The organism is Pseudomonas sp. GM50 (assembly GCF_000282375.1).
Classification (GTDB): domain Bacteria; phylum Pseudomonadota; class Gammaproteobacteria; order Pseudomonadales; family Pseudomonadaceae; genus Aquipseudomonas.
Genome location: NZ_AKJK01000073.1, coordinates 1 through 48,909, shown reverse-complemented (window position 1 = coordinate 48,909; position 48,909 = coordinate 1). Strand labels below are relative to the sequence as shown.

General features: G+C 59.8%; 48 protein-coding genes and 1 pseudogene. 24 read left to right on the top strand and 25 right to left on the bottom strand.

Translation table 11 applies throughout. The features are described 5' to 3' along the window. From flgH to PMI30_RS11685, 4 genes and pseudogenes are all read right to left on the bottom strand, one after another. Positions 1–144, bottom strand: a pseudogene (flgH, locus tag PMI30_RS30695) (flagellar basal body L-ring protein FlgH); the annotation flags it as partial. A gap of 52 nt (positions 145–196) precedes the next feature. Continuing rightward, positions 197–982, bottom strand: a complete 786-nt coding sequence (gene flgG, locus PMI30_RS11675; RefSeq protein ID WP_008011001.1) for a flagellar basal-body rod protein FlgG — start codon at positions 980–982, stop codon at positions 197–199. A gap of 45 nt (positions 983–1,027) precedes the next feature. Continuing rightward, positions 1,028–1,768 (bottom strand): flagellar basal body rod protein FlgF, encoded by a 741-nt coding sequence (locus tag PMI30_RS11680; RefSeq protein WP_008011000.1) that lies wholly within the window; start codon positions 1,766–1,768, stop codon positions 1,028–1,030. Between the two features lie 353 nt (positions 1,769–2,121). Continuing rightward, positions 2,122–3,681 carry a sigma-54-dependent phenylalanine hydroxylase transcriptional regulator PhhR gene (locus PMI30_RS11685; protein ID WP_032835661.1) on the bottom strand — a complete coding sequence of 520 codons (1,560 nt, stop codon included), beginning with the start codon at positions 3,679–3,681 and terminating at the stop codon, positions 2,122–2,124. 450 nt (positions 3,682–4,131) lie between these two features. On the opposite strand from PMI30_RS11685, the gene phhA reads away from it, so the two are divergent. The 6 genes from phhA (at position 4,132) to PMI30_RS11710 (ending at position 8,541) form a co-directional block, all read left to right on the top strand. Continuing rightward, positions 4,132–4,923: a phenylalanine 4-monooxygenase gene (phhA, locus tag PMI30_RS11690; protein ID WP_008010998.1), complete on the top strand. Its 792-nt coding sequence runs from the start codon at positions 4,132–4,134 to the stop codon at positions 4,921–4,923. 69 nt (positions 4,924–4,992) lie between these two features. Beyond that, positions 4,993–5,349 carry a 4a-hydroxytetrahydrobiopterin dehydratase gene (locus PMI30_RS11695; protein ID WP_007902503.1) on the top strand — a complete coding sequence of 119 codons (357 nt, stop codon included), beginning with the start codon at positions 4,993–4,995 and terminating at the stop codon, positions 5,347–5,349. After that, positions 5,349–6,542, top strand: a complete 1,194-nt coding sequence (locus PMI30_RS11700) for an amino acid aminotransferase (RefSeq protein ID WP_008010997.1) — start codon at positions 5,349–5,351, stop codon at positions 6,540–6,542. Before PMI30_RS11695 ends, PMI30_RS11700 begins: the two co-directional genes overlap by 1 nt. A 277-nt stretch (positions 6,543–6,819) precedes the next feature. Beyond that, on the top strand, positions 6,820–6,951 hold the full coding sequence (locus PMI30_RS31905; protein WP_007902501.1) for a hypothetical protein: 132 nt from the start codon (positions 6,820–6,822) through the stop codon (positions 6,949–6,951). 74 nt (positions 6,952–7,025) lie between these two features. Then, a complete protein-coding gene (locus PMI30_RS11705; protein WP_008010996.1) occupies positions 7,026–7,208 on the top strand; it encodes a hypothetical protein in 183 nt (60 codons plus the stop codon). Positions 7,209–7,311: 103 nt separating this feature from the next. Next, a complete protein-coding gene (locus PMI30_RS11710; RefSeq protein WP_008010995.1) occupies positions 7,312–8,541 on the top strand; it encodes an MFS transporter in 1,230 nt (409 codons plus the stop codon). On the opposite strand, the gene arfB is transcribed toward PMI30_RS11710, so the two are convergent. Beyond that, positions 8,538–8,951 (bottom strand): alternative ribosome rescue aminoacyl-tRNA hydrolase ArfB, encoded by a 414-nt coding sequence (arfB, locus tag PMI30_RS11715; RefSeq protein ID WP_008010994.1) that lies wholly within the window; start codon positions 8,949–8,951, stop codon positions 8,538–8,540. The genes PMI30_RS11710 and arfB overlap by 4 nt on opposite strands. Before the next feature lie 222 nt (positions 8,952–9,173). Continuing rightward, positions 9,174–10,595: an amino acid permease gene (locus tag PMI30_RS11720; protein WP_008010993.1), complete on the bottom strand. Its 1,422-nt coding sequence runs from the start codon at positions 10,593–10,595 to the stop codon at positions 9,174–9,176. Between the two features lie 932 nt (positions 10,596–11,527). On the opposite strand from PMI30_RS11720, the gene PMI30_RS31530 reads away from it, so the two are divergent. Together PMI30_RS31530 and PMI30_RS11730 are read left to right on the top strand one after the other, a co-directional pair. After that, entirely contained in the window at positions 11,528–11,665 is a 138-nt protein-coding gene (locus tag PMI30_RS31530) for a hypothetical protein (protein ID WP_007902483.1), read from the top strand. Between the two features lie 67 nt (positions 11,666–11,732). Continuing rightward, entirely contained in the window at positions 11,733–12,698 is a 966-nt protein-coding gene (locus PMI30_RS11730) for a hypothetical protein (protein ID WP_008010991.1), read from the top strand. A 186-nt stretch (positions 12,699–12,884) separates the two neighbouring features. Here the strand turns inward: PMI30_RS11730 and rluB are convergent, their stop codons facing one another. The 5 genes from rluB to PMI30_RS11755 form a co-directional block, all read right to left on the bottom strand. Beyond that, positions 12,885–14,150, bottom strand: a complete 1,266-nt coding sequence (rluB, locus tag PMI30_RS11735) for a 23S rRNA pseudouridine(2605) synthase RluB (protein ID WP_008010990.1) — start codon at positions 14,148–14,150, stop codon at positions 12,885–12,887. Between the two features lie 316 nt (positions 14,151–14,466). After that, a complete protein-coding gene (gene scpB / locus PMI30_RS11740; RefSeq protein ID WP_008010989.1) occupies positions 14,467–15,441 on the bottom strand; it encodes an SMC-Scp complex subunit ScpB in 975 nt (324 codons plus the stop codon). Between the two features lie 11 nt (positions 15,442–15,452). Then, positions 15,453–16,211 (bottom strand): segregation and condensation protein A, encoded by a 759-nt coding sequence (locus PMI30_RS11745; RefSeq protein ID WP_172435665.1) that lies wholly within the window; start codon positions 16,209–16,211, stop codon positions 15,453–15,455. 60 nt (positions 16,212–16,271) lie between these two features. After that, positions 16,272–16,901: an L-threonylcarbamoyladenylate synthase gene (locus tag PMI30_RS11750; RefSeq protein ID WP_032830619.1), complete on the bottom strand. Its 630-nt coding sequence runs from the start codon at positions 16,899–16,901 to the stop codon at positions 16,272–16,274. A 13-nt stretch (positions 16,902–16,914) separates the two neighbouring features. Next, entirely contained in the window at positions 16,915–17,778 is an 864-nt protein-coding gene (locus tag PMI30_RS11755; protein WP_008010988.1) for a PHP domain-containing protein, read from the bottom strand. A gap of 87 nt (positions 17,779–17,865) precedes the next feature. On the opposite strand from PMI30_RS11755, the gene PMI30_RS11760 reads away from it, so the two are divergent. From PMI30_RS11760 to PMI30_RS11785, 6 genes are all read left to right on the top strand, one after another. Further along, complete coding sequence (locus PMI30_RS11760) at positions 17,866–18,462, top strand: septation protein A (RefSeq protein WP_008010987.1); 597 nt, start codon at positions 17,866–17,868, stop codon at positions 18,460–18,462. A gap of 1 nt (position 18,463) precedes the next feature. Continuing rightward, a complete protein-coding gene (locus PMI30_RS11765) occupies positions 18,464–18,763 on the top strand; it encodes a YciI family protein (protein WP_008010986.1) in 300 nt (99 codons plus the stop codon). A gap of 110 nt (positions 18,764–18,873) precedes the next feature. Continuing rightward, positions 18,874–19,287: a hypothetical protein gene (locus PMI30_RS11770; RefSeq protein WP_008010985.1), complete on the top strand. Its 414-nt coding sequence runs from the start codon at positions 18,874–18,876 to the stop codon at positions 19,285–19,287. 7 nt (positions 19,288–19,294) lie between these two features. Beyond that, positions 19,295–19,972, top strand: a complete 678-nt coding sequence (locus PMI30_RS11775) for a response regulator transcription factor (protein WP_008010984.1) — start codon at positions 19,295–19,297, stop codon at positions 19,970–19,972. A gap of 254 nt (positions 19,973–20,226) precedes the next feature. After that, on the top strand, positions 20,227–20,676 hold the full coding sequence (locus PMI30_RS11780; protein WP_008010983.1) for a Spy/CpxP family protein refolding chaperone: 450 nt from the start codon (positions 20,227–20,229) through the stop codon (positions 20,674–20,676). Between the two features lie 251 nt (positions 20,677–20,927). Then, on the top strand, positions 20,928–22,268 hold the full coding sequence (locus PMI30_RS11785) for a sensor histidine kinase (protein ID WP_008010982.1): 1,341 nt from the start codon (positions 20,928–20,930) through the stop codon (positions 22,266–22,268). A 98-nt stretch (positions 22,269–22,366) separates the two neighbouring features. Here PMI30_RS11785 and PMI30_RS11790 read toward each other — a convergent pair whose 3' ends face one another. Continuing rightward, positions 22,367–22,933 carry an NAD(P)H nitroreductase gene (locus PMI30_RS11790; protein ID WP_007895019.1) on the bottom strand — a complete coding sequence of 189 codons (567 nt, stop codon included), beginning with the start codon at positions 22,931–22,933 and terminating at the stop codon, positions 22,367–22,369. Positions 22,934–23,055: 122 nt separating this feature from the next. Between PMI30_RS11790 and PMI30_RS11795 the strand changes: the two genes are divergently transcribed. After that, positions 23,056–24,510 carry a TrkH family potassium uptake protein gene (locus PMI30_RS11795; protein WP_008010981.1) on the top strand — a complete coding sequence of 485 codons (1,455 nt, stop codon included), beginning with the start codon at positions 23,056–23,058 and terminating at the stop codon, positions 24,508–24,510. On the opposite strand, the gene PMI30_RS11800 is transcribed toward PMI30_RS11795, so the two are convergent. Beyond that, positions 24,467–25,528: an AraC family transcriptional regulator gene (locus PMI30_RS11800; protein WP_202949724.1), complete on the bottom strand. Its 1,062-nt coding sequence runs from the start codon at positions 25,526–25,528 to the stop codon at positions 24,467–24,469. The genes PMI30_RS11795 and PMI30_RS11800 overlap by 44 nt on opposite strands. Before the next feature lie 158 nt (positions 25,529–25,686). On the opposite strand from PMI30_RS11800, the gene PMI30_RS11805 reads away from it, so the two are divergent. Together PMI30_RS11805 and PMI30_RS11810 are read left to right on the top strand one after the other, a co-directional pair. After that, the gene (locus PMI30_RS11805) at positions 25,687–25,998 is read left to right on the top strand and encodes a DUF962 domain-containing protein (protein ID WP_007895016.1); all 312 of its coding nucleotides are present in this window, start codon (positions 25,687–25,689) and stop codon (positions 25,996–25,998) included. Positions 25,999–26,097: 99 nt separating this feature from the next. Continuing rightward, positions 26,098–26,688, top strand: coding sequence for an HD domain-containing protein (locus PMI30_RS11810; RefSeq protein ID WP_008010979.1), 591 nt, complete (start codon positions 26,098–26,100; stop codon positions 26,686–26,688). Positions 26,689–26,820: 132 nt separating this feature from the next. On the opposite strand, the gene PMI30_RS11815 is transcribed toward PMI30_RS11810, so the two are convergent. After that, positions 26,821–27,636 carry a UDP-2,3-diacylglucosamine diphosphatase gene (locus tag PMI30_RS11815; protein WP_008010978.1) on the bottom strand — a complete coding sequence of 272 codons (816 nt, stop codon included), beginning with the start codon at positions 27,634–27,636 and terminating at the stop codon, positions 26,821–26,823. 136 nt (positions 27,637–27,772) lie between these two features. Here PMI30_RS11815 and PMI30_RS11820 point away from each other — a divergent pair, with 136 nt between their 5' ends. Continuing rightward, complete coding sequence (locus PMI30_RS11820) at positions 27,773–28,531, top strand: helix-turn-helix transcriptional regulator (protein ID WP_008010977.1); 759 nt, start codon at positions 27,773–27,775, stop codon at positions 28,529–28,531. Positions 28,532–28,712: 181 nt separating this feature from the next. Further along, complete coding sequence (locus PMI30_RS11825) at positions 28,713–29,606, top strand: DMT family transporter (protein ID WP_008010976.1); 894 nt, start codon at positions 28,713–28,715, stop codon at positions 29,604–29,606. Here the strand turns inward: PMI30_RS11825 and PMI30_RS11830 are convergent. From PMI30_RS11830 to recQ, 4 genes are all read right to left on the bottom strand, one after another. Further along, a complete protein-coding gene (locus tag PMI30_RS11830) occupies positions 29,600–29,887 on the bottom strand; it encodes a SelT/SelW/SelH family protein (protein ID WP_007895010.1) in 288 nt (95 codons plus the stop codon). The two genes, PMI30_RS11825 and PMI30_RS11830, sit on opposite strands and share 7 nt — an antisense overlap. 162 nt (positions 29,888–30,049) lie before the next feature. Continuing rightward, a complete protein-coding gene (locus tag PMI30_RS11835) occupies positions 30,050–31,855 on the bottom strand; it encodes a FimV/HubP family polar landmark protein (RefSeq protein ID WP_008010975.1) in 1,806 nt (601 codons plus the stop codon). Between the two features lie 128 nt (positions 31,856–31,983). After that, positions 31,984–32,418, bottom strand: a complete 435-nt coding sequence (locus tag PMI30_RS11840) for a MarR family transcriptional regulator (protein WP_007895007.1) — start codon at positions 32,416–32,418, stop codon at positions 31,984–31,986. Between the two features lie 119 nt (positions 32,419–32,537). Further along, positions 32,538–34,664, bottom strand: a complete 2,127-nt coding sequence (gene recQ / locus PMI30_RS11845; RefSeq protein ID WP_008010974.1) for a DNA helicase RecQ — start codon at positions 34,662–34,664, stop codon at positions 32,538–32,540. 419 nt (positions 34,665–35,083) lie between these two features. Between recQ and PMI30_RS11850 the strand changes: the two genes are divergently transcribed. The 4 genes from PMI30_RS11850 to lapD all read left to right on the top strand — a co-directional run bounded on the left by PMI30_RS11850 (position 35,084) and on the right by lapD (position 39,018). Continuing rightward, positions 35,084–35,671: a UPF0149 family protein gene (locus tag PMI30_RS11850; protein ID WP_007895005.1), complete on the top strand. Its 588-nt coding sequence runs from the start codon at positions 35,084–35,086 to the stop codon at positions 35,669–35,671. 10 nt (positions 35,672–35,681) lie between these two features. Beyond that, positions 35,682–36,077 carry a YbaN family protein gene (locus PMI30_RS11855; RefSeq protein WP_008010973.1) on the top strand — a complete coding sequence of 132 codons (396 nt, stop codon included), beginning with the start codon at positions 35,682–35,684 and terminating at the stop codon, positions 36,075–36,077. 270 nt (positions 36,078–36,347) lie between these two features. Then, a complete protein-coding gene (gene lapG / locus PMI30_RS11860; RefSeq protein WP_008010972.1) occupies positions 36,348–37,055 on the top strand; it encodes a cysteine protease LapG in 708 nt (235 codons plus the stop codon). A 22-nt stretch (positions 37,056–37,077) separates the two neighbouring features. Next, the gene (gene lapD, locus PMI30_RS11865) at positions 37,078–39,018 is read left to right on the top strand and encodes a cyclic di-GMP receptor LapD (protein WP_008010971.1); all 1,941 of its coding nucleotides are present in this window, start codon (positions 37,078–37,080) and stop codon (positions 39,016–39,018) included. Between the two features lie 67 nt (positions 39,019–39,085). Here the strand turns inward: lapD and PMI30_RS11870 are convergent, their stop codons facing one another. The 5 genes from PMI30_RS11870 to PMI30_RS11890 all read right to left on the bottom strand — a co-directional run bounded on the left by PMI30_RS11870 (position 39,086) and on the right by PMI30_RS11890 (position 43,406). After that, positions 39,086–40,141 (bottom strand): AI-2E family transporter, encoded by a 1,056-nt coding sequence (locus PMI30_RS11870; protein WP_008010970.1) that lies wholly within the window; start codon positions 40,139–40,141, stop codon positions 39,086–39,088. A gap of 82 nt (positions 40,142–40,223) precedes the next feature. After that, positions 40,224–41,030 (bottom strand): DUF4892 domain-containing protein, encoded by an 807-nt coding sequence (locus PMI30_RS11875; protein ID WP_008010969.1) that lies wholly within the window; start codon positions 41,028–41,030, stop codon positions 40,224–40,226. Between the two features lie 8 nt (positions 41,031–41,038). Continuing rightward, positions 41,039–41,698: a glutathione S-transferase family protein gene (locus PMI30_RS11880; protein ID WP_007899019.1), complete on the bottom strand. Its 660-nt coding sequence runs from the start codon at positions 41,696–41,698 to the stop codon at positions 41,039–41,041. A gap of 50 nt (positions 41,699–41,748) precedes the next feature. Then, complete coding sequence (locus PMI30_RS11885) at positions 41,749–42,603, bottom strand: alpha/beta hydrolase (protein WP_008010968.1); 855 nt, start codon at positions 42,601–42,603, stop codon at positions 41,749–41,751. Beyond that, positions 42,600–43,406, bottom strand: a complete 807-nt coding sequence (locus tag PMI30_RS11890) for an alpha/beta fold hydrolase (RefSeq protein ID WP_008010967.1) — start codon at positions 43,404–43,406, stop codon at positions 42,600–42,602. The genes PMI30_RS11885 and PMI30_RS11890 overlap by 4 nt, the downstream gene beginning before the upstream one ends. 200 nt (positions 43,407–43,606) lie before the next feature. On the opposite strand from PMI30_RS11890, the gene PMI30_RS11895 reads away from it, so the two are divergent. Beyond that, positions 43,607–46,513: an RHS repeat-associated core domain-containing protein gene (locus PMI30_RS11895; protein WP_008010966.1), complete on the top strand. Its 2,907-nt coding sequence runs from the start codon at positions 43,607–43,609 to the stop codon at positions 46,511–46,513. A 43-nt stretch (positions 46,514–46,556) separates the two neighbouring features. Here the strand turns inward: PMI30_RS11895 and PMI30_RS11900 are convergent, their stop codons facing one another. Beyond that, positions 46,557–47,000, bottom strand: coding sequence for a hotdog fold thioesterase (locus PMI30_RS11900; protein ID WP_008010965.1), 444 nt, complete (start codon positions 46,998–47,000; stop codon positions 46,557–46,559). Positions 47,001–47,032: 32 nt separating this feature from the next. Then, a complete protein-coding gene (locus PMI30_RS11905) occupies positions 47,033–48,700 on the bottom strand; it encodes an AMP-binding protein (protein ID WP_008010964.1) in 1,668 nt (555 codons plus the stop codon). Positions 48,701–48,909 lie beyond the last annotated feature (209 nt).

Below are 48,909 nucleotides of genomic sequence, written 5' to 3'. Positions count from 1 at the left end.
GGAGCCGTTATTGGCGGCAGCCGGCAGCGGCGTGCGCGGCAACACCGGGGCGTAGTAAGGGTCATTGGGCTTGGGCGGCGGGGCGACGCAGCCCGCGAGCACGACGGCCCCACTCAGTGCCAGAACAGATACAAAGCGATTCATGACCCTACCTCACGGTATTGCAGGCGACCTCATGGCCGCCTCATAGACTTGATTACAGATTCTGCGTTACGAACGAGAGCATCTGGTCGGCGGTGGAGATCACCTTGGAGTTCATCTCGTAGGCGCGCTGAGTGGTGATCATGTTGACCATCTCTTCAACGGTGCTGACGTTGGACGTTTCCAGGGTGTTCTGCAGCGTGGTACCGAAACCGGCCAGGCCCGGGGTGCCGACTTGCGGCGCGCCACTGGCAGCGGTTTCCAGGAACAGGTTGTTACCCACCGCTTGCAGACCGGCCGGGTTGATGAAGTCGGCGGTTTGCAGGTTACCGATCACCTGGGAGGCCGGGTTGCCGGCAACGGTGATGGACACGGTGCCGTCACGGCCGACGGTGAAGGTCTGGGCATCGTTCGGAATGACAATGGCCGGCTCCAGGGCGAAGCCGCTGGCGTTGACGATCTGACCGTTGGAATCCAGGTGGAACGTACCGTCACGGGTGTAGGACGTGGTGCCGTCCGGCTGCAGAATCTGGAAGAAACCGCGACCGTCGATGGCCATGTCCAACGGCTGCTCGGTGGTTTGCAAGCTACCGGCGGTGAAGTTTTTCTGGGTGCCGACGATGCGCACACCGGTACCCACTTGCAGACCCGACGGCAATTCGCTGTCCTGGGTCGACTGAGCGCCTGGCTGGCGCTTGATCTGATACAGCAAGTCCTGGAACTCGGCGCGGTCACGTTTGAAACCCGTGGTCGATACGTTCGCCAGGTTGTTGGAAATGGTGGTGAGGTTAGTGTCCTGGGCGGACAGACCTGTTTTGGCAACCCATAGAGCCGGAAGCATTCGATTCTCCTCGTGCGCCTGTTTTACGGCGCGACGTTCTGATAATTAGCTGATCTGCAAGACCCGAGCCATGGCCTGGTCATCGTCTTTGGCGGTGTTCATCATCTTGATGTGCAGCTCGAACTGCTTGGCCAGCGCCAGCACCGAGGTCATTTCTTCCACGGCATTGACGTTGCTCGACTCCAGGAACCCGGACACCAGTTTGACGTTGGCATCGGCTTGCGCCGGCTTGCCGTCCTTGGTGTGGATCGAACCGTCCAGGCCTTTGGTCATGTTCTTGAAGTCCGGGTTGACCAGTTTGATGCGGTCGACTTCGGCCATCACCCGTGGACCTTCGCCCATCGCACGGATGCTGACGGTGCCGTCTTCGCCGACTTCGATTTGCTGCTCGGGCGGCACGGCAATCGGCCCGCCATTGCCTACCACCGGCATACCATTGCCGGCACGCAGCACGCCCAGGGCGTCAACGTTCAGGCTACCGGTGCGCACGTAGCTTTCACCGCCATCAGGGTTCTGCACGGCGATCCAGCCATTGCCCTGCACCGCAACGTCGAGGTCGCGACCGGTTTGCACCAGCGCACCCGGAGAGAAGTCGGTGGCCGGACGTTCGCTCATGGCAAACGCACGCGCCGGAAAGCTGTCACCAAACACCGGCATCGAACGGGCCTGTTCCAGGTCCTTTTGAAAACCGTTGGTAGAGATGTTCGCCAGGTTGTTGGCATGAGCCTTCTGCGCCAGTGCATTCTGGCTGGCGCCGGTCATTGCCACATAAAGGTACTTGTCCACACTCTTTCCTCTGCATGCCGGACGTTTGCCGCCCACCGCTGTACTGCTGAGCCATAAGCAATTTGCAGACCAACTTTTTTCTGGCGGCGCAGGGCCCGGCAAACAAAGGACTTGAGGGATTCAGAGGGGATTGGGGAAATGTATCGAAGACGAAAAACCGGCGGTGTTATGCCGCTTACGGCAAGCATCGACCTTTGCAGCCAACACAGATTCCTGTGGCGAGGGGGCTTGCCCCCGTTCGGCTGCGCAGCAGTCGTAAATGCGGACAACTCGAAGGATCTGAAAGATTGCAAGGGGCTGCTTCGCAGCCCAACGGGGGCAAGCCCCCTCGCCACAAAAGCTCCCTCGCCACATCAGGCGTTGTCCTTGCCAACCTCATACTCACGCAACTTATTGGCAATGGTCGTATGCGAAACCCCCAGCCGCTTGCCCAGTTGCCGACTGCTCGGATGCTCGGAATACAAGCGCTCCAGCACCGCTTTCTCGAAGCGCCCGACAATCTCGTCCAAACCACCCTCAAGAGAAAAATCGCCAAGCGGCTGACGCACGCCGTAGTCCGGCAGGCGAATGTGCTCGGCTTTGACGGTGCCGCCGTCGCACAGGGAAACGGCCTGGAACAGTACGTTCTCCAACTGCCGCACGTTACCCGGCCAATGATAATGACTGAGCCTCTCCATCGCCGCCGGCGCCAGTTTTGGCAACGGGCAACCGATCTGCCGACTGGCCTGATCGAGGAAGTGCTCCACCAGCGGCGCCAGCCCGTCGAGGCATTCGCGCAGCGGCGGGATGTGCAGCGAGAGCACGTTCAAACGGTGGTACAAATCCTGGCGAAACTCACCGCGAGCGCACAGCTCGGACAAATCCACCTGAGTGGCGCAGATCACCCGCACATCCAGATAGACCTCTTCATCGCTGCCGACACGACGGAAGCAGCCGTCCTGCAAGAAGCGCAGCAATTTCACCTGCAAGCGCGGGCTCATTTCACCGACGCCGTCGAGGAACAACGTACCGCCCGCCGTCAGCTCCAACAGCCCAAGCTTGCCTTCGGCCCGCGCCCCTTCGAAGGCGCCGGGGCCGTAGCCGAACAATTCGGTCTCGGCCATGGACTCCGGCAGACCGGCGCAGTTGAGCGCCATCAACGGTGACTGCCCACGCGGGCTCGCCAGGTGACAGGCCCGCGCCAACAACTCTTTGCCGGTGCCGGTTTCACCTTCTATCAATAGCGGCGCATCCAGTGGCGCCATGCGTCGCGCCTCGCGCACCACCGCCGCCATCACTTTCGAGCTTTGGAAAATGCTGTCGAAGCCACGCAATTCCTGCTTGCGCACGTTATAAATGCGCTCTCCCACCCGATCCGCCCGGTGCAGCGTCAACACCGCACCGGCCATAGCCTCGCTTTCGTCATGCTCCGATTGCAGCGGCGCGATGTCGGCGAGAAACACGTCACCCTTGACCTTGACCCGCAAGCCGTTGATCCGCGACTTGTTGGCGCGCACCAGTTCCGGCAAATCAAAATCCTCGGCGTACCGCGACAGCGGAATCCCCGGCACCTCGTCTACCCGTACCCCGAGCAACTGCGCCGCCGCACGGTTGGCCGCGACAATGGAGCCGCCCATGTCGATCGACAGCACCGGAAACTCCAGGGCACCAAGCAAGGCATTGAGTTCCATATGCCGACGCTCGCTGGGCATCAGCCCTACGCGCTTGACGCCGAATACCCCGCCAATCGCCTCGAACTTCGGACGCAACGCCTGGAACTGAATGTTGATCAGGTTCGGGCAGTGCAGATAGATCGCATTGCCATGCTCACCGCCCACTTCGCCGCGAGCGACGTTGATCCCGTACTCGACCAGCAGGTTGAGAATGTCGCGCAGGATACCGATGCGGTTCTGGCAGTGAACTTTGATACGCATATAAAGGCCCACAAAACGGTGAGTGAGGTTGATGCCCAGCGCACAACCTGTGGGAGCGGGCCGTGGCGAGGGGGCTTGCCCCCGTTGGGCTGCGAAGCAGCCCCAAAATCTCTGATGCACCAAAGACCTTGTGAGTGCTGCGCACTCAAACGGGGGGGCAAGCCCCCTCACCACAGCCCGCTCCCACAAGGGCACTTGGCAGACCGACGTATTTTTCTGCCAAGGCACTCAAATAGTCGTCAAGATTATGTGACACCTGCAAGCCATTTCAAACCCGCAAATATCAATACTTACGCCATAGCGGCCAATCTGTAACGAATATTTTACGAAAAGCGCAGATTTTTCCTACTCACAACTCAGATCACCTGCTGCAACACCGCACGCCTTGGGGTATTTCTAGGTCCATAGCTGTACACACAACAAGAACGAATCCCCTAGCAGGAGAGCAGCATGAAGCAGACGCAATACGTGGCTCGTGAGCCCGATGCGCAAGGTTTTATCGACTACCCCGCCGAAGAACACGCGGTGTGGAACACGCTGATCACTCGCCAACTGAAAGTGGTCGAGGGCCGTGCGTGCCAGGAATACCTGGACGGTATCGAAAAACTCGGTCTGCCCCACGACCGCATTCCGCAACTCGGTGAAATCAACAAAGTCCTCGGTGAAACCACCGGCTGGCAGGTTGCCCGAGTCCCCGCGCTGATTCCCTTCCAGACCTTTTTCGAATTGCTGGCGAACAAGCAGTTCCCGGTGGCGACGTTTATTCGTACCCGCGAAGAGCTGGATTACCTGCAAGAACCGGACATTTTCCACGAGATCTTTGGCCACTGTCCGCTACTGACCAACCCTTGGTTCGCCGAATTCACCCACACCTACGGCAAACTTGGCCTACAGGCTTCCAAGGAAGAACGCGTGTACCTGGCGCGCCTGTACTGGATGACCATCGAGTTCGGCCTGGTCGACACGCCACAAGGCCTGCGCATCTACGGTGGCGGCATTCTGTCCTCGCCCAAAGAAACCGTTTACTGCCTGTCGGACACGCCTGAGCATCAGGCCTTCGATCCGCTGGAATGCATGCGCACGCCGTACCGCATCGACATTCTGCAACCGCTGTACTTTGTCCTGCCGAACCTCAAGCGCCTGTTCGATCTGGCCCACGAAGACATCATGGGCATGGTCAAGCAAGGTATGCAGTTGGGGTTGCGCGCACCGAAATTTCCGCCAAAGCCCAAAGCAGCCTGAGCAGATCCCGCTCGCGACTTGCGCGCAAAGATAGTAATTTCCAACAAGAATCGAATTCAGGAACACACCATGAACGCTCTGAACCAAGCCCACTGCGAAGCCTGCCGCGCCGACGCCCCTCAGGTCAGCGACGAAGAATTGCCGATCCTGATCAAGCAGATCCCTGACTGGAACATCGAAGTTCGCGACAGCGTGATGCAGCTGGAAAAAGTTTTCCTGTTCAAGAACTTCAAGCACGCACTGGCGTTCACCAACGCCGTCGGTGAAATCTCCGAGGCCGAAGGTCATCACCCGGGCCTGCTGACCGAGTGGGGCAAAGTCACCGTCACCTGGTGGAGCCACTCCATCAAAGGCCTGCACCGCAACGATTTCATCATGGCCGCGCGCACCGACGAAGTGGCCAAAAACGCCGAGGGCCGCAAATAATGCATTTCGACGCCATCGGTCGAGTACCTGGCGACCCGATTCTCGGCCTGATGGAGGCCTATGCGCAGGACCCTAACCCGCGCAAATTCGACCTTGGCGTGGGTGTCTACAAAGACGCCCAGGGCCTGACACCAATCCCCGAAGCGGTGAAGCTCGCCGAGCAGCGCCTGGTGGATCGTCAGCCCACCAAGACCTACATCGGCGGTCACGGCGATGCGGCGTTCGGCAAGGTGATCAACGAGTTGGTGCTTGGCGCTGATTCGGCGCTGATCGCCGAACAACGGGCCGGCGCCACTCAAACACCGGGCGGCACTGGCGCATTGCGTTTGAGCGCCGACTTCATCGCTCAATGCCTGCCGGGCCGTGGCGTGTGGTTGAGCAACCCGACCTGGCCAATCCACGAAACCATTTTCGCGGCGGCCGGGGTCAAGGTCAGTCATTACCCGTACGTGGGCAGCGATAACCGTCTCGATGTGGAAGCGATGCTGGCGGTGCTCAATCAAGCACCCAAAGGCGATGTTGTGCTACTGCACGCATGCTGCCACAACCCGACCGGTTTCGATCTGTCCCATGACGATTGGCGTCGGGTGCTGGACGTGGTGCGCCGTCGTGATTTGCTGCCACTGATCGACTTCGCTTATCAGGGTTTCGGCGACGGCCTGGAGCAAGATGCCTGGTCGACCCGGCTGTTCGCCGCCGAGTTGCCGGAAGTGCTGATCACCAGTTCCTGCTCGAAGAACTTCGGCCTGTACCGCGACCGCACCGGCGCACTGATTGTCTGCGCGAAAACCGCCGACAAGCTGGTGGATATCCGCAGCCAACTGGCCAACATCGCCCGCAACCTGTGGTCGACACCGCCGGATCATGGCGCCGCAGTGGTCGCGACCATCCTCGGCGATCCAGAGCTGAAAAGCCGCTGGGCCGACGAAGTGGAAGCCATGCGTTTGCGCATCGCCCAGTTGCGCAGCGGTCTGGTCGAAGCGCTTGAACCTCATGGCTTGCGCGAGCGATTTGCGCACATCGGCGTGCAACGCGGGATGTTTTCCTACACGGGTTTATCGCCGGAGCAGGTCAAACAGCTGCGCGAGCATCACAGCGTGTACATGGTGAGCTCGGGCCGGGCGAACGTGGCGGGGATTGATGCGACGCGTCTGGACTTGCTGGCCGAAGCTATCGCCGACGTCTGCAAATAAATATCAGACACGGCACATCCCCTGTGGGAGCGGGCTTGCTCGCGAAAGCGGTGTGTCAGGCAACGATGATGTTGACTGACACTCCGTCTTCGCGAGCAAGCCCGCTCCCACATTTGAATGTGTGTCGCCCCCTCTTGCTGACCTGTCTAGACAATCCCATCCGTCGCAACAATTGGATATAAAAGTCTATTTGTCATTTCTCCTGCTGTATCCTGCGCAGGCTTTTTAAAAGCGCGGATCTACCAGATCTATCAACAGACTTAGCGAGGAGCGCGACATGCACGAGATCCCTAATCTCCCCTTCCCAAGCCTGCACGAAACTGAGCAGACAACCACGCAACAAGCCGGTGCCCAACAGCCCGAGACGAAAGAAGCACCTGAACGCCGCCAGGCCGACAGCGAAGACTGATCCACCCGTACGACCAGACCGTGTGGAAAGCGCTAATATGCGCTTTCCACACCGCCTGAACCTTGAGCTTTCCCATGACCGACGAATTCAGTGCAACCCAGGCCAGCGTCCTGATCGGCACCGCCGAGAAGATGATCGAGATCTGGAATCGCCTTTCCCCCGAGAAGCAAGCCGCCCTGCTGGCCCGCTTCGGCAGCGAAGAAAACGCCTTGGCCGCTCTGGTCACGACGCAACTGGTAGCCCCGGCAAAATCCTGATTATCCCCCTCCGGCAAATAGTTTTACTTTTCCACGCCCCGCGACCGCCCGCGCCGCTATCATAAGCAGCCTATCTATCCTGCTGCCCCGTGGACCTTTACCCATGTCAGAAACCCAGCGCCCCATGGCGGTCACGCTGCAAGTCGTTTCCATCGTCCTGTTCACGTTCATCGGTTACCTGAATATCGGCATTCCCCTGGCCGTATTGCCCGGCTACGTCCACAGCGACCTCGGTTTCGGCGCCGTGATCGCCGGGCTGGTGATCAGTGTGCAATACCTGGCCACCCTGCTCAGCCGCCCTTACGCCGGGCGCATCATCGATAACAAGGGCAGCAAACTGGCGGTGATGTACGGCCTCGCCGGCTGTGGTTTGAGCGGTGTATTCATGTTGATTTCGGCCTGGACGCAAAGCCTGCCGACGTTGAGCCTGATCAGCCTGTTGATCGGCCGACTGGTGCTCGGCAGCGCAGAAAGCCTGGTCGGCTCCGGGTCGATCGGCTGGGGCATCGGCCGGGTCGGCGCGGCGAATACCGCCAAAGTCATCTCCTGGAACGGTATCGCCAGTTACGGCGCTCTGGCGGTCGGCGCGCCGCTGGGGGTGTTGCTGGTAAGTCAGTTGGGTTTGTGGAGCATGGGCGTGAGCATCGTGCTGCTGGCCGTTCTGGGCCTGGCGCTGGCCTGGCCAAAAACCGCTGCACCCATCGTTGTCGGCGAACGTCTGCCGTTCATGCACGTGCTGGGGCGGGTGTTTCCTCACGGCTGCGGTCTGGCCTTGGGCTCCATCGGCTTTGGCACCATCGCAACATTCATCACCCTGTATTACGCCACTCAGCACTGGTCCAACGCGGTGCTGTGCCTGAGCCTGTTCGGCGCCAGTTTTATCGGTGCGCGATTGTTGTTCGGTAACCTGATCAACCGCCTCGGCGGCTTTCGCGTGGCGATTGCCTGCCTGTCAGTGGAAACCCTCGGGTTGTTGCTGCTGTGGCTGGCACCCGATGCCCATTGGGCACTGGCCGGCGCAGCGCTGAGCGGTTTCGGTTTTTCGCTGGTGTTCCCGGCATTGGGCGTGGAAGCGGTCAACCTGGTGCCCGCTTCCAGCCGTGGCGCGGCAGTCGGGGCGTACTCGCTGTTTATCGATTTGTCGCTGGGAATTACCGGACCGCTGGCGGGCGCGATAGCGGCAGGATTCGGATTTGCCTCGATCTTCCTGTTCGCTGCCCTCGCCGCTTTGAGCGGATTGATGCTGAGCGTCTACTTGTACCGGCAGGCGCCCAAGCACCTTTATGAAAAGCACCTTAATGAAAAGCACCGCGAAGAACGCGACGCCCGTTAGAAATCCACCTTGCCACGCCCAGCCTTGATGCTACCGCGCTTGGTCTTGGATTCGAGCCGACGCTTCTTCGAACCGAGTGTCGGCTTGGTCGGACGGCGTTTCTTCTCGACCTTGGTGGCACTGAGGATCAACTCGGTCAGCCGTTCCAGCGCATCGGCGCGATTGGCCTCCTGCGTACGGTATTGCTGGGCCTTGATGATCAACACCCCTTCGCTGGTGATGCGACTGTCGCGCAGCGCCAGCAGCCGCTCCTTGTAGAACTCGGGCAAGGACGAGGCCGGAATGTCGAAGCGCAGGTGCACGGCGCTGGAGACCTTGTTGACGTTCTGCCCACCGGCACCTTGCGCACGAATGGCCGTCAATTCGATCTCGGCATCCGGCAGATGCACGTTGTTGGAAATCACCAGCATGGAAAAAGGTCCGGTATCAGGGCGTTCAGGATACCGCGAATGGACTAAACGAATGCGGCCCCTGTGGGAGCGTGGCTTGCCCGCGATGAACGATAACGCGGTATGCCTGATGAACCGCGGCGCCTGAATCGCGGGCAAGCCACGCTCCCACAGGATTTTGTATGGAACCCATAAATGACAAACCCGGCACATGGCCGGGTGTGTTGTTTCCGCGTTCTGCACTTACTTGGCAGCGGAACCTGCAGCCTGCAACGCATGTTGCGCACTACGCTTGTTCTTGATGCCGTAGCAGACCCACATGAACGCGACCCACACCGGAATCGCATACACCGAGATCTGGATGCCCGGAATCAGCAGCATCACGCCAAGGATGAACACCACGAACGCCAGGCAAACATAGTTGCCGTACGGGTACCACAGGGCCTTGAACAGTGGCGTCTGTCTGGTCTTGTTCATGTGCTGACGGAACTTGAAGTGCGAGAAACTGATCATCGCCCAGTTGATCACCAGGGTGGCCACCACCAACGACATCAACAGTTCCAGCGCGTTTTGCGGGATCAGGTAGTTCAGCAACACCGCGATCAACGTCACAGCGGCAGATGCCAGGATCGAACGCACCGGCACGCCACGTTTGTCGATCTTCGACAAGGCCTTCGGCGCATCGCCCTGCTCGGCCATGCCCAGCAGCATGCGGCTGTTGCAGTAGGTGCCGCTGTTGTACACCGACAGCGCCGCGGTCAGGACCACGAAGTTGAGGATGTGCGCGGCGGTGTCACTGCCAAGCATCGAGAACACTTGAACGAACGGGCTGCCGCTGTAGGAATCACCCGACGCGTTCAGGGTCGCCAACAGACTGTCCCATGGCGTCAGCGAAAGCAGGATAACCAACGCACCGATGTAGAAAATCAGGATCCGGTAGATCACCTGGTTGATGGCTTTCGGGATCACGGTTTTCGGCTTGTCGGCTTCAGCAGCGGTGAAACCGAGCATTTCCAGGCCGCCGAAGGAGAACATGATGATCGCCATGGCCATCACCAGACCGCTGACGCCGTTCGGGAAGAAGCCGCCGTGTTCCCACAGGTTGGTTACAGAGGCTTGTGGGCCGCCGTCGCCGCTGACCAGCAGGTAGCTGCCGAGCGCAATCATGCCGACGATGGCCACGACCTTGATGATCGCGAACCAGAACTCGGCCTCACCAAAGACTTTGACGTTGGCCAGGTTGATCAGGTTGATCAAGACGAAGAAGCCGGCTGCCGAGACCCAGGTCGGGATATGTGGCGCCCAGTAGTGGATGTATTTGCCGACCGCGGTCAGCTCCGACATGCCCACCAGGATGTACAGAATCCAGCAGTTCCAGCCCGACAGGAAGCCGGCAAATCCGCCCCAGTATTTGTGCGCGAAGTGGCTGAAGGAACCGGCGACCGGCTCTTCGACGATCATTTCGCCGAGTTGGCGCATGATCATGAAAGCGATGAAGCCGCAGATGGCGTAGCCGAGAATCATCGACGGGCCGGCGGATTTGAGCACGCCGGCCGAGCCGAGGAACAACCCGGTACCGATCGCGCCACCGAGGGCGATCAGTTGAATATGGCGATTTTTCAGGCCGCGTTTCAGCTCGCCTGAATGCGAGTTTTGTCCACTCATGAAAAGGGTCTCACGCAAGGTTTGATGATGTTCAGTAGACGTTGCTGCTCGGTTGCGATTTCAAGCAGCGCCGATCAAACCCCAGCGCAGGCACCAGGAGTTCAGCGTTTTTACGATAGTCATGCGTCACCTGTTTGTTTTTATCTGTGACGAAATCGAACCCGACACGCTCGTGACGCGGCGGAGTGAACAAGGCGGATAGCCTTGAGGTTTGCGCTGTTGCGCAGAGGGTCACAGTTAAAACGCGGCGCATTGTACACCTGTAACCCCCTGCTGCCAGACACCGCTGGATCAGCGCGTCGGTTGCCGGGATTGCCTGTGTCCGCCTCGAGGGTCTCGGGCGGCTGCAAAAATTGAGTCAGACCTTTGCAGGTCATCGATGGGGGCAACGGAAAAATCGCCCCACAGGGAGAGATGGAGATGAGTCACGGCGTTCATTGCGCCTCCTTCTTGTTATGCACCTGCACGACAGGCATGGGGCGCATCTCACCCTTCATACGCTGCTGAAACAAGCGTGCCAGAGCCCTTGAATACCGCCAACAGGCTGGCGGACGGCAGGTTTTCCTTACGCTCCTCTTCCTGGCGGCATTCCACGGGGTTTAAGAGCGCTTTTCGTAAGGTTTTATTGACAAGGCGTAACGTAAATTTTCCAAATCAGATCCAGAAGCCCACTGACTGTAAATTGACGATAGGAAGCTTCCTAAGGAAATGTCCTGCTTAGTTTTCTGTTTTTTATTAAGAAAATTGGCTTTCGAAAAATGGAATAAATAGTTCAAATGAAAATTGTTTAATTTTTTTTTGCATTCTAAAACCCTGTGAACTAGGTTTTCAGCGACTTGCCGAGCCGCATCGACCGGCACGTTGACGCGCTCTTCAACGAGTGAAAAGCACGCCGCTGTTCTTAACCAAAGAAGTCATCTAGGAGATTCACCATGCAAGCACTGGACAAAGACTTGGACACTGAACTGCAACTGGACGATTGGTTTGAAGCACCGACCCATGATGCCGCCGTCGACATGATGCAAGCCGACGCGGTTGTTCCGTTCGGCACGGCGATGTGGCCTCTGTAAGACATCCCGGCAGGCACGATCCGGCCGGTCGTGCCTGCCACTTTCTCGGTTTGTCAGGGAGGACTACATGGATAAGCAACGCGCCATTTCGCATTTCCTTTACTACCTCGAACATCACCCTGCCGTTGCCGGTATCAACCCGGCGAAGGTCTTGCTCGGCCATACCGCTGATTACGAGGCGCACACCTGCGCCATCGCCGAACAGGCTGGTAACAGCCCACGGTTCAGCTTCAGCGCGATGCGTCTGGACCTCGAACCCACCGAATTGCTGGCCCAGGCAATTACCGACAGCGATCTGTACATTTTTTTCTACGACTCTTCCACCCTGCCCAACCCGCGTCCCGACGGCCCGGAGTTTGTCCGTGCGCTGCAAGGCGTGATGGCGCAGAACTGGAAGAAGTCATTGCTGTTCAAGGATTACGGCGATTACTTCTACGACACTTTCAGTGTCACCCCGCAGCGAATTGCCGGGTTGAACAGCCACTTGATCCAGCGCATGTCCCACGCCACCACCCTGAGTTTCAAAGATGATCATGGGTCGTGGTTCGAAACACCCTTGAGCAGTATCAAGAAGTGGACCGACATCAACGGTATCGGCAACTTCGACCTGGCGCCCGGCGAAATCGCTACTCATAGCGAGGCGATTAATGGCCGGGTGAAATTTATGGGGACTTTCCTCAGTACGATTCCATTTGCCCGCAAGTACGGCGTATTGGCGTCACCGCTGGAGTTGTGGATCGAGAACTCCACCATCAGCAAAATCGCCACCGATGTGCCGGGGCTGGAACATGACTTCAACAAGTACCTGGACGCCAATCCGTCCAATCGGCGAATCGAGGAGTTGGGGATCGGTACCAACGAAGGCGTGAAAGATTTGTATGCGCGCAATGCCGGGTTCGAGGAGCGCCATTGCGGCTTGCACCTGGGGTTGGGCGGAGGTGCCAAGGGCAGCCATCATCTGGATTTGATCTTCTCTGGTGGCGTGTTGGCGCTGGATGATGACCCGGTGTTTGATCGGCGGTTTGTCTTCTAGCTCCAGTTTTTGAGGTGATGCGGCTGATGCCTTCGCGGGCAAGCCTCGCTCCTACAGGTACGGTGGTGCCCTTGTGGGAGCGAGGCTTGCCCGCGAAGAGGCCCTCATAAACACCGTACAACTAAAACCAGCCCCCAAAAAAAACGCCATCCCAAGGGATGGCGTTTTTCATGGAGCGCTTACCGATTACTCAGGCTTGCGACGACCGAAGCCCGGACGCTGGCCGGAACCGGCTGGCGCGCCGCGGCGTTTACCCGATGGCGCGTCACGGTCGACCAGCACGATGCCTGGGCGTTTCTTCGGCGCCGGCTTGGCCGGGCGCTTGGTGTCGGCCGGGCGGTCTGCCACGGGCGTACCACGACCGGCAGGCGCGCCGCGATCGCTACGACCACCGGACGGAGCGCCACGGCCTTCGCCACGCTCAGTGCGACCGTTGGCCGGACGCGGTGTGCGTGGACCGCGCTCGCCGTCCTGACGTGGCGCTGGCTTGCGGGCCGGACGTTCGCCTTCGATCTGTGGCTCGCGGGCTGGACGTGGACCAGCTGCCGGAGCACCAGCGGCTGGACGCAGGGTCCGTACGCGTTCGGTCTTGCCCATCGGACGGGACGATTTGCGCTGCATGCGATCGAGCTTGTCTTTGCTCTTGGCGTTCATTTGCGGCATCGCCACCGGCGTCAGGCCGACCTCGGCACTCAGAACATCGACTTCGTACTGGCTCATTTCGCGCCAGCGGCCCATCGGCAGGTCGGAGTTGAGGAACACCGGACCGAAACGCACGCGCTTCAGGCGGCTGACCACCAGGCCCTGGGATTCCCACAGACGACGGACTTCGCGGTTACGACCTTCCATCACCACGCAGTGGTACCAGTGGTTGAAACCTTCGCCACCCGGAGCCTGTTTGATGTCGGTGAACTTGGCCGGGCCGTCTTCGAGCACCACGCCTGCCTTCAGGCGTTCAATCATCTCGTCGTCGACTTCGCCACGTACACGTACCGCGTATTCACGGTCCATTTCGTAGGATGGGTGCATCAGGCGGTTGGCCAATTCACCGTCGGTGGTGAACATCAGCAAACCGGTGGTGTTGATGTCCAGACGACCGATGTTGATCCAGCGACCTTCTTTGGGGCGCGGCATCTTGTCGAACACGGTCGGACGACCTTCAGGGTCGTTACGGGTGCAGATTTCGCCGTCGGGTTTGTTGTACATGATCACGCGGCGTACCGACTCGGCGGCTTCTTCGCGCTTGATCACCCGGCCATCGATGGTGATGGCGTCATGCAGGTCGACGCGCTGGCCGAGGGTGGCGTCTTTGCCATTGACCTTGATGCGGCCGTGGCTGATCCAGGCTTCCACGTCACGGCGCGAGCCGACGCCGATACGGGCGAGGACTTTCTGCAGCTTTTCGCCTGCTGGGCCGATTTCCTGGTCGTCTTTCTGGTCGTTGATACTCATCTGGGCACCTCCCGGTGTGGTCTGTTCAGGCTTGTGCCTGAAGCGATGTAAATCTGGGTACTTTTTGAAGAACTTGGGCGAAGCGATCGCCGAAGGGTCGCGAATCATACGCTCATGGAGACGTTCGCGCATCAGAGACTAGCTGATCGATGAAGACTTACTTGATTTTCCGCCGACCGGTGGCACCGAGTTTAATCAACCGGAGAACACGGAACCCTTGTGGGAGCGAGCCTGCTCGCGATGACGACAGCACATTCAGCATCAAAGTGACTGATAGACCGCAATCGCGAGCAGGCTCGCTCCCACAGGATTTGGGTCAATCTTCGAACTGGCGGCGCTCAGCTTCGATTGCTTCGGCGAGGGCCTTGGCTTCGGCTTCTTCGTCGGTCAATTCGGGCTCGGGTTTCGGCTGTTCGAGCGCGGCTACGGCGGCCAGGAGCTTTTCGCGAGCCTCGGCGACGCCAAGAATGTCGTCTTCCTGTTCTGATTCGACTTCGGCTTCAGCCTCGACCGGAGGTTCAGCTTCGGTTTCAGGCTCGGGTTGAACCGACTCCCCTTCCGTCTCGGTCACCGCGCCATCGCGCAACAAATCGTCGAAGTCGGTCTTGAGCCCCTCTTCCATGGTGTCCAGTTCCAGCAACAGAGTGTGGAAACTGGTTTCTTCCTTGGGTTCTTCCGGCTCGGCGCTGGCATCAGCCAATTCCTGCAGGCTGGCAGGCACGGGCGCGTCGTCGAAATCGAGCACAGGATCGGGTTCAAGTTCGCGCAGTTCGGCGAGTGGCGGCAGGTCGTCGAGATTCTTCAGGTTGAAGTGATCGAGAAACGCCTTGGTGGTGGCGAACATCGCCGGTTTGCCGGGTACGTCGCGGTAACCGACGATGCGGATCCACTCACGTTCCAGCAGGGTTTTCACGATGTGGCTGTTGACGGCCACGCCGCGCACGTCTTCGATCTCGCCCCGGGTGATCGGCTGGCGATAGGCGATCAGCGCCATGGTTTCGAGCATGGCGCGGGAATAGCGTTGCGGCCGCTCTTCCCACAAACGTCCGACCCACGGCGCGAACTTTTCGCGGATCTGCAGGCGATACCCGGAGGCAACTTCCTTCAACTCGAAAGCACGGCCGTCGCAGGACTTTGCCAGAATCGTCAGCGCTTTCTTGAAAACAGGGGGCTCCGGCCGCTCGCCTTCTTCGAAGAGTTCGAACAGGCGTTCAAGCGATTGCGGTTTTCCCGAGGCCAACAGAAAGGCTTCAAGCAGTGGCGCCAGCTCGCGGGGTTCAGTCAGGTTCATGATTCAACTCGTTATTCGGCTCGGGCCCGGACATGGATCGCCGCGAACGGCTCATTCTGCACCAGCTCGACCAAGGATTCCTTGACCAGTTCGAGGATCGCCATAAAGGTCACCACCACCCCCAGGCGCCCTTCTTCAGCGGTGAACAGCTCGACGAAGGGCACAAAACCGCCGCCCTTAAGCCGTTCCAGCACATCGCTCATGCGCTCGCGGGTGGACAGCGCTTCACGGCTGACCTGGTGACTTTCGAACATGTCGCCACGGCGCAAGACCTCGGCCATGGACAGCAACAGCTCTGAAAGACGCACGTCCGGCAACAGCTTGCGCGCCCGGGCTTCCGGGGCATCGAGCTTGGGCACCACCACGTCGCGGCCGACGCGGCTCAGGCCATCGATGCCTTCGGCAGCGGCCTTGAAACGCTCGTACTCCTGCAAGCGACGAATCAGCTCAGCGCGAGGATCGTCCTCTTCGTCTTCGATCGTTTCGGCCCGCGGCAGCAACATCCGCGATTTGATCTCGGCCAGCATCGCAGCCATCACCAGGTACTCGGCGGCCAGCTCCAGACGCACCGACTGCATCAACTCGACATAGCCCATGTACTGACGGGTGATTTCCGCCACCGGGATGTCGAGGATGTTGATGTTCTGTTTGCGGATCAGGTACAGCAGCAAGTCGAGCGGGCCTTCGAAGGCCTCAAGAAAGACCTCGAGCGCATCCGGCGGGATGTACAGGTCCAGCGGCATTTCCATGACCGCCTGGCCATAGACCATGGCGAAAGGCAGTTCTTGCTGGGCGCCGGCCTGGCTGTCGACGGGTTCTACTGCAGACATCTAGGCCTCGGCCATGAAAGGCGCAGGGTCGCCGCAACCGACGCGGATGATTTCCGGTTCGCCGTCGGCGAGGCTGATCACGGTGGACGCCTTGATCCCGCCAAAACCGCCGTCGATGATCAGGTCGACCTGATGCTCGAGCAACTGGCGCATTTCGTAAGGATCGCTCAACGGGTCGGTGTCGCCGGGCATGATCAGGGTCACGCTCATCAGCGGCTCGCCGAGCTCTTCCAGCAATGCCAGGGCAATCGGATGGCTTGGCACACGCAGGCCGATGGTGCGTTTTTTCGGGTGCAGCAACAGCCGCGGGACTTCGCGGGTGGCGTTGAGAATGAAGGTGTAAGGGCCAGGCAAGTGAGCCTTGAGCACACGGAAGGTGCCGGTATCGATCTTGGCAAACAGCCCCAACTGCGACAAGTCGCTGCAAATCAGCGCGAAGTTGTGCTTCTCATCCAGCTGACGCAGCCGGCGCACGCGTTCCACGGCGTTCTTGTCGCCGATCTGGCAACCAATGGCGTAGGAAGAGTCTGTGGGATAAATCACCACCCCGCCGTTGCGGATGATCTCGACAGCCTGTTTGATCAGGCGCGGTTGCGGGTTTTCCGGATGAATCTGGAAAAATTGACTCACATTCTCTACCTGTTCAGACGACGGCAATAATTGGGTCATGTTTGAATCGACACCACAGTGGTGGCAGATCCTCCGGGACCGGGCGGTATTCACCGATCTCGGACCAGCCTCCAGGGCCATGAAAATCACTGCCGGCGCTGACCAGCAGACCAAACTCGCGGGCAAGAATCGCCAAACTGCCCACCTGTTCGGCGGGTTGATGGCCATTGACCACTTCTATCGCGTGGCCCCCTGCTTGAATATAGTCGGCAATCAGGCGGCGACGCTTGCTGCGAGTGAAATCGTAGTGCCAGGGATGCGCCAGGCTGACCCAGGCACCCGCGGCGCGCAGGGTTTCGACGGTGTCTTCCAGGGTCGGCCAGTGTTGTTTGACGTCGCCCAGTTTGCCGGCGCCCAGCCATTTGCGGAACGCTTCGGCGCGATCCTTGACGAAACCTTCGCGCACCATCCAGTCGGCAAAATGCGGACGGGCCGGCGCATTACCGCTGTCGCCCAGCTCCTGTTGAATGGCCCGAGCGCCGTCGAGCGCCCCCGGCATGCCTTTCAACGCCAACTTGCGGCTTATTTCTTCGGACCGTAGCCAGCGGCCGTCGTGCAATTTTGCGATGGCCTCGACCAACGGCGCCGCATTGACGTCGAAACCGTAGCCCAAAACGTGGATGGTCGCCCCGCCCCAGGTGCAGGACAATTCGACGCCATTGACCAGTTGCATCCCCAGCGCCGTCGCGGCGCTACGGGCCTCGTCGAGGCCTTCAAGGGTGTCGTGATCGGTCAAGGCCAGGACTCGCACGCCTTTCTCGAACGCACGCGCAATCAGTACCGCAGGCGCCAGGGCGCCATCGGAAGCCGTGCTATGGCAGTGCAAATCAACATTCACAGGACTGTGTAACCTCAAATCAGCTGACGCTATCGCGCGTCAATATGTTTGTTATTATGCCGCCACATCCTGCTTCTGGCTGCCACTGTGAAACAATTCATCGACTTCATCCCGCTTCTGCTGTTTTTCATCGTCTTCAAAATCGATCCTCGGATCGTCGACATCGGCGGTTATCAACTGTCTGTCGGTGGTATTTACAGCGCCACCGCAGTGCTGATCATCAGCTCCCTGGTGGTTTACGGCACGCTGTTCATCAAGCAGCGCAAGCTGGAGAAGAGCCAGTGGCTGACCCTCATCGCGTGCCTGGTCTTCGGCAGCCTGACCCTGGCGTTCCACAGCGAGACCTTCCTGAAATGGAAAGCCCCGGTGGTCAACTGGCTGTTCGCCCTCGGGTTCATCGGCAGCCACTTCATCGGTGATCAACTGCTGATCAAACGCATCATGGGCCACGCGCTGACCCTGCCGGAGCCGGTCTGGACCCGTCTGAACATCGCCTGGATCGGTTTTTTCCTGTTTTGCGGCGCCGCCAACCTGTTCGTCGCGTTCACGTTCCAGAGCTACTGGGTCGACTTCAAAGTCTTCGGCAGTCTGGGCATGACGTTGCTGTTCCTGGTCGCCCAGGGCATTTACCTGTCCCGCCACCTGCACGACGCCGATACCACCACGCCAAAAACCGAGGACTGACATGCTTTACGCAATCATTGCCACAGACGTCGCCAACTCCCTGGAAGCCCGCCTGGCCGCACGGCCTGCGCACCTTGAGCGCCTGCAAGTGCTTAAAGGCGAAGGTCGTATCGTATTGGCCGGCCCGCACCCGGCCGTCGACAGTAATGATCCGGGCGCGGCGGGTTTCACCGGCAGCCTGATCGTTGCCGAATTCGATTCGCTGAGCGCCGCAAAGGCCTGGGCCGACGCCGACCCGTACATTGCCGCAGGCGTCTACGCCAATGTTTTGGTCAAGCCGTTCAAGCAAGTCCTGCCATAAAGCCCTCCCGCGCGATGAGCCTTGTCGGTTCATCGCGCGTTCAATCGCTCATTATTCTTGTTTACCGGCCGACAACCTGCCCAATACTCGTATTGGAATCAGGAGTTGCGATGCGCAAAGGTCCGTTGTGTCTGATGTTGGTGACGTTGTCGATCATGGCGCCCGCCCATGGTGAAGAAAGCGCCAATGGCGGTAGTTCGACGCCGCTGTCCTTGAGCGCCGGCAGCCAGATCACCGAGTTGCAGCAGCGCTTGAAGGTAAGCGAACAGCAACGAGAAGAACTGAGCAAACAACTGCAAAATACCGATGGCGAACGCGAAAGCGCCCAGTTGAGCCGGTTGCGCCAGGAGAATCAGCGCCTCAAGCTGCAACTCAAGGAGGCTCAGGCCAGCAGCCCGCTGCCACGCCTGCTGACAGATCAGCAGCAATGGTTCGTGATTGGGGGCGCAGTAGCGCTATTGGCCCTGCTCTGCGGTATCTTCGCCAGTGGTGCAACCAGAAAACGTCGGCAATGGCTAAATTGAGTGAGTGATGAGCGAGCTGTTACTAATTGATGATGACCAGGAGCTGTGTGAGCTCCTGAGCAGTTGGCTGAGCCAGGAAGGCTTTCAGGTCCGTGCCTGCCACGATGGCCAGAGCGCGCGCCGGGCGTTGGCCGAAACTTCCCCGGCGGCGGTGGTGCTGGACGTGATGCTGCCAGACGGCAGTGGCCTGGAACTGCTCAAGCAACTGCGCAGTGACCATCCGGATTTGCCGGTGCTGATGCTGTCGGCCCGTGGCGAACCGCTGGACCGCATCCTCGGCCTGGAACTCGGTGCCGATGATTACCTGGCCAAACCGTGCGATCCGCGGGAACTGACAGCGCGCCTGCGCGCGGTATTGCGCCGCAGTCATCCGACGGCAGTCTCCAGCCAGCTCGAATTGGGCGACTTGTGCTTCAGCCCGGTGCGTGGCGTGGTCAGCATCGATGAACAGGAGTTCACCCTCACTGTCTCCGAAAGCCGCCTGCTCGAAGCCCTGCTCAAGCAGCCCGGCGAACCGCTGGATAAACAGGAGCTGGCGCAAATCGCCCTCGGTCGCAAACTGACCCTGTACGACCGCAGCCTGGACATGCACGTGAGCAACCTGCGCAAAAAAATCGGCCCACACCCCGACGGCCGCCCACGCATCGTTGCCCTGCGCAGTCGTGGTTACTACTACAGCCTCTGAGCACGACCTGCGATCCCTTGTAGGAGCTGCCGAAGGCTGCGATCTTTTGATCTTGATCTTGGCCGTAAAAAGCAAAATCAAAAGATCGCAGCCTTCGGCAGCTCCTACGCCGCACTGTGGTACATCGTGGAATTGTCAGGAAGGTAGAAAATCGTCTTTACCCAAGCTTTACGCTCCGCTGACCGCCGCTGACCTTGATCTGCGTAATCTGCACACATCCGGAACGTACCGGGAACGAGACAAGGAGATACACCATGCGCAAGACTCTTATCGCTCTGATGTTTGCTGCCGCCCTGCCGACCGTTGCCATGGCCATGCCTGAAGGCGCAGGTCCGATGGGTGATCACATGGACGGCTCACGCCACGGCGGTCAGATGCACGGCATGCACGGTAAAGGCCCTTACAGCCAGCTGGACCTGAGCCGCGAACAGCGCGAGCAAATCCGCAAGATCATGGGCGAGCAGATGCATGAGCGTCAGCAATTGGTCGACAAGTACCTGGAAAAACTCTCGCCAGCCGATCAGAAAGCCCTGAAAGACGAGATGGCAGCCAAGCACAAAAAAGCCGAGGCCGACGTTCGCGCACTGCTGAAACCGGATCAACAGAAGCAATTCGACGAGATCCAGAAGAAAAAGGCTGAGCGTCGCGCCGAATGGGCCGAGTTCAAGGCCTGGAAAGCGCAGCAAGCGCAAAAAGCGCAATAATGCGCTAACACTGGACCCAACGGCTAACACCGTTGGGTCTTTTGCCACTCAATTTAATGTGGGAGCGAGCCTGTGTGGCGAGGGGGCTTGCCCCCGTTGGGTCGCGAAGCGGCCCCGGCATTTCAAAGTTAAATCGCAGGTAATGTTTACGACTGCTTCGCAGCCGAACGGGGGCAAGCCCCCTCGCCACAAGGGCCCCCTCACCACAGGGTCCGCTCCCACATGGATTTGTGCTTGTTTGAGGATTTTCTGTGCGCTCATTGTTCTGGCGTATCCTGGCCAGCTTCTGGTTGGCCATCGCTCTGGTTGCAGGGCTTTCCATTCTGCTCGGGCACATGCTCAACCAGGACGCGTGGATTCTCAGTCGTCACCCGGGCCTCAACACCTTGGCCGAACAGTGGACGCAAACCTACGAAAGCCAGGGCGAAGAAGCCGCCCAAGACATTCTGGAGCAGCGCAAGCGCCAGTATCACATCGACGTTCAGGTACTCAACGAAACGGGGGACCCGGTGGTACGCGGCACCTTCCCTCGGCGGGCGGCGGCCTTCGAAGCCCGGCAGAACAATGACGATCGGCGCCTGCCGTGGCGGCGTCTGACCGATGAGTACACCAGCGCCAAGACGGGCGACACCTACCTGCTGATCTACCGCATTCCGCACCCGGAACTGGACGCCTGGCACCGTGAAAGCCTGCTCTGGCCGTTGAGTGCACTGGGAATTGCATTGGTGGTGCTGACCCTGTTCAGCCTGTTGGTGACCTTTTCCATCACCCGACCGCTGAGCCGTTTACGTGGCGCGGTGCATGAGCTGGGGCAGACGACGTATCAACAGAACAGCCTGGCGCAATTGGCCAACCGCCGCGATGAGTTCGGCGTGCTGGCCAACGACTTCAACCGCATGGGCGCACGCCTGCAAAGCCTGATCGGCAGCCAGCGGCAATTACTGCGGGACGTGTCTCACGAATTACGCTCACCCTTGGCCCGACTGCGCATTGCGTTGGCGCTGGCCGAGCGGGCCAATCCTGAGGAGCGAGAAAAACTCTGGCCACGCCTGACCCGTGAATGCGATCGACTGGAAGCGCTGATCAGCGAAATCCTGGTACTGGCGCGCGTCGACGCCGACAACGCCAGCGCTGAAGAAGTGGATCTCAATGCGCTGCTCAATACCCTGCAAAAAGATGCGCAGTTGGGCTCGCCCGAGCAGAACGTACGCCTTGAGGCCGAGCCGCAACTGAACCTCAAAGGCTGGCCGACCATGATCGAGCGTGCCGTGGACAACCTGCTGCGCAATGCCCAGCGCTTTAATCCAGTCGGGCAGCCGATCGAAATGCAGGCGTTGCGTCAGGGCGACAGGATTGTGGTCAGCGTGCGTGATCACGGCCCTGGCGTCGAGGCCGAGCATTTGAATCAGTTGGCTGAACCCTTCTATCGGGCGCCCGGGCAGACAGCGGCCGGGCATGGCCTCGGGCTGGCCATCGCGCGCCGTGCGGCGGAACGGCATGGCGGCAGTCTGGTATTGGCCAATCATCCGCAGGGCGGGTTCATTGCCAGCCTGGAATTGCCGTTGGTGCCGGGGGCTGTGGTGCAACCTTAAAAGCTTCGCGGGCAAGCCTCGCTCCTACAGGATTGTGTGGGTCACATGATCGCCAGATTACCTGTAGGAGCGAGGCTTGCCCGCGAAGCATTTGATCTTCAGGCCTTACCGGACCAGGCGCTGACAAACTCGGCCAGATCGACCTTCTCCGCCACCCGCGGCTCTTTCTGCGGCGTGCCAAGGTAAAGAAACGCAATCACCTCTTCCCCTTCCGCCAGCCCCAAGCCTTTAGCCACATGCGCCGAATAAGCCAGCTCACCAGTGCGCCACACCGCGCCAATGCCTTGCGCATAGGCCGCCAGCAAAATCCCGTGAGCCGCACAGCCTGCCGCCAATAATTGCTCGGACTTGGGGTACTTGGCGTGTTCCTGCAAACGCGCAATCACCACAACCACCAGCGGTGCACGCAACGGACCGTTGCGCGCCTTGTCCAGCAAGGCCTCGGACACATCACTGTCTTGCAGCTTCGCCGCTTCGGCCAGCAACTCACCCATTTGCTCGCGTGCCGCGCCTTCGACTGTCAGGAAGCGCCAAGGCTGCAAATGGCCATGGTCTGGCGCGCGCATCGCGGCGGCAAACAGCACTTCCCGTTGCTCGGCAGTGGGTGCCGGATCGAGCAGTCGCGGGACGGAAACACGGTTGAGCAAAGCGTCGAGAGCCTGCATCGGCCACCTCCTGTAGAAAATGTTTGGCTATTCTAGCGTCAACTGTCGCGACGGCGTCGGTTTACATGCCCCGCCCCGCAGGTAGAATGGCGCCCTTCCCACTATCAGCCCGAGCGGACTTCATGGCGTTGCCGACCTTACGGATCATTGGTTTCATCATCGGCATCTTCCTGATCACGCTGGCCATCGCCATGGTTGTACCCATGGCCACCCTGGTGATCTTCGAACGCACCAGCGACCTGCCGTCGTTCCTTTGGGCCAGCATGATTACCTTTGTCGCCGGTCTGGCCCTGGTGATACCGGGGCGCCCCGAGCACATCCATCTGCGCCCGCGAGACATGTACCTGCTGACCGTCAGCAGCTGGCTGGTGGTGTGCATCTTCGCCGCCCTGCCGTTCCTGCTGACCCAGCACATCAGCTACACCGACTCGTTCTTCGAAAGCATGTCCGGCATCACCGCCACCGGAGCGACGGTACTCACGGGCCTGGACAACATGTCCCCCGGCATCCTGATGTGGCGTTCATTGCTGCACTGGATCGGTGGCATCGGTTTTATCGGCATGGCGGTAGCGATTCTGCCCTTGTTGCGCATCGGTGGCATGCGGCTGTTTCAAACCGAGTCGTCAGACCGTTCCGAAAAAGTCATGCCCCGTTCGCACATGGTGGCGCGTTTGATCGTTGCGGCCTACGTCGGCATCACCATTTTCGGCAGCCTGGCGTTCTGGTGGGCCGGGATGAGCCTGTTCGACGCCATCAACCATGCGATGTCAGCGATTTCCACCGGTGGTTTCTCGACCTCCGACCAGTCTTTGGCCAAGTGGCCGGAGCCTGCGGTGCATTGGGTCGCGATCGTCATCATGATTCTCGGTGCCCTGCCGTTCACCCTGTACGTAGCGACCCTGCGCGGTAACCGTCAGGCCTTGATCAAGGATGAACAGGTTCAAGGGCTGCTCGGCATGTTGCTGGTGACCTGGCTGGTGCTCGGCACCTGGTACTGGTGGACCACCCAGTTGCACTGGCTGGAAGCCTTGCGGCATGTGGCGCTGAACGTGACATCGGTGGTGACCACCACCGGTTTTGCACTGGGGGACTACAGCCTCTGGGGCAACTTCTCACTGATGCTATTCTTTTATCTGGGGTTTGTTGGCGGCTGCTCGGGTTCGACCGCTGGCGGGATCAAGATTTTCCGCTTCCAGGTTGCCTACATCCTGCTCAAGGCCAACCTTAACCAGTTGATACACCCGCGCGCGGTGATCAAGCAGAAATACAACGGCCACCGTCTCGATGAAGAGATCGTGCGCTCGATCCTGACCTTTTCGTTCTTCTTCGCCATCACCATTTGCGTTATCGCACTGCTGCTATCGCTACTGGGCGTGGACTGGATGACCGCGCTTACCGGCGCGGCCGCCACGGTGTCTGGCGTAGGCCCTGGGCTTGGCGAAACGATTGGCCCGGCGGGTAACTTCGCCAGCCTGCCGGATGCCGCGAAGTGGATTCTCTCGTTCGGCATGCTACTGGGCCGACTGGAGATCATTACGGTGTTTGTTCTGTGTATCCCTGCGTTCTGGCGTCACTGATCCGCACGGGCGCTTCCATCAGCCGCGTCCGGTATTCGCCGGGGGTGGAATCGAACCAGCGTCGGAAGGCGCGGAAGAAGTTGCTCGGATCGGCAAACCCCAGCAGGTAGGCAATTTCCAGCAGGGTCATGTTCGGTTGCGCCAGGTATTGCTCGGCCAGTTCACGTCGGGTGTCATCCAGCAAGGTCTGAAAACTCGTGCCCTCTTCCTGCAAGCGACGCTGCAAGGTGCGTTGCGACAAGTGCAGCGTCTGGGCCACCGTATCACGCTTGGGTTCACCCTGAGGCAGCAGACGGCATAACACCTGCCGCGCCTTGTGGGTCACGCGGCTCTCGGAAAACCGCGCCAGATACTCGCCGGCAAACCGGTCGTGCAGCCGCGCCATGGCCTCGTTGGCGGTGGGCAGCGGCGCCTCCATGTCGGCGCGCTCGAAGATCAAGGCGTCATAAGGCGCGTTGAACATCAACGGGGCATGAAAGGCTTGTTTATAAGGTTCAAGATCAACAGGGTTAGCGCCTTGCAGCAAGACCTTGCGCGGCTGCAGCGTACGGCCGGTCAGCCAGCCACAGAGTGCCAGGGCGCAGGCCAGTGATGCTTCAGCACTCTGTCGGGTCGGCGGCAGATGGTCGCCATGGACCGTCAGAATCAGCGCATACCCCTCATCCAGCAATCGGAAACTCAAGTCGGCACTTTCGGCGATGATTCGCTGATAACGCACCAGACGTTGAAAGCCTTCAGCCAGGGTCTGGCTGGACATCAACGCATAACCGGCGACATGGAAGGACGCCGGTCGCACCACCTTGCCCATGTTCAGGCCGATCGCCGGGTTGCCGGACAGCTCGACCGCGCGCTGCCAGAGCCGCGTCATGGAATCTTGCGGGAAGCGCGCATCCGGGTCATCCAGTGCCGCATAGTCGAGCCCTAGCTGCTTGAACAGAACCTGGCAATCCAGGCCGTCCATTTCCAGTGCTTTGACAATCCCCATCGCCCAGCTTGAAGAAGTCGTTCGTTCGCTCATGGCGTTTACTACGTGATGGCCGCATGCCACGACCCAATACCCAAGGATACTAAAGTGGCGCCTATTGTCACTGGCTGATGCCAATGATCACTCTAGACTCAAATAAGCTACCCGCAGAACAACTTGTCGCGTGCACAGCAACCCCAGAGATCGCAGTCGTGGAAAACATCAAGCGTTTCAATAGCTTCGCTGAGTTTTACCCGTATTACCTCAGCGAACACCGCAACAGCACTTGCCGACGATTGCACTTTGTCGGTACCTCCCTGGTTATTTTCATTCTGGCGCTGACCATCGGCAACGGCGCGTGGTGGATGTTATTGGCCCTGCCGCTGGCCGGTTACAGCTTCGCCTGGGTCGGGCATTTCTTCTTCGAGAAGAATCGCCCTGCCACCTTTCAGCATCCTCTTTACAGCCTGCTCGGCGATTTCGTCATGTACCGCGACATGATTCTGGGTCGCGTGGCGTTCTAGGCTCCATTGGCCACAAAAGCGTCTTGTGCAGCCAATGCAGCGTTGGATCCAAGCCCTACACTCAACGCATCCCTTTCGACTAGAACAAGAGGATAGCCGATGAATGTCCATGCCCGTTTTACCCATATGCAGGACGGCACGCAGGAAGACTGGGCGATCATCGCCGCTGATTTCAGCGCCTATGCCCGGCAATTGCCCAAACGGATCGTGGCGCACCTGAAGTTACTGGAGGGGGATTTCGGCGGTTTCCCGGTAGATCGTCTGACCCACTCCCTGCAAACTGCCAGCCGTGCCTGGCGTGATGGTCGCGACGAAGAGTACGTGGTCTGCGCCCTGCTCCATGACATCGGCGACACTCTGGGCTCCTACAATCATCCGGACATCGCCGCGGCGATCCTCAAGCCGTTCGTCAGCGCCGAGAACCTGTGGATGGTGGAGAAGCACGGGATTTTCCAGGGTTATTACTTCTTTCATCACCTGGGCATGGATCGGCATTTGCGCGAGCAATTCAGCGGTCATCCGCAGTATCAGGCGACCATCGAATTTTGCGCCCGGTACGATGCGGCGGCGTTTGATCCGGCGTACGACACGCTGCCACTGAGCTTCTTCGAACCGATGGTGGAGCGGCTGTTTGCGCAGCCGAAGAATTCGATTTACAAGGCGGCGATGGAAGAGCATTCGCCGGCCTGATTAATCTGGATGTCCGGGCGGGCCCCTTCGCGGGCAAGCCTCGCTCCTACAGGGTTCACGTTTGCCATCCCGGCGTGAGAACGACAAAAAACCTGTAGGAGCGAGGCTTGCCCGCGAAGGCGTCGGATCGGTTCACGCCGGTTCAGCGACCTTCACCGCCTTCAACTCGGCCTCCCGCGCCTGGGCATCGGCCAACCGATACAGCTCGATCGAGCCATCCCAATGCTCGATCAGCGCCGTGCACGACTCCACCCAGTCCCCGCAATTGAGGTAATCCACCTCGCCGACCTTGCGAATCTCGGCATGGTGAATGTGCCCGCACACCACTCCGTGCAACTCGCGTTTGACGCATTCGTGGGCAATGGCTTCTTCAAAATCGCTGATGAAACTGACGGCTGTCTTGACCTTGTGCTTGAGGTACGCCGACAGCGACCAGTAGCCGTAGCCATAACGGGCACGCCAATGGTTGAGCCAGCGGTTGAGCGTCAAGGTGAATTCGTAGGCCGAGTCGCCCAGAAATGCCAGCCAGCGATGGTAGCGGGTGATCACGTCGAACTGGTCGCCGTGAATCACCAGCAGATGACGGCCATCGGCGGTCACATGCACGGCTTCGTCCACCAGCTGGATATTGCCCAGCATCAGCTTCGAATAACGGCGCAGGAATTCGTCATGGTTGCCAGTGACGTAGATCACTTCCGTGCCGCGCTTGCTCATGGTCAGCAGGCGACGAATCACATTGGTATGCGCTTGCGGCCAGTACATGCCGCTGCGCAGTTTCCAGCCGTCGATGATGTCGCCGACCAGGTAGATCTTGTCGGTGTGGTAGCCCTTGAGAAATTGCGATAGGTGTTCGGCCTGGCAGTCTCGGGTGCCCAAATGCACATCGGAAATCCACAAGGTCCGTACACGTTGCTTACGGCTGGGTTTGGCGAGCTCGGCGCTGGTCATGGGCAACCCTCAGGACAAGTTTTGGCAAGCTTGCGCCGGTCGAGTGAATTGCCCATGACAGTGGCAAGTCAGTCTTGTGACAGCGCGAGCCGGGCCGCACCCGGTGTAGACTGGCGACCTGCACAGGAGACCTGCGATGAGACCGATCCTCACGCTACGCCAGTACACCCACGACCTGATCGTCCACAGCCACGACCACGCACAACTGGTGTTCGGGCTGTCGGGCGCGCTGGACTTCGAGGTCGAGGGGCATGGTAGTCAGGTGGTTCAGCAGAGTTTCGTGGTGGTGCCGTCGGGCGCGCATCATGCCTGCGACAGCGCCCATGGCAGTCGTTGCCTGGTACTGGATGTGCCGAGCGAGCAGTGGGTTTCGCAGTCCCTTGGCGATCACACCGAAGCCAGCCGCCGCTTGCTCGACAATGCCGGACGCCTGTCGCTGGACGCCGGGCAAAGCCAGCTGGTGAGTTGGCTGGCAGGCAGTCAGATCAGTGATCCGCTGATTGCGCAGCAAGGCGCGGTGCTGTTGCTGGCCAGCCTGAACAACGCCAAACCCGACAGCGTGGGCGGTCGGCGTCTGCCTTATGCGGCGCTGAATGCACACATCGATCAATACGCGGCCTATCCGCTGCAAGTCGCCGATCTGGCGCGCATTGCCGGCCTGTCCAGCGCTCGGTTGCACGCACGGTTCGTGGCGGAATGCGGGCAAACGCCGATGGACTACATTCGCAGTCGTCGGCTGCACATGGCCGTTGGCTTGTTGCGCGATTCAGCGCTGCCCATTGGCGAGATCGCCTGTCGGGTCGGCTACAGCTCGCAGAGTGCGTTCGCCGCGGCAGTGCTGCGTGAGTTCGGTGCCTCACCCGGTAAATTGCGCCGCGAGGCTGGCGACAAATGACGCGAGTCTGGCGACAGACATAATCGGCCCGGCACGATTCAATGTAGGAGCTGGCGAAGGCTGCGATCTTTTGATCTTGTGTTTCTTGAGATCGCTGAAGATCAAAAGATCGCAGCCTTCGCCAGCTCCTACAGGGGCCGATGGTTGTCGGCCGGATTCGATTCGTTTATCAAGGATTGCAATGACTCCCCGTACCGCCCTTGGCGCTCTGCATATCGGTGCACTGATGTTCGGCCTGACCGGCGTATTCGGCAAACTCGCCGCCGCTTCGCCGGCCATCATCGTGTTCGGCCGTGCCGCGTTTGCCGTCCTCGCCCTGGCGTTTTTCGCACGGTTCGCAAGCAATACCCGTTGGCAGAAACTCGACGCCGCGGACCTGCGCCGCCTGCTGCTCAGCGGCTTGCTGCTGACCGGGCACTGGGTGAGTTTCTTTATCGCGGTGAAGGTCGCCGGGGTGGCGATCGCGACCCTGGGTTTTGCCAGCTTCCCGGCGTTTACCGTGATCCTCGAAGGGTTGATCTTCCGCGAGCGCATCCGCGCCAACGAAATCCTGCTGGTGGTGCTGGTCAGTATTGGATTGGTGCTGGTCACACCGTATTTCGATCTGGCCAGCGGCGCCACCACTGGCCTTTTGTGGGCGGTGGCTTCCGGCTTGTTGTTCGCCCTGCTGTCCCTGACCAACCGCGCCAGCTCTGGACGAATTCCGCCGGTGCAGGCTGCACTGTGTCAGAACGTGGTGGTTGCGATCTGCCTGCTGCCGGTGGCGGTGCCGCAGTTGAGCGAAGTGCGCGCCATCGACTGGCTGTGGATCGGCCTGCTCGGGGTGTTCTGCACCGGCGTCGCCCACAGCCTGTTCGTCGCCAGCCTGGCGGTGATCAAAGCCCGGACCGCGTCAGTGGTGTTTGCTCTGGAGCCGGTTTACGGCATCACCCTGGCCTGGCTGCTGTTCGATGAAAACCCGACGCTGCGCATGCTGATCGGCGGCGCGCTGATCATCGTGGCGATCGTGGTCTCGAGCCGGTTGTCCGGCAGTTCAAGCAAGAGAGCCGTGGCGGTAGAAGCCCCGTCTCACTGAGTGCGGTCGTTGTGGCCCAGGTCGCGGTCCGGATCGATCTGATCGCGGACCCGCTGCTTGAGCACCTTGGCCTCGGGAAAACCACCGTCGGCCTTGCGCTCCCAGAGCTGCACATCGTCACAGAAAATGTGAAAAACCCCGCCGGTGCCGGGCACCAGAGACACTTTGCCCAGGTCATCGCCGAAGGTGCTGAGCAGTTCCTGGGCCAGCCAGGCGGCGCGCAACAGCCATTGGCATTGCGTGCAATAGGTGATGACGATTTCCGGTTTACGTGCGGTCATGATTGGCAAAACTCCTGGGCCTGGGGGCGTCGCCATGATAACCGCCTTGCCCCTGATGCTGTAGGAGCGAGGCTTGCCCGCGAAGAACGATAATGCGGTTGTCCTGATAAACCGCGTCATCGTTCTTCGCGGGCAAGCCTCGCTCCTACATGAGTAAGGGTGTTATCGGATACCGGCCAATAGCGTCCGGGCCGTTTCCTTGAGCGGTTCGTCGCCTTCCTTGAGCAACTCGTTGAGTAACTCGATGGCGCTGTCCAGATCGCCGTCGTCGATGCAGGTCTGGGCCTGTTCGAGTTTGCCCGCGCTGCTCGGCCCGGCCGGTTCAAGCTCCATCAACTCAGCATTCAGCGGCTCAAGCTCCAGCAGCTGGCCAGAATCGCTGAATTCGTTGAGAAAGGTCTCGTCCAGAGATTGAGCGTCCGGTTCGGCGATCCATTCAAGCTCGGGCTCGTCCAGCGTCGGCTCCTCGGGCATTTCGAAAACATCGGGCAATACATGCAGATTCGAGGTGAACCCGGGGTCGTCTACCTGCGCTGACTCATTCGACGGTTTAGCGCTGGATGATGAGTTTTCGAAGGGGCTGATCAGGTCCCAATTCGAATCCATCGACAGGTCATCGAGGTTCAACTGGAACTCATCGCTCGGTGCCGCTTCAGGGGTTGCAGGCATGGGCGGCGCCACAGCCACGGCGGCGACCACCGGTGCGGCGCTGATCAGTTTCGGATGGCGGGCGCGGATGTCCTGAAGTTGCTGTGCATCGAACCCGGCGTCTCGCAGGCTGCTTTCCTGCGCGTCATAAGCTTGCACGTCGCCCTGTTTACCGAGGACTTCCAACAGTTGCACGGCTAGGTCGGTGCGCTGGGGTTCCCTGACCAACGCATCTCGCAACAAACCGGCTGCCTCGGACAAACGGCCATACGCCAGATATATACCCACCCCTTCCAGCACGTCGCCTGCGGGAGTCTCTTCGGCCGATCCGGCTAGCGGTTGCGGCCGGGACGCAGGACTGGCCGGTTCTGTTGCGCGACTGAGCACCGGTTCATGACGCGACGGCGGTACGGGTATCGGCTCGGGCTGGACCTGAGCCTGAACCTGCTGTCGTTGAAGGCGAAGGAATACGCCGAGCAGTACCAACGCCACCACTGCCAGCAACCCGATGATCAGCAGCCACGGAGTCGGTTCAGACTCCTCTACTGCAACGGGCACCGGCGTCGGCGCCGCGGGCACGACCGGTTCTGCCGATGCCTGTTTGACTTCCGCCAGCTGGGTTTGCAGCTCGATCAGTTGTTTTTTCTGGCCGGCAATATGTTCATCCTGTCCCTGAAGCTTCGCATTCAGCTCATTGATGGTCGTTTGCAGTTGCTGGTTTTGCAGCACGCTGGCGGCCAGTTGCTCGGCAACAGCATCATTCGCAGGCGCGGCTGGTTTATCGACATCAGGCTTGGGCGCCGCCTTCGCAGCAGGTGGCGGTGCAACAGCCGGTTCGACGGAGGGGAACGCGGAAGATTGAGGGCGCGGCTCGGGCTCGTCGTTGACGGGAACAATGCCCGGTGACCCCGGCGGATCGATCAGCACGGTGTACTCGCGCAGCAAACGCCCGTTGGGCTGATTGAGCTGCACCAGAAAATTCAGGAAAGGTTCCTTGACCGGTTTGCTGGAAGTCACCCGGATCAGGCTGCGGTTGCCCCGCAGGATCGGTATGAACTTCAGGTCGTTAAGGAAGAACACCCGCTCGACGCCGGCGCGGCTGAACTCGTCCGCCGTCGCCAGGCTGACCGATAGCTCGCCCTCTTCCAGACCACCGGCGTCCACCAGGGCGATGTCGGCATTGAACGGCTGATTCAACGCCGAATGCTGGGTAATCTCACCCAACCCGAGCGCAGGGGCCAATGCCGAGTAAGTGACGGCACCACCGGCCAGCAGCAGCCTGGCGCAACACCGCAATACAACGTGCCAACTCTCGAGCATGAGCATCCCTTAGATAACCAGAACCAACCTGTACGTGTTCGCACATCCGGTACGAACACGATATTGCCTAGTAGTTCTTTATAGTCTGCCCAACGGGGTATCTCAAAAATCCGGCGCGTGGTTGTGCCTCAAGATTTTTCCAGGTTGGCCAGGATGTGCCCGTGGACTCGCATGCAGACCTTCAAGTCCGCCTCATCAACGCCTTCGAACAGTTCATGGCGCAATTGAGTGGCAATGGTTTCAATTTGTTCGATCAAGGGCCGGGCCGGGGCACAGAGGACGATTTTTTTCGCCCGACGGTCTTCCAGCACGGATTGGCGTTGCACCAGGCCCTGACTTTCCAGGCTGTCGAGCAGTCGAGCCAGGGTGGGCCCTTCGACGCCGACGCTTTGCGCCAGTTCGCGTTGGGTCGGGGCATCATCGAAACGCGCCAGGTGCAGCAGCACCAGCCAGCGCGCCTGGGACAGACCCAGGCCAGCCAGTCGACGGTCCAGTTCGGCACGCCAGCCCCGAGACATCTGGGCCAGTTGCATGCCAAAGCGGTGTTGATCGGTTAACGGCATAAAACACTCATGGTTAGACTGAAATAGAGAAAAACTAATTATTAGTCAGCTAAGCATGACCTTTGGCTATAGGCAAGGTTTGCTCCGTACTGAATCGTTACATCTGTGCCGCAGGTCATTCAGACTTCGAATTCCGACTGCAGGGCGGCACGAACGCAATACAAAACACCTTCCGGAACTCTTCCTGCGAACAGCGCGGCAATCTCCGATACAGGCGGCAACTCGCCTTCGCCGTCGAGGAAGGCGTCCTGGACTTCACCCATCAACTCTTCGGGCAGATCCAGCGCCTGTTCCAGTGACAACTGCTGCTTGCCAATCGCCTCGGCGAGCATCGCGTAGACATTCTTTTCCGAGCATTGCAGCTGACCGGCGATCTGCAACGGTGTCATGCCGGCCCGAGCCAGAGTGATCAGCTCGTGGCGCACATCGGCCACCACTTTCGGCGCCTCGACCTGACCGCCGAGCACTTCGAGGAAGGCCTCGCCGTAACGCTCCAGCTTGCGCGCACCGACACCGCTGACCGTGGCCATTTCCGCCAGCGAGGTCGGCTGGCTGCGGAGCATTTCCAGCAGCGTCGAGTCGGGGAAGATGACGTACGGTGGCACACCGTGTTCCTCAGCCAGTTTGCGACGCAGGGCACGCAAGGCTTCCCACTGTTCGCGTTCTTCGCCGCGAACCAGTTGGCTGGCTTGGCTCTTGCTGCTTTTGGCGGTGGTTTGCGGCTTGAGGTCGCGGCGCAGTTCCAGAGTCACTTCGCCCTTGAGCAGCGGCCGGCAGGTATCGCTCAGGCGCAGACCGCCGTAGCCTTCAAGGTCGATGTCCGCCAGACCTCGGGCAACAAGCTGTCGGAACAAGGAGCGCCATTCGCTCTCCCCCATCGCTTTGCCTACACCGTATACCGACAAATGCTGATGACCGAAGCTGCGAACCTTTTCGTTGTCCTTGCCCAGTAACACATCAACCAGATGACCGACGCCATAACGCTGACCGGTGCGGTAGATCGCCGACAGCGCCTGACGGGCCGGCTCGGTGGCGTCCCAGGTCTGCACGCCGTCGACGCAGTTGTCGCAGTGGCCGCAGGGCTCGGGCATGTCTTCGTCGAAGTACGCGAGCAGGGTCTGGCGGCGGCAGCGGGTTTCTTCGCAGAGCGAGAGCATGGCGTCGAGCTTGTGCTGTTCCAGACGCTTGTGGCGCTCGTCGCCTTCGGAGTTTTGCAGCATCTGCTTGAGCATCACCACGTCTTGCAGGCCGTATGCCATCCAGGCATCCGCCGGCAGGCCGTCACGACCGCCGCGACCGGTTTCCTGGTAGTAGGCCTCAAGGGATTTCGGCAAATCCAGGTGCGCGACAAAACGTACGTTAGGCTTGTCGATGCCCATGCCGAACGCCACGGTGGCAACCATGATCAGTCCTTCCTCGTTGAGGAAGCGCTTCTGGTGATGGGCCCGTGTGTCGTTGGGCAGACCGGCGTGGTATGGCAGCGCCGGGAAACCTTGCTCGCTGAGGAACACCGCTACTTCATCAACCTTTTTGCGCGACAGGCAGTAAACGATACCGGCATCGCTGCGGCGCTCGGCGAGGAACGCCAGCAACTGCTTGCGCGGCTGTTCCTTGGGCACGATGCGATAGAAAATATTGGGGCGGTCGAAGCTCGAGAGAAAACGCTCGGCATCCTGCAGATGCAGACGATCGACGATTTCTTCCCGGGTGCGCTTGTCGGCCGTCGCGGTCAGGGCAATGCGAGGGACGTTGGGGAACAATTCGGCCAACTGGCCCAGTTGCAGGTATTCCCGACGGAAATCGTGGCCCCATTGGGACACACAATGCGCTTCGTCGATGGCGAACAAAGCTATTTCAAGGCTTTGCAGGAAGGCCAGCATGCGCGGCTGAACCAGGCGCTCGGGCGCCAGGTAGAGCATTTTCACTTCGCCGCGCTTGATCCGCGCCGCCAGATCACGCTGTTGCTCAGCACTCAACGTGGAGTTCAACGCCGCCGCGGCGACGCCCAGCTCTTCGAGGGTGGCGACCTGATCGTCCATCAGCGCGATCAGCGGTGACACCACCACGGCCAGGCCCTCGCGCAGCAGTGCCGGCACCTGGAAGCACAAGGACTTGCCGCCACCGGTAGGCATCAGCACCAAGGCGTCGCCGCCACTGGCCACGCGCTCAATGATTGCACCCTGACGGCCACGGAAACTGTCGTAGCCGAAGATGTCCTTGAGGACGCGTTGAGCCTGTTCGAGCATAAAAACTCCAAAAATCACCGAAACATCCCTGCAAGGCTGGTTCAGAACCACGAAAGCTGCACTGACAAATCGTAAGTGCGCATTGCATGACGCTTCACATTTCAGCCGTGACGCCAGCAGGGCATCACAAAACGCGCGAGTATACCCGAGCCCTCCCCTGCAAAGGGCGCCACTGAGAAGACACATGAAAGCCAATGCAATGCAGAACCTGCGGGAGCGGGCTTGCTCGCGAAGGCGGTGTATCAGTCGACATTAATGCTGCCTGACACACCACCTTCGCGAGCAAGCCCGCTCCCACAGGGTTTCATTGTCCCGACCACAGATTCCATCACAAGGCTGCAAATATGCCGCGCGGCTGGCCCAAGCGCTCAAGAAGGCCTAGAATTCCCGCATCGTATATTCCCCAAGGTAGCCCTTTAATGTCCTTCGCTGAGCAACTAACCCGCCTGCAAGTCTTCCTCGACGCCGACGAGCTGCATGACGAGGCGCTGGACTACGTGGCCGCCCACGGCTACCTCACTGCGCTGTCGATCTGTTCCGAGAGCGTTCCCGACCGTGAATGGATCGACGCACTCTTCGCCGAAGAGCCGCATTACGCCGACGACACCGAGCGTGAAGCGATCGAATCCACCCTGCTGCTGCTCAAGGCGCACATCGCCCGCCAACTGGCGTCCGACGAAGAGTTCGAGCTGCCGTGCGACCTCGACCTGGGCGACGACCCGGACGATTCCGACCTGCGCGGCTGGTGCATCGGCTTCATGGAAGGCGTGTTCCTGCGCGAAGCCGCCTGGTTCGAAACCGCCGAAGACGAAGTCAGCGAAATGCTGCTGCCAATCATGGTCGGTTCGGGTCTGTTCGACGAACAGCCTGAGTTCTCCGACATCGCCGCCGACGCCAACCTGATGGACGACATGATCGTGCAGATCCCGGAGGCCCTGACCGCGCTGTACCTGCTGTGCAACGCGCCAGACGAAAAACCGGCGATTCTCAAGCCACGTCACCACTAAGGTTTTGCCTATGGACAACCCCATAGGCAACCGCCCCCTGATGTTGCGCTACGTGCTGCTGGCCATCGGCTGGCTGAGCGTAGCGCTGGGGGTGATCGGGATTTTCCTGCCGGTGCTGCCCACCACACCGTTCCTGTTGCTGGCGGCCGCCTGTTTCGCCCGCAGTTCGCCACGCTTCTATCACTGGCTGGTGGAACATCCACGGCTTGGGCCGTGGGTCCGCGACTACCTGAGCGGCAATGGCATTCCCCTCAAGGGCAAGGTCTACGCCATCGGTTTGATGTGGGCGAGCATCCTGCTTTCCTGCTATCTGGTGCCGCTGCCTTGGGCGCGGGGGTTCATGTTGACCAGTGCAGTGCTGGTGACGGTTTACATCCTCAAGCAGAAAACCCTGCATAAACCCTGATCCCCATCTGTGGCTCGGGGCTTTTGTGGTGAGGGCGCTTTTGTGGCGAGGGGGCTTGCCCCCGTTGGGTTGCGAAGCAGCCCCAAAACCTGCACCCCATCTTATCCTGACACATCGCATTGATTGGTTTGGCGACTGCTGCGCAGCCGGACGGGAGCAAGCCCCCTCGCCACAAAAGCAGTCCTGCAATGCCCACTTCGTCCGACGACCTGCCCTTCTTCGCTGAAAACACCGCCTAGACTTCAGGCATCTGCACCCGAGCAGCCAGACATGTCCCGCAGTCCGCGTAGTCCAGGATGGTCAACGCTCCGACTTCGGTTCGGCGGATGGCTGCTGCTGACGAGTTTTCTGCTGGCCGGGTTGGGTAGTGTCAGGGCCGAGTGGGACTTTGCGCAGATTCTGCAAACGGCCGAAAAACGCTATGGCCCCCTTGGCCTGGCCCGGGGACGGATCGAGGCCTGGAGTCAAATGCTGCAAAGCGAACTCAACGCGCCCGAGCGCGAACAACTGAATGCAGTCAATCGCTTCTTCAATCAACAACTGAGCTTTCAGGACGACACGCGTATCTGGCGTCAGACCGATTACTGGGCCACGCCAGTGGAATCGCTGATCAAGGCCGCGGGCGACTGTGAAGACTACGCCCTGGCGAAATATTTCAGCTTGCGACACCTCGGAATTCCCAGCGAGAAACTGCGCATCACCTACGTCAAGGCCCTGACCCAGAACCAGGCGCACATGGTGTTGACCTTCTACAGCAGCCCCACGGCCGATCCGCTGGTGCTGGACAATCTGATCGGCGAGATCCGCCCCGCTTCCCAACGCAAAGACCTGTTGCCGGTGTACGCCTTTAACGCCGAAGGCCTGTACTTGCCGGGAGCCAATGGTGGCAAACGCAGCAGCGACTCGAAAAATCTGTCGCGTTGGCAAGACGTGTTGAAAAAGATGCAATTTGAAGGGTTCGCCGTGGGCGAAGGCTAGCCGCTAATGCAAGGAGCGTTTTATGTCACTGCGCAAACAGTTGTTTCTCGCCATTTGCCTGTTCTTGCTGGTGGCCTTCGGCGGCAGTTTTTTTGTCAGCCTGGAAAGTTCTCGCGAACAGATGCTCGGCCAGTTGCGCTCCCACGCCCAAGACGCCGCCACGGCGCTGGGCTTGTCATTGACGGCACAGATCGACGACCCGGCGATGATCGAGTTGATGGTCAGCTCGATTTTCGACAGCGGCTACTTCAGCAGCATCCGTATCGTCAATATTGTGGATGAACGGGTGTTGGTGGAACGCAGCACACCGCCGCAAATCGAGGGTGTTCCCGGCTGGTTCATCAACCTTGTTAACCTGCGCCCACAAGGTGGCGATGCACTGATCATGCGTGGTTGGGAGCAAGCGGCTCGGGTCGAAGTGCTGAGCAATCCACAATTCGCCTTGGCCAAACTCTGGGACAGTACCCTCGGTAGCCTGATCTGGTTGTTGATTTGCGGACTGCTCAGCGCTGTGTTTGGTGGCTGGCTGTTGCGCCGGCAATTGCGCCCGCTCGACAATATGGTCAAACAGGCTGAAGCCATCAGCAAACGCGAGTTCCGCAGTTTGCCGAAACTGCCGCGCACACCGGAGCTCAAACGCGTGGTGCTGGCCATGAACCAGATGGTCGAAAAACTCAAAGCGTTGTTCGCAGAAGAGGCGGCCCGCAGCGAAAAACTGCGCTGCGAATCTTATCAGGACAACCTCACGGGCCTGGCCAACCGGCGCTTGCTGGATGAACAACTGGCCGATCAATTACTGGTTTCCGAGCAGAGCCGCGACGGTCATTTGCTGATGCTACGGATCAATGACCTGAACGGCCTGAACCAACGTCTGGGCGGCCAGCGCACCGATAGCCTGATTGGCGCCGTCGGCGAATTGCTCAAACGCCTGACGCAGCCTCCGGAACGTCGAACCTGGCTCGCGGCGCGCAATCGCGGTGGCGAATTCAGCTTGCTGACCCCGGGCCTGGACGGAAAGGATGCTGCACGCCTGGCTTCCGAAATCAGCGCCACCCTGGAAAACCTGCGCCTGACCGGTGCCAGCGACTGCATGCCGGTGGCGCATCTGGGCGTGGTCGCCTATCACCCCGGCGAACCGATGAACGACGTGCTGCTGCGCCTCGATCAGGCGCTGACCCAGGCCCGGCAACATCCCGAGCGGCCGTGGATACACATGACCCGTTCCGATACCGCACAGAACCAGTCCCAACACGACTGGCGCACCTGGATCGACGAAGCGCTGACCGAGGGCAAGATGCAGCTGTATTTTCAACCGGTGGTGCAGTGCGCCGATACCAGCCAGGTGTTGCATCACAAAGTCCTCGCGCGCCTGCTCGACCCGCAAGGCGAGGCGATTGCCGCCGGGCATTTCCTGCCGTGGATCGAGCGTCTTGGCTGGTCGGCACGATTCGATCTGGCGATGCTCGAAACCACTCTCGAATATCTGGCCGCCAACCGTTGGCCGCTCGCGCTGAGCCTGTCCGGCAGCACCCTGCGCGATCAGACTCAGCTAAAACTGATCTGCGACATACTTGAATCACTGCCGGAACTGGCGCCGCTGCTGACCCTGGAAATCGACGAACGCCAATTGCCGCCCCCAGAAGAACTGCAACGCCTGAGTCACAGTCTGCTCAACACCGGTTATCGCATCGGACTGCAGCACTTCGGCGGCAGCTTCAGCCAGATCGGCAACCTGACGCAACTGGGGCTGGCTTACCTGAAAATCGACGGAGCCTATATTCGGGGTATCGATGAACAGACTGACAAACGCCTGTTCATCGAGGCGATTTTCCGGGCGACCAACAGCATTGATTTGCCGTTGATTGCCGAGATGGTGGAGACGCAGGGGGAGCTGGAAGCAATCCGGGAGCTGGGGTTGTTCGGAGTAATGGGAAGACTGATTGGGCCGCCAGAGCCGATGTGAGTCAGCCGGCCATTATCATCAAGTACACCGCGTCATCGTTCATCGCGAGCAGGCTCGCTCCCACAGGTCAGGGCCGGCGATCATCGACCCGAGCCTGACTCTTGCTCCAATCGGTCAGCAGGCTGTAAGCCACGGCCAACAATGTCGGGCCGATGAACAGACCGATAAACCCAAACGCAATCAACCCGCCAAACACCCCGAGCAGCACGATTACCAATGGCAGATTCCCGCCCCGGCTGATCAGGTACGGCTTAAGTACGTTGTCGACTCCGCTGATGATGAATGTCCCCCAGCACCCAAGGAACACCGCCATCCCATACTCGCCCTTCCAGGCCAACCACACCGTGGCCGGAATCCACACCAACGGCGGCCCCATTGGAATCAGACTCAGTAAAAACGTCACGACCCCCAGCACCAGCGCCCCAGGCACGCCGGCAATCAGGAAGCCGATCAACGCCAGCACTGCCTGAGCCGCCGCTGTGCCGATCACCCCATTGACCACCCGCTGTACGGTGCCCGCCACCAACTCGATGTAATAGCCAGCGCGGTCACCGATCAGCCGTTCCAGCAACCCATGGACAAACACCGCCAACCGTGGCCCGTCGCGGTAGAAAAAGAACACAAAGACAATACTCAGCGTCAGCTCAAGGATGCCGCCACCGATCTGCGCACTGCGCGCCAGCAACCAGTTACCGACCTGCCCCAGATAAGGCTTGATCGCCAGCATCATCGCCGCGCCTTGCTGATCGATGCTGTTCCAGATACCCACCAACCGCTCGCCGACCAAGGGAATACTGCCCAGCCAGGTCGGTGCTTCAGGCAGACCGTCGACTTGCACATCCTTGATGAACACCGTGGCATCGCGTACATGATCCGCCAGGTTGAAACCCAGCCACACCAACGGTGCTGCCACCAGTAACATCCAGCCTAATGTCAGTAACAGCGCCGCCAGGGATTCACGGCCATTGAGCCAACGGGTCAACAAACGCATCAGCGGCCAACTGGCAAACGCCAGCACCGCGCCCCAGAACAGCGCCGACCAGAACGGCGCCATCACCCAAAAGCTCGCGCCAAACAGCACCAGGAGCAGAATTTGCACCAACAGCCGATCGTTATTGGGCATGTATGATCCTGAAAAAAGTCAGACGAAAAAGTCAGTCAGCAAAGAGTAGGCGAACGCGCAGAACGCGTTCGCCCAATAAAGCTTATCGCAACAGCTCGAAGTGCAGGCCAGAGCCTTCGACGTTGCCGGTTTCCATCCGTGCCGACCGCACACCCTGGCCGATCAGCGCCTGGCGCCAGGCTTCGGCATTGGGTCCCGAAACATTGACGCGCAATGTGGTGTCCAGGTTCAGGCCTCGGGAAATCAAACGCAGCCAGGTGTCGTCAGGGTTGCCGTCGAGTTTGGGGAAATCAAGCTCACCGGTGCTCTTGAGCTGTCGCAGCAAGGTCGCGGAAGTTGGCAGCAAATCGCCCAATGGTGCAGCAGCGTCGAACTGTTCGACGTGCAGATAAGCCCTGCGATTGCCACGCGTGATGCTGTAAAGCGCCACCAGTGTGTTGTCTTGAGGGGCTGCTAGACGCAGCAGCAAATAAGCCTGCTGATTATCGGCGCCATACAGCTTTGCGTTGCCGAAGACTTCATTGGCCCACAGGCTGCTTTCGCCACAATCCCGGGCCTGGCACCAGAACAACAACTCGGCGCCCTGCTTTTGCAAGGCTTCGCGAGCGGCGGTGAAGGCATCGGTAGAGGAATGTTCCGGTGGCAATTCGTAGGTCACCGAGGTGGTTTGCCCTCGAGCAGTGACCTGACCGTCGAAGCGCAGCTGGCCGCTGATCTTGCGGATCGAACCCAACGGGTAAATCCGCTCGAGCTCGACAGCCGGGCGATAGTCGACGATCTGCGCATCGGCCATACGCGGCACGATCGGCAGGTCCTTACTGCCAGGGACATCGGCGGCAAACAAAAGAGGACTGAAACAACACAGCGCCAGCAGAGTGAGTGAACGCATGGATGGACTCATCGAATCAGCATGGCCTGGGCACCCTTGATGACACTGTCGTCATCAATTCGCTCGGGCACCAGTAAACCGCGTTGTACCGCAGGACGCGCCTCCATTGTCGCCATCCAGCGCTGCAGGGCTGACAAGCCATCCACCGCGACACCAGACCATTCATGGCCACGGACCCATGGATAAGTGGCAATGTCGGCAATGCTGTACTCGCCCGCCAGAAACTCTACGGCTTGCAGACGCGTGTCGAGCACTTCATACAAGCGCCGGGTTTCATGTTGATAACGGTCGATAGCGCCTTGGAGTTTTTCCGGGAAGTAACGGAAAAACACGTTGGCCTGGCCCTGCATCGGCCCGATTCCGCCCATCTGGAACATCAGCCACTGCAATACCACCGAGCGCCCCTTGGGGTCCTGGGGCAGCAGTTTGCCGGTCATCTCGGCGAGGTAAATCAGAATCGCGCCGGACTCGAACACGGCGAAATCGCCATTGGCACGGTCGACAATCGCCGGAATCCGCCCATTGGGATTGATCTTGAGGAAGTCCGGGGACTTCTGTTCCTTTTTGTCGAAACTCAAGGCATGCACCGTATAGGGCAGGCCGAGTTCCTCGAGCACGATAGAGACCTTGTGGCCATTCGGGGTCGCAGCGGTGTACAGATCTATCATGGTTGTCTCCCATTTCAACCCGCCCAGCCTCGACAGTTGCCCGGCGCAAGTCAAGGAATGGCGAAGAACCGATTGAAACAGTCTGCGACAAGGTCGGCACCGGGTTCGTCATTCAGGTGCAAATGGTGGCCGCCAGGCAACTGTTCCCGGCTAAAGGGTAGACGCTCCAGCAACTCTGGATGTTTGGCGAGCATACCGTCAGCCGCAACCACCAGGTGTGCAGGACAACTGACACGCTGGACGAAGGCCATCGCCTGTTCGGTAGTCAGACGTAACGGCGACGGCAGGGTCAGGCGGTTGTCGGTGCGCCAGGTATAACCACCCGGCACCGGCATCAAGCCGCGCTGGGCCAACAGTTCGGCGGCCTCGCGACTCACCGCCACCAAGCCTTTCATTCGTGCTTCGATGGCGCGATCCAAGGTGTTGTAGACCGGTTTGCGTTTTTCCCGCAGATCCAGCTGCGCTTGCAGGGCCATGCCCATACGCTCGGCAGCGTTTTCGCCCTTGTCTGTAGGAGGAATGATGCCGTCGATCAAGGCCAGATGAGTCACCCGTTCCGGCAACGACCCGGCCAGCACCAGCGAGACGATCGCCCCCAGGGAGTGCCCCAGCAGCGCAAAACGTTTCCACCCCAACTGCTCGGCCACTTGCAGCACGTCGTGGGCGTAGTCCCACAGCGCGTAACCGGCGCCGTTCGGCCGATGCCCAGAGTGACCGTGCCCGGCCATGTCCAGCGCGATGATGCGCAAGCCCTTGAGCTTGGGCGCCAGCCGGGCAAAGCTGTTGGCGTTGTCCAGCCAGCCGTGCAAGGCGATCACTGGCAAGCCATCCTCGGGACCGAACAAGTGCGCCGCCAACTCGATATGCGGCAGGCTCAGGCGAACTTCTTCGACGACGCTGTTCATGCACAATCCTGTTGGCTGCGACCGTCCCAGCGACTGAACAGATTCTTCAGCAGCGTGGCCGTGTCTTGTGGGCGTTCGAGGGGAAACATATGGCCGCCGGGCATGGTCAAGGACTCACCCAAGGGCATGCGCCCGACGGAACGGGCGTGATGGCGCATCACCACGCGGCTTTTGTGTCCGCGAACCACCGCCAATGGCACTTTCAACTGCCGTGCACGGCCGGGGCTGGTGTGGGGCACGCCGCGGTAGATGCTGATTTCCGTGGCCGGATCGAAACGCAGGCGCAGTTTGTCGCCGACCTTTTGCAAACCATGTTGAAGATAGGCGTCGAAGCATTCCGGATCGAAGCCACGAAACAGGGTTTTACCGGCGAAATACAGGCGGGCCGCGTCCAGATCGGCGAACTCTTCCCGTCGTCCCAATGTGCGGCCGGCCGGGGTCAGGCGATCGATGAAACCGAAGCGCTTGGCGGCACGGATCACCCATTGATCGGCGCGGGTCAGCACCGGCGAATCGAGCATCACCACGCCGCGATACAGCTCAGGGCAACGCAATGCGGCATGCAAGTGCAGCACGCCGCCAAAGGAGTGACCGACGCCCCAGACCGGCCCCGGTTGCTGCTTGAGGTGATGAATCAGCTCATCCACCAGATTGTTCCAGTTGTCGTCCGCCGGAAAACGCGGGTCATGGGCGTGCTGCTCCAGATGCGTCACCTGATACTCGGGCGCCAGCGCCGCGAACAACTTGCCGTAGGTCCCCGAAGGAAAGCCATTGGCGTGGGCGAAAAATATCTGTTGCGACATACCTGCAAATCCATAGCGAGAACAGAGCCCGATTGTCCGCAAGCCTACCGGGATCTGCAATGACCGTAACTGCCAGGAATGATGACAGTCGTGCCGTGGCCATGTCAGTTTTAGCGAGTACCTGTTAGTTCTGACAGTTGACAGTCAAGCCTGATGACGCCGATAAGATCACTGTCGCCAAGCCACAGGCAACGCCTGTCATGACCCACGCAAACACTCCAGCTATCGAAGCCTTCGACTCTAGAGGACAAGGTGTGCGGGCCATCGCGTATCACCGTCGCGACGGTGTGACCGCTCCTGAGAGTTGCATCACCCAACAGATGCACGACATTGCCGGTCGTGCGGTGCTAAGCCGCGATCCGCGGCTGTTCCTTTTACATCAAGGCGCTCGGCAGACGGCCGCCAATCAAATAAATATATTCAGTCTGTCGGGCGTCGTGCTCCTGTCCGAAAACAGTGACGCCGGTTGGCGCCTGGGCTTGTTCGGCGAAGATGGGCAAGGTGTTGACGGGTGGGATCAGAAACTCAGCCATAGCCGTGTGGACTATGACCGGCAGCGGCGTCCCATCGCGACATTCGAGCGCGCTCACGGCGGACCGGAGCATTGCGTTGCACGTTTTTCCTACATGGATGCCAGCGCCGATGAAACCCATAACCAGCGCGGCCAATTGATTCGGCATGACGATAGCGCAGGAACGCAGCACTTCGTCGAATTCAGCCTCGCCGGCACACCGCTGCAAATCAGCCGTACATTCGTCGCGGATCCGCAATGGCCGATTGACTGGCCCGCGGCGGAAGCAGAGCGCGATACTTTTCTGGAAACTGAATCGGCCATTACACGCATCCGCTGTAATGCCGCAGGTGACCCCGTCAGCCAGACCGACGCACGGGGTAACACACAGACATTTCTTCAGGATCGCGCCGCACAAATGCGCGAGGTCAGCCTGAAACTCACCGGGCTGGCAAAACAAAAAACGCTGATCAGTGAAATCCAGTACAACGCCTTCGGCCAGATCGAGCATCAACGTGCGGGAAATGGTGTTATTTCCAGCGCGACTTTTCGCCCGGAAGATGGTCGGCTGGAGCACTTGAAGGCCTGCCTGCCTGGACAGCCTGCGCTGCAGGATCTGACGTACGACTACGACGCTGTGGGCAATGTCACGTGTTTGACCGACGCCGCTGAAGCGGCTCACTACCACCGCAATCAACGGATCGATCCGACCCTTCGCTACCGGTACGACAGCCTTTATCGACTGATCGAAGCCCGTGGCCGACAGGTTCGCTATGCCCCCGCCGGGCCGCAATTACCCGATTTCCAGTCCGCCCCCGATCCCGGACAACTGGAAAATTACACGCGGTTCTACACCTACGACAACGCGGGAAATATGCGGGTCATGCAGCATCAGGCGGATAGCGCCAGCCGTACCGAATATACCGCCATCGCCGGATTGAGTAATCGCAGCCTCCCCCAAAAAGCCAATGGAGAACTGCCGGAGGAGAACGAGATTGCCGCAGGCTTTGACCTGAACGGTAACCGCAAGTACCTCCAACCCAGACAAGACCTGCTATGGGACCTGCGCAATCAGTTGCGTCAGGTCGAGCAGGTAGTGCGCGAGAACGAACCTGACGACATCGAGTTTTACCTCTACGACGGCAGCGGTCAGCGACAGCGCAAGATCCGCCAAGCCTACACCGGCACATTGACTCGCACGCACGAAACCCGCTACCTGCCGGGTGTGGAAATTCGCACCTCCCCCGACGGAATCCTCCATGTCATTACGGTCAAGGCCGGGCGTGGGACGGTTCAGATCCTGCACTGGGAGAAAGAGCCTCCGTCAGGCATTCCGCAGGACCAGCACCGCTACAGCTTCACCGATCATTTGAACTCCAGCACTGTCGAGCTGGATGGGGCAGCCAGAATCATCACATGGGAAAGTTATTACCCCTATGGCGGAACCTGTTGGTGGGCCGGGCGAGACAAACAGGAAGCCAGCTACAAAACGGTTCGCTACTCAGGACAGGAGCGGGATGCTACAGGACTGTATTACTACGGCCAACGGTACTACATGCCCTGGCAACAGCGTTGGCTGAGTGCCGATCCGGGTGGTACGGCGGACGGGTTTAACTTGTATGCGATGGTTCGCGGCAATCCGATCGGTTATATCGACAATCAAGGCCTCAACCGCACAACTGCTGTGGCGACTAATACCGCCGTCGACGGCATGGCCAGTTTTTTTGGGACAGTGACCCGAATGATCGTTTCCGTCAGCCTTTCTCAGCTGCCTCCCACGGAAACGAGCAACAACTTGCTCTTGGCAACGGCAATTGCACTGGAAAGCAGCTCTGCCGCGTACACGACCGCAGGATTGGCGGCCAATAGCCGGTACCGAAAAGCCCTGCCACTGCTGGCAGGTGTAACCGCAGCTACGCTGGCTGCCGTACCAGCGTTCTACAATCGTACCGATCTCGAAGAAGGCCAGTTGAACACTGACGCCATTGATCGGATAGCCACGGTAGCTGGCAATTTTGTTCGAGAAAGCATTCAAGTCGCTGGCAACCAACAGGGCGCAAATTACCCTTGGGGGGATACCGCCCTTCTCAGCCGCCTCGGAGCTGTGGGTCCGACCGCTCTCGTCTATGGGGGAATAAGGGCTGCATCCAGCTATTTACAAGCCGGATTGCATTCATCCATAAGCGGCTTATTCGCCTTCCTGGCCGAAGCTGCAGACGGCGGCATCGGGACCCTGTTCCGCTCCCTTCACCCCAACACGTCCTATCAGGAAGGCTCTGGGCAAATCAGGTTTGATCGAAATTATGCTCATAACGTTTTGCATGGCAGCATAGGCAGAAACGTATCGGCGACGATCAATCGAGAGTTGACCCGCTTACTCAGACCGCTTATTTCGACACTGCCGTCTGAAATCCAGTCGGCGATACTCGGCGCCTCGGGGTTCTGGACCGAAGGTCGTGGAGTTGTCATGGCAGCGGTCAAACGAGGTTACGACGGTATCCCTGAGAGCCGAGTAACAGGCCCAGTACTCGGCGACTCCAGAAGCGAACACCCACCGTCCAGGCGAAGCTCCATCAACAACGCGCATCAGGTCTGAAATGACCAAACACTACCGGTTTTCCAGCACAGTAATGGGCGACCTACCGTGCTGGCGGCGTCTCACCCAACGGCACCACCGCCATGGTCAGCCGCGACACGCAACTGGCCTTGCCCTCATCGCTGCTCAAACGGATATCCCAGACATGGGTGGTGCGACCAATGTGAATCGCCTTGGCCACCGCCGTCACTCGCCCACTGCGCAGGCCGCGCAAATGATTAGCGTTGATTTCCAGGCCCACGCAATAAAACTTGCTGGCGTCGATGCACAGGTAACTGGCCATCGAGCCAACGGTTTCGGCCAGAACCACCGAGGCGCCACCGTGCAACAAACCATAAGGCTGGTGCGTGCGATGGTCGATGACCATGCTTGCCGTCAGGGACTCGTCATCGAAGGCTTCGAAGCGAATGTCCAGCACTTCGCCGATGGTGTTTTTCTGGATTGCATTCAACTGCTCGAGGTGGGGAATGGTGCGCCACAGACTCATCGTTACGTTCCTTTGTTGGAGTTGTTCGGGGCTCAATCCTGCCACAGCACTGCCTCGCTACGCTCGCTCCATTCTTCGAAGCGCGCACCGTAAACTGCTTCGATCATGTTGCGCTTGATCTTCAGGGTCGGTGTCAGGAAACCGTTTTCCACCGCCCAACTGTCCTTGACCACCACCAGTCGACGCAAGCGTTCATGCCTGTCGAGGACGCCGTTGACCTCCTCCAGCAGTTTTTCCAGGCTTGAATGCAAGCCCGCCCGGGCCGATCCATTCGCGTCCTGCCGGCCGACCGCCGACAGCACGCACAACCCCAGTGGTGCGCTCAGCCCATCGCCAACCACGCACACTTGTTCGATCCGCGCATGCACCGCCAGGCGATTTTCAATCGGTGCCGGGGCAACGTATTTGCCTTTGCTGGTTTTGAAGATTTCCTTCAGGCGCCCGGTCAGGCGCAGGTTGCCTTCGGCATCTTCCTCGCCCTTGTCACCGGTACGCAGGAAACCGTCCTCGGTGATGGCTTCGGCGGTTTTCCCAGGCTCCTTGAAATAGCCGAGCATGGTCGCGCCGCTGCGCACCAATACTTCGCCGGACGGTTCGATGCGCACTTCGACTTCCGGGCATGGCTTGCCGATCCAGCCGGGTTTGTTCTGGCCTGGCAGGCCGATGTGGGAATAACCGCAGCTTTCGGTCATGCCGTACACCTCCAGCACATCCAGCCCCAGTTTTTGGTACCAGAGCAGCAAGGTCTGCGGCACGGGCGCAGCGCCGGACAAGGCGACGCGCAAGGCGTCCAGCCCCAACCCGGCGAGGACTTTGTGCCCTACCCGTTTGCCAATGAAGGGCAAGCCGAGCAGGAAGTCGAGGCGTTTAGCCGGGATCTTGCTGTAGACGCCCATCTGGAATTTGGTCCAGATCCGCGGCACACCGAACAACGCGGTCGGCCGGGCACGCTGCAAATCGACGAGGAAGGTGTCGAGGCTCTCGGCAAAAAATACCGTTTGCCCGGTGTAGATCGATGCCAGATCGACGAACATCCGTTCGGCGACGTGGCACAGCGGCAGGTAGGACAGCAGGCGATCGGACTCATTCAGGCCGAACAACTGAGTGCCACGAGTGGTGGCAAAGCCCAAGTTGCCGAAACTGTGCATCACGCCTTTGGGCTGGCCCGTGGTGCCAGAGGTGTAAATAACAGTCGCCAGTTGATCGGCGGCGGGTTTGGGGTCGTCCTGAATCGGCGAGCTGCGCTGCAGATCGGCCCAGCTGAAATCGAAGGTGCCGGCCGGGCACAGCGGCAGGCTGATGGTTGGCAGGTCGGATCTGACCCCGGCGGACATGCCCGGCCAGTCATCCAGCTTGCCAATGAACACCAGTGCGGCTTCGGAATGATCGAGCACCTGGGCCACGGAATCGGCAGTCAGATTGGGATACAGCGGCACCGAGACATGCCCGGCCATCCAGATCGCCAGGTCGGCGATGATCCAGTGGGCGCAGTTTTTCGAGATCAGCGCGATGTGGCTGCCTTGTGGCAATTCGCGAGCCCGCAGCCAGTGGGCGGCACAGCGCGCCTGATGGCCGACGTCGGCCCAGGTCAACGTCTCGACCTGGCCGCCCCCCGTCGGCTGGACCAGAAAGCGCTGGCGGGGATGACGGGTTTCACGCTCGTAGAAGGCGTCCAATGGCAAACGGAAAGTAGCAGACATGCGACTTGCTCCATTATTTTTTGTCTGGAGCAAGCGTAGTCAACCAAGCAAGTGCTTGGTTGACTATTTCACATAAAAAACCGAACGCTATCTTCACAAAAAAACCGAACGCCATCGCCCTCTGTAGGAGCGAGGCTTGCCCGCGAAGGGGCCTTCGAAAACGCTAAAAGCTTCGCGGGCGAGCCTCGCTCCTACAAAAGCAGAAGCAA

What these genes read in the sequence shown, in the direction of transcription:
- flgG (WP_008011001.1), bottom strand. Translation starts at nt 982, where the DNA reads ATGCTTCCGGCTCTATGGGTTGCCAAAACAGGTCTGTCCGCCCAGGAC.
- PMI30_RS11685 (WP_032835661.1), bottom strand. Translation starts at nt 3,681, where the DNA reads ATGCGTATCAAAGTTCACTGCCAGAACCGCATCGGTATCCTGCGCGAC.
- phhA (WP_008010998.1), top strand. Translation starts at nt 4,132, where the DNA reads ATGAAGCAGACGCAATACGTGGCTCGTGAGCCCGATGCGCAAGGTTTT.
- PMI30_RS11695 (WP_007902503.1), top strand. Translation starts at nt 4,993, where the DNA reads ATGAACGCTCTGAACCAAGCCCACTGCGAAGCCTGCCGCGCCGACGCC.
- PMI30_RS11700 (WP_008010997.1), top strand. Translation starts at nt 5,349, where the DNA reads ATGCATTTCGACGCCATCGGTCGAGTACCTGGCGACCCGATTCTCGGC.
- PMI30_RS31905 (WP_007902501.1), top strand. Translation starts at nt 6,820, where the DNA reads ATGCACGAGATCCCTAATCTCCCCTTCCCAAGCCTGCACGAAACTGAG.
- PMI30_RS11705 (WP_008010996.1), top strand. Translation starts at nt 7,026, where the DNA reads ATGACCGACGAATTCAGTGCAACCCAGGCCAGCGTCCTGATCGGCACC.
- PMI30_RS11710 (WP_008010995.1), top strand. Translation starts at nt 7,312, where the DNA reads ATGTCAGAAACCCAGCGCCCCATGGCGGTCACGCTGCAAGTCGTTTCC.
- arfB (WP_008010994.1), bottom strand. Translation starts at nt 8,951, where the DNA reads ATGCTGGTGATTTCCAACAACGTGCATCTGCCGGATGCCGAGATCGAA.
- PMI30_RS11720 (WP_008010993.1), bottom strand. Translation starts at nt 10,595, where the DNA reads ATGAGTGGACAAAACTCGCATTCAGGCGAGCTGAAACGCGGCCTGAAA.
- PMI30_RS31530 (WP_007902483.1), top strand. Translation starts at nt 11,528, where the DNA reads ATGCAAGCACTGGACAAAGACTTGGACACTGAACTGCAACTGGACGAT.
- PMI30_RS11730 (WP_008010991.1), top strand. Translation starts at nt 11,733, where the DNA reads ATGGATAAGCAACGCGCCATTTCGCATTTCCTTTACTACCTCGAACAT.
- rluB (WP_008010990.1), bottom strand. Translation starts at nt 14,150, where the DNA reads ATGAGTATCAACGACCAGAAAGACGACCAGGAAATCGGCCCAGCAGGC.
- scpB (WP_008010989.1), bottom strand. Translation starts at nt 15,441, where the DNA reads ATGAACCTGACTGAACCCCGCGAGCTGGCGCCACTGCTTGAAGCCTTT.
- PMI30_RS11745 (WP_172435665.1), bottom strand. Translation starts at nt 16,211, where the DNA reads ATGGTCTATGGCCAGGCGGTCATGGAAATGCCGCTGGACCTGTACATC.
- PMI30_RS11765 (WP_008010986.1), top strand. Translation starts at nt 18,464, where the DNA reads ATGCTTTACGCAATCATTGCCACAGACGTCGCCAACTCCCTGGAAGCC.
- PMI30_RS11770 (WP_008010985.1), top strand. Translation starts at nt 18,874, where the DNA reads ATGCGCAAAGGTCCGTTGTGTCTGATGTTGGTGACGTTGTCGATCATG.
- PMI30_RS11775 (WP_008010984.1), top strand. Translation starts at nt 19,295, where the DNA reads ATGAGCGAGCTGTTACTAATTGATGATGACCAGGAGCTGTGTGAGCTC.
- PMI30_RS11780 (WP_008010983.1), top strand. Translation starts at nt 20,227, where the DNA reads ATGCGCAAGACTCTTATCGCTCTGATGTTTGCTGCCGCCCTGCCGACC.
- PMI30_RS11790 (WP_007895019.1), bottom strand. Translation starts at nt 22,933, where the DNA reads ATGCAGGCTCTCGACGCTTTGCTCAACCGTGTTTCCGTCCCGCGACTG.
- PMI30_RS11795 (WP_008010981.1), top strand. Translation starts at nt 23,056, where the DNA reads ATGGCGTTGCCGACCTTACGGATCATTGGTTTCATCATCGGCATCTTC.
- PMI30_RS11800 (WP_202949724.1), bottom strand. Translation starts at nt 25,528, where the DNA reads ATGAGCGAACGAACGACTTCTTCAAGCTGGGCGATGGGGATTGTCAAA.
- PMI30_RS11810 (WP_008010979.1), top strand. Translation starts at nt 26,098, where the DNA reads ATGAATGTCCATGCCCGTTTTACCCATATGCAGGACGGCACGCAGGAA.
- PMI30_RS11815 (WP_008010978.1), bottom strand. Translation starts at nt 27,636, where the DNA reads ATGACCAGCGCCGAGCTCGCCAAACCCAGCCGTAAGCAACGTGTACGG.
- PMI30_RS11820 (WP_008010977.1), top strand. Translation starts at nt 27,773, where the DNA reads ATGAGACCGATCCTCACGCTACGCCAGTACACCCACGACCTGATCGTC.
- PMI30_RS11825 (WP_008010976.1), top strand. Translation starts at nt 28,713, where the DNA reads ATGACTCCCCGTACCGCCCTTGGCGCTCTGCATATCGGTGCACTGATG.
- PMI30_RS11830 (WP_007895010.1), bottom strand. Translation starts at nt 29,887, where the DNA reads ATGACCGCACGTAAACCGGAAATCGTCATCACCTATTGCACGCAATGC.
- PMI30_RS11835 (WP_008010975.1), bottom strand. Translation starts at nt 31,855, where the DNA reads ATGCTCGAGAGTTGGCACGTTGTATTGCGGTGTTGCGCCAGGCTGCTG.
- PMI30_RS11840 (WP_007895007.1), bottom strand. Translation starts at nt 32,418, where the DNA reads ATGCCGTTAACCGATCAACACCGCTTTGGCATGCAACTGGCCCAGATG.
- recQ (WP_008010974.1), bottom strand. Translation starts at nt 34,664, where the DNA reads ATGCTCGAACAGGCTCAACGCGTCCTCAAGGACATCTTCGGCTACGAC.
- PMI30_RS11850 (WP_007895005.1), top strand. Translation starts at nt 35,084, where the DNA reads ATGTCCTTCGCTGAGCAACTAACCCGCCTGCAAGTCTTCCTCGACGCC.
- PMI30_RS11855 (WP_008010973.1), top strand. Translation starts at nt 35,682, where the DNA reads ATGGACAACCCCATAGGCAACCGCCCCCTGATGTTGCGCTACGTGCTG.
- lapG (WP_008010972.1), top strand. Translation starts at nt 36,348, where the DNA reads ATGTCCCGCAGTCCGCGTAGTCCAGGATGGTCAACGCTCCGACTTCGG.
- lapD (WP_008010971.1), top strand. Translation starts at nt 37,078, where the DNA reads ATGTCACTGCGCAAACAGTTGTTTCTCGCCATTTGCCTGTTCTTGCTG.
- PMI30_RS11870 (WP_008010970.1), bottom strand. Translation starts at nt 40,141, where the DNA reads ATGCCCAATAACGATCGGCTGTTGGTGCAAATTCTGCTCCTGGTGCTG.
- PMI30_RS11875 (WP_008010969.1), bottom strand. Translation starts at nt 41,030, where the DNA reads ATGCGTTCACTCACTCTGCTGGCGCTGTGTTGTTTCAGTCCTCTTTTG.
- PMI30_RS11880 (WP_007899019.1), bottom strand. Translation starts at nt 41,698, where the DNA reads ATGATAGATCTGTACACCGCTGCGACCCCGAATGGCCACAAGGTCTCT.
- PMI30_RS11885 (WP_008010968.1), bottom strand. Translation starts at nt 42,603, where the DNA reads ATGAACAGCGTCGTCGAAGAAGTTCGCCTGAGCCTGCCGCATATCGAG.
- PMI30_RS11890 (WP_008010967.1), bottom strand. Translation starts at nt 43,406, where the DNA reads ATGTCGCAACAGATATTTTTCGCCCACGCCAATGGCTTTCCTTCGGGG.
- PMI30_RS11895 (WP_008010966.1), top strand. Translation starts at nt 43,607, where the DNA reads ATGACCCACGCAAACACTCCAGCTATCGAAGCCTTCGACTCTAGAGGA.
- PMI30_RS11900 (WP_008010965.1), bottom strand. Translation starts at nt 47,000, where the DNA reads ATGAGTCTGTGGCGCACCATTCCCCACCTCGAGCAGTTGAATGCAATC.
- PMI30_RS11905 (WP_008010964.1), bottom strand. Translation starts at nt 48,700, where the DNA reads ATGTCTGCTACTTTCCGTTTGCCATTGGACGCCTTCTACGAGCGTGAA.